55 protein-coding genes and 1 pseudogene (2 of these 56 cut by a window edge) are annotated in these 54,942 nt (G+C 74.3%); 33 read left to right on the plus strand and 23 right to left on the minus strand.

What is annotated here, in order from left to right; genetic code table 11:
* A protein-coding gene (locus ACZ4TG_RS18370) for a VanW family protein (RefSeq protein ID WP_468163859.1) crosses the window boundary here: on the minus strand, positions 1-994 show its 5' portion. It extends 752 nt beyond the left edge of the window; 994 of the gene's 1,746 nt are visible here — the first part of the coding sequence; it begins with the start codon at positions 992-994; its stop codon lies off the left edge, out of view.
* A 220-nt stretch (positions 995-1,214) separates the two neighbouring features.
* Between ACZ4TG_RS18370 and ACZ4TG_RS18375 the strand changes: the two genes are divergently transcribed.
* The 6 genes from ACZ4TG_RS18375 to ACZ4TG_RS18400 all read left to right on the plus strand — a co-directional run bounded on the left by ACZ4TG_RS18375 (position 1,215) and on the right by ACZ4TG_RS18400 (position 6,272).
* Complete coding sequence (locus ACZ4TG_RS18375; protein WP_468163861.1) at positions 1,215-2,222, plus strand: NUDIX domain-containing protein; 1,008 nt, start codon at positions 1,215-1,217, stop codon at positions 2,220-2,222.
* A gap of 222 nt (positions 2,223-2,444) precedes the next feature.
* On the plus strand, positions 2,445-2,975 hold the full coding sequence (locus ACZ4TG_RS18380; RefSeq protein ID WP_468163863.1) for an SRPBCC family protein: 531 nt from the start codon (positions 2,445-2,447) through the stop codon (positions 2,973-2,975).
* A 106-nt stretch (positions 2,976-3,081) separates the two neighbouring features.
* Positions 3,082-3,819 (plus strand): SDR family oxidoreductase, encoded by a 738-nt coding sequence (locus ACZ4TG_RS18385; RefSeq protein WP_468163865.1) that lies wholly within the window; start codon positions 3,082-3,084, stop codon positions 3,817-3,819.
* Positions 3,816-4,502, plus strand: a complete 687-nt coding sequence (locus ACZ4TG_RS18390) for a GNAT family N-acetyltransferase (RefSeq protein ID WP_468163867.1) — start codon at positions 3,816-3,818, stop codon at positions 4,500-4,502. Before ACZ4TG_RS18385 ends, ACZ4TG_RS18390 begins: the two co-directional genes overlap by 4 nt.
* Before the next feature lie 76 nt (positions 4,503-4,578).
* On the plus strand, positions 4,579-5,097 hold the full coding sequence (locus ACZ4TG_RS18395) for a hypothetical protein (protein ID WP_468163869.1): 519 nt from the start codon (positions 4,579-4,581) through the stop codon (positions 5,095-5,097).
* A 242-nt stretch (positions 5,098-5,339) separates the two neighbouring features.
* Positions 5,340-6,272 carry a class I SAM-dependent methyltransferase gene (locus tag ACZ4TG_RS18400; RefSeq protein ID WP_468163871.1) on the plus strand — a complete coding sequence of 311 codons (933 nt, stop codon included), beginning with the start codon at positions 5,340-5,342 and terminating at the stop codon, positions 6,270-6,272.
* Between the two features lie 88 nt (positions 6,273-6,360).
* On the opposite strand, the gene ACZ4TG_RS18405 is transcribed toward ACZ4TG_RS18400, so the two are convergent.
* On the minus strand, positions 6,361-7,860 hold the full coding sequence (locus tag ACZ4TG_RS18405; RefSeq protein WP_468163873.1) for a DEAD/DEAH box helicase: 1,500 nt from the start codon (positions 7,858-7,860) through the stop codon (positions 6,361-6,363).
* Positions 7,861-8,024: 164 nt separating this feature from the next.
* Entirely contained in the window at positions 8,025-8,519 is a 495-nt protein-coding gene (locus ACZ4TG_RS18410; RefSeq protein WP_468163875.1) for a MarR family transcriptional regulator, read from the minus strand.
* A 108-nt stretch (positions 8,520-8,627) separates the two neighbouring features.
* On the opposite strand from ACZ4TG_RS18410, the gene ACZ4TG_RS18415 reads away from it, so the two are divergent.
* The 3 genes from ACZ4TG_RS18415 (at position 8,628) to ACZ4TG_RS18425 (ending at position 9,991) form a co-directional block, all read left to right on the plus strand.
* Entirely contained in the window at positions 8,628-8,996 is a 369-nt protein-coding gene (locus ACZ4TG_RS18415; protein WP_468163877.1) for an HGxxPAAW family protein, read from the plus strand.
* 165 nt (positions 8,997-9,161) lie between these two features.
* Entirely contained in the window at positions 9,162-9,365 is a 204-nt protein-coding gene (locus ACZ4TG_RS18420) for a cold-shock protein (RefSeq protein WP_468163879.1), read from the plus strand.
* 95 nt (positions 9,366-9,460) lie between these two features.
* The gene (locus ACZ4TG_RS18425; protein WP_468164162.1) at positions 9,461-9,991 is read left to right on the plus strand and encodes an AAA family ATPase; all 531 of its coding nucleotides are present in this window, start codon (positions 9,461-9,463) and stop codon (positions 9,989-9,991) included.
* On the opposite strand, the gene ACZ4TG_RS18430 is transcribed toward ACZ4TG_RS18425, so the two are convergent.
* On the minus strand, positions 9,965-10,531 hold the full coding sequence (locus ACZ4TG_RS18430) for a TetR/AcrR family transcriptional regulator (RefSeq protein ID WP_468163881.1): 567 nt from the start codon (positions 10,529-10,531) through the stop codon (positions 9,965-9,967). The two genes, ACZ4TG_RS18425 and ACZ4TG_RS18430, sit on opposite strands and share 27 nt — an antisense overlap.
* Positions 10,528-10,881 (minus strand): DUF1304 domain-containing protein, encoded by a 354-nt coding sequence (locus ACZ4TG_RS18435; RefSeq protein ID WP_468163883.1) that lies wholly within the window; start codon positions 10,879-10,881, stop codon positions 10,528-10,530. The genes ACZ4TG_RS18430 and ACZ4TG_RS18435 overlap by 4 nt, the downstream gene beginning before the upstream one ends.
* 139 nt (positions 10,882-11,020) lie before the next feature.
* On the opposite strand from ACZ4TG_RS18435, the gene ACZ4TG_RS18440 reads away from it, so the two are divergent.
* A complete protein-coding gene (locus tag ACZ4TG_RS18440; protein WP_468163885.1) occupies positions 11,021-12,025 on the plus strand; it encodes a BtrH N-terminal domain-containing protein in 1,005 nt (334 codons plus the stop codon).
* Positions 12,026-12,078: 53 nt separating this feature from the next.
* Here the strand turns inward: ACZ4TG_RS18440 and ACZ4TG_RS18445 are convergent, their stop codons facing one another.
* The 3 genes from ACZ4TG_RS18445 to ACZ4TG_RS18455 all read right to left on the minus strand — a co-directional run bounded on the left by ACZ4TG_RS18445 (position 12,079) and on the right by ACZ4TG_RS18455 (position 13,937).
* The gene (locus ACZ4TG_RS18445; RefSeq protein ID WP_468163887.1) at positions 12,079-12,273 is read right to left on the minus strand and encodes a ferredoxin; all 195 of its coding nucleotides are present in this window, start codon (positions 12,271-12,273) and stop codon (positions 12,079-12,081) included.
* A gap of 5 nt (positions 12,274-12,278) precedes the next feature.
* On the minus strand, positions 12,279-13,466 hold the full coding sequence (locus ACZ4TG_RS18450; RefSeq protein WP_468163889.1) for a cytochrome P450: 1,188 nt from the start codon (positions 13,464-13,466) through the stop codon (positions 12,279-12,281).
* A gap of 132 nt (positions 13,467-13,598) precedes the next feature.
* Positions 13,599-13,937, minus strand: a complete 339-nt coding sequence (locus tag ACZ4TG_RS18455) for a thioredoxin family protein (RefSeq protein ID WP_468163891.1) — start codon at positions 13,935-13,937, stop codon at positions 13,599-13,601.
* A 58-nt stretch (positions 13,938-13,995) separates the two neighbouring features.
* Between ACZ4TG_RS18455 and ACZ4TG_RS18460 the strand changes: the two genes are divergently transcribed.
* The 4 genes from ACZ4TG_RS18460 to ACZ4TG_RS18475 all read left to right on the plus strand — a co-directional run bounded on the left by ACZ4TG_RS18460 (position 13,996) and on the right by ACZ4TG_RS18475 (position 16,445).
* Positions 13,996-14,307, plus strand: a complete 312-nt coding sequence (locus tag ACZ4TG_RS18460; RefSeq protein WP_468163893.1) for a hypothetical protein — start codon at positions 13,996-13,998, stop codon at positions 14,305-14,307.
* Between the two features lie 38 nt (positions 14,308-14,345).
* Positions 14,346-14,615 carry a hypothetical protein gene (locus ACZ4TG_RS18465; RefSeq protein WP_468163895.1) on the plus strand — a complete coding sequence of 90 codons (270 nt, stop codon included), beginning with the start codon at positions 14,346-14,348 and terminating at the stop codon, positions 14,613-14,615.
* A 172-nt stretch (positions 14,616-14,787) separates the two neighbouring features.
* Positions 14,788-15,147 (plus strand): YciI family protein, encoded by a 360-nt coding sequence (locus ACZ4TG_RS18470; protein ID WP_468163897.1) that lies wholly within the window; start codon positions 14,788-14,790, stop codon positions 15,145-15,147.
* Between the two features lie 53 nt (positions 15,148-15,200).
* Positions 15,201-16,445 carry an RNA polymerase sigma factor gene (locus tag ACZ4TG_RS18475; RefSeq protein WP_468163899.1) on the plus strand — a complete coding sequence of 415 codons (1,245 nt, stop codon included), beginning with the start codon at positions 15,201-15,203 and terminating at the stop codon, positions 16,443-16,445.
* A 63-nt stretch (positions 16,446-16,508) separates the two neighbouring features.
* Here ACZ4TG_RS18475 and ACZ4TG_RS18480 read toward each other — a convergent pair whose 3' ends face one another.
* The 4 genes from ACZ4TG_RS18480 to ACZ4TG_RS18495 all read right to left on the minus strand — a co-directional run bounded on the left by ACZ4TG_RS18480 (position 16,509) and on the right by ACZ4TG_RS18495 (position 25,064).
* Complete coding sequence (locus tag ACZ4TG_RS18480) at positions 16,509-17,972, minus strand: condensation domain-containing protein (RefSeq protein ID WP_468163901.1); 1,464 nt, start codon at positions 17,970-17,972, stop codon at positions 16,509-16,511.
* A gap of 104 nt (positions 17,973-18,076) precedes the next feature.
* A complete protein-coding gene (locus ACZ4TG_RS18485) occupies positions 18,077-19,072 on the minus strand; it encodes an ABC transporter ATP-binding protein (RefSeq protein WP_468163903.1) in 996 nt (331 codons plus the stop codon).
* Positions 19,069-21,789: a hypothetical protein gene (locus ACZ4TG_RS18490; protein WP_468163905.1), complete on the minus strand. Its 2,721-nt coding sequence runs from the start codon at positions 21,787-21,789 to the stop codon at positions 19,069-19,071. Before ACZ4TG_RS18490 ends, ACZ4TG_RS18485 begins: the two co-directional genes overlap by 4 nt.
* The gene (locus ACZ4TG_RS18495; RefSeq protein WP_468163908.1) at positions 21,786-25,064 is read right to left on the minus strand and encodes an FtsX-like permease family protein; all 3,279 of its coding nucleotides are present in this window, start codon (positions 25,062-25,064) and stop codon (positions 21,786-21,788) included. Before ACZ4TG_RS18495 ends, ACZ4TG_RS18490 begins: the two co-directional genes overlap by 4 nt.
* 165 nt (positions 25,065-25,229) lie before the next feature.
* On the opposite strand from ACZ4TG_RS18495, the gene ACZ4TG_RS18500 reads away from it, so the two are divergent.
* Positions 25,230-25,940, plus strand: coding sequence for an ABC transporter ATP-binding protein (locus ACZ4TG_RS18500; protein ID WP_468163910.1), 711 nt, complete (start codon positions 25,230-25,232; stop codon positions 25,938-25,940).
* Positions 25,941-25,988: 48 nt separating this feature from the next.
* On the opposite strand, the gene ACZ4TG_RS18505 is transcribed toward ACZ4TG_RS18500, so the two are convergent.
* Both ACZ4TG_RS18505 and ACZ4TG_RS18510 read right to left on the minus strand, forming a co-directional pair.
* On the minus strand, positions 25,989-26,504 hold the full coding sequence (locus ACZ4TG_RS18505) for an RICIN domain-containing protein (RefSeq protein ID WP_468163912.1): 516 nt from the start codon (positions 26,502-26,504) through the stop codon (positions 25,989-25,991).
* A gap of 273 nt (positions 26,505-26,777) precedes the next feature.
* The gene (locus ACZ4TG_RS18510; RefSeq protein WP_468163914.1) at positions 26,778-27,746 is read right to left on the minus strand and encodes a GlxA family transcriptional regulator; all 969 of its coding nucleotides are present in this window, start codon (positions 27,744-27,746) and stop codon (positions 26,778-26,780) included.
* 191 nt (positions 27,747-27,937) lie between these two features.
* Between ACZ4TG_RS18510 and ACZ4TG_RS18515 the strand changes: the two genes are divergently transcribed.
* Genes ACZ4TG_RS18515 through ACZ4TG_RS18525 form a run of 3 tightly spaced genes read left to right on the plus strand, consistent with a single transcriptional unit; the run spans position 27,938 to position 29,484 of the window.
* Positions 27,938-28,609, plus strand: a complete 672-nt coding sequence (locus tag ACZ4TG_RS18515; protein ID WP_468163916.1) for a DJ-1/PfpI family protein — start codon at positions 27,938-27,940, stop codon at positions 28,607-28,609.
* 55 nt (positions 28,610-28,664) lie between these two features.
* Positions 28,665-29,123 (plus strand): DUF2269 family protein, encoded by a 459-nt coding sequence (locus tag ACZ4TG_RS18520; protein ID WP_468163918.1) that lies wholly within the window; start codon positions 28,665-28,667, stop codon positions 29,121-29,123.
* A gap of 1 nt (position 29,124) precedes the next feature.
* A complete protein-coding gene (locus tag ACZ4TG_RS18525) occupies positions 29,125-29,484 on the plus strand; it encodes a hypothetical protein (protein ID WP_468163920.1) in 360 nt (119 codons plus the stop codon).
* A gap of 3 nt (positions 29,485-29,487) precedes the next feature.
* On the opposite strand, the gene ACZ4TG_RS18530 is transcribed toward ACZ4TG_RS18525, so the two are convergent.
* Both ACZ4TG_RS18530 and ACZ4TG_RS18535 read right to left on the minus strand, forming a co-directional pair.
* Positions 29,488-30,999: a hypothetical protein gene (locus ACZ4TG_RS18530; protein ID WP_468163922.1), complete on the minus strand. Its 1,512-nt coding sequence runs from the start codon at positions 30,997-30,999 to the stop codon at positions 29,488-29,490.
* A complete protein-coding gene (locus ACZ4TG_RS18535) occupies positions 30,996-31,745 on the minus strand; it encodes a GntR family transcriptional regulator (protein ID WP_468163924.1) in 750 nt (249 codons plus the stop codon). The genes ACZ4TG_RS18530 and ACZ4TG_RS18535 overlap by 4 nt, the downstream gene beginning before the upstream one ends.
* Positions 31,746-31,982: 237 nt before the next feature.
* On the opposite strand from ACZ4TG_RS18535, the gene ACZ4TG_RS18540 reads away from it, so the two are divergent.
* From ACZ4TG_RS18540 to ACZ4TG_RS18560, 5 genes are read left to right on the plus strand one after another with little or no spacing between them, the layout of a single operon-like run.
* Complete coding sequence (locus ACZ4TG_RS18540) at positions 31,983-33,152, plus strand: ABC transporter substrate-binding protein (RefSeq protein WP_468163926.1); 1,170 nt, start codon at positions 31,983-31,985, stop codon at positions 33,150-33,152.
* The gene (locus ACZ4TG_RS18545; RefSeq protein ID WP_468163928.1) at positions 33,152-34,063 is read left to right on the plus strand and encodes an ABC transporter permease; all 912 of its coding nucleotides are present in this window, start codon (positions 33,152-33,154) and stop codon (positions 34,061-34,063) included. The genes ACZ4TG_RS18540 and ACZ4TG_RS18545 overlap by 1 nt, the downstream gene beginning before the upstream one ends.
* Complete coding sequence (locus ACZ4TG_RS18550) at positions 34,051-35,013, plus strand: ABC transporter permease (RefSeq protein ID WP_468163930.1); 963 nt, start codon at positions 34,051-34,053, stop codon at positions 35,011-35,013. The genes ACZ4TG_RS18545 and ACZ4TG_RS18550 overlap by 13 nt, the downstream gene beginning before the upstream one ends.
* 5 nt (positions 35,014-35,018) lie before the next feature.
* Complete coding sequence (locus ACZ4TG_RS18555) at positions 35,019-36,113, plus strand: ABC transporter ATP-binding protein (RefSeq protein WP_468163932.1); 1,095 nt, start codon at positions 35,019-35,021, stop codon at positions 36,111-36,113.
* On the plus strand, positions 36,110-36,823 hold the full coding sequence (locus ACZ4TG_RS18560) for an HAD family hydrolase (protein WP_468163934.1): 714 nt from the start codon (positions 36,110-36,112) through the stop codon (positions 36,821-36,823). Before ACZ4TG_RS18555 ends, ACZ4TG_RS18560 begins: the two co-directional genes overlap by 4 nt.
* Here the strand turns inward: ACZ4TG_RS18560 and ACZ4TG_RS18565 are convergent.
* The gene (locus tag ACZ4TG_RS18565; protein ID WP_468163936.1) at positions 36,818-38,008 is read right to left on the minus strand and encodes an MFS transporter; all 1,191 of its coding nucleotides are present in this window, start codon (positions 38,006-38,008) and stop codon (positions 36,818-36,820) included. The two genes, ACZ4TG_RS18560 and ACZ4TG_RS18565, sit on opposite strands and share 6 nt — an antisense overlap.
* 73 nt (positions 38,009-38,081) lie before the next feature.
* Between ACZ4TG_RS18565 and ACZ4TG_RS18570 the strand changes: the two genes are divergently transcribed.
* Entirely contained in the window at positions 38,082-38,840 is a 759-nt protein-coding gene (locus ACZ4TG_RS18570; RefSeq protein ID WP_468163938.1) for a DeoR/GlpR family DNA-binding transcription regulator, read from the plus strand.
* Positions 38,841-38,861: 21 nt separating this feature from the next.
* Here ACZ4TG_RS18570 and ACZ4TG_RS18575 read toward each other — a convergent pair whose 3' ends face one another.
* Positions 38,862-39,341: a hypothetical protein gene (locus ACZ4TG_RS18575; RefSeq protein WP_468163940.1), complete on the minus strand. Its 480-nt coding sequence runs from the start codon at positions 39,339-39,341 to the stop codon at positions 38,862-38,864.
* 164 nt (positions 39,342-39,505) lie between these two features.
* Here ACZ4TG_RS18575 and ACZ4TG_RS18580 point away from each other — a divergent pair, with 164 nt between their 5' ends.
* Positions 39,506-40,612 carry a DUF2330 domain-containing protein gene (locus ACZ4TG_RS18580; protein WP_468163942.1) on the plus strand — a complete coding sequence of 369 codons (1,107 nt, stop codon included), beginning with the start codon at positions 39,506-39,508 and terminating at the stop codon, positions 40,610-40,612.
* A gap of 39 nt (positions 40,613-40,651) precedes the next feature.
* On the opposite strand, the gene ACZ4TG_RS18585 is transcribed toward ACZ4TG_RS18580, so the two are convergent.
* From ACZ4TG_RS18585 to ACZ4TG_RS18595, 3 genes are all read right to left on the minus strand, one after another.
* Positions 40,652-42,133: a carboxylesterase/lipase family protein gene (locus ACZ4TG_RS18585; protein ID WP_468163944.1), complete on the minus strand. Its 1,482-nt coding sequence runs from the start codon at positions 42,131-42,133 to the stop codon at positions 40,652-40,654.
* A gap of 238 nt (positions 42,134-42,371) precedes the next feature.
* A complete protein-coding gene (gene surE / locus ACZ4TG_RS18590) occupies positions 42,372-43,298 on the minus strand; it encodes a 5'/3'-nucleotidase SurE (RefSeq protein WP_468163946.1) in 927 nt (308 codons plus the stop codon).
* A gap of 134 nt (positions 43,299-43,432) precedes the next feature.
* Positions 43,433-44,686, minus strand: coding sequence for an MFS transporter (locus ACZ4TG_RS18595; RefSeq protein ID WP_468163948.1), 1,254 nt, complete (start codon positions 44,684-44,686; stop codon positions 43,433-43,435).
* A gap of 538 nt (positions 44,687-45,224) precedes the next feature.
* Here ACZ4TG_RS18595 and ACZ4TG_RS18600 point away from each other — a divergent pair.
* From ACZ4TG_RS18600 to ACZ4TG_RS18610, 3 genes are all read left to right on the plus strand, one after another.
* Entirely contained in the window at positions 45,225-46,829 is a 1,605-nt protein-coding gene (locus ACZ4TG_RS18600; protein ID WP_468163950.1) for a carboxylesterase/lipase family protein, read from the plus strand.
* Between the two features lie 126 nt (positions 46,830-46,955).
* Positions 46,956-47,963, plus strand: coding sequence for a LacI family DNA-binding transcriptional regulator (locus tag ACZ4TG_RS18605; RefSeq protein ID WP_468163952.1), 1,008 nt, complete (start codon positions 46,956-46,958; stop codon positions 47,961-47,963).
* A 53-nt stretch (positions 47,964-48,016) separates the two neighbouring features.
* Complete coding sequence (locus ACZ4TG_RS18610) at positions 48,017-48,199, plus strand: hypothetical protein (RefSeq protein ID WP_468163954.1); 183 nt, start codon at positions 48,017-48,019, stop codon at positions 48,197-48,199.
* A gap of 79 nt (positions 48,200-48,278) precedes the next feature.
* On the opposite strand, the gene ACZ4TG_RS18615 is transcribed toward ACZ4TG_RS18610, so the two are convergent.
* Together ACZ4TG_RS18615 and ACZ4TG_RS18620 are read right to left on the minus strand one after the other, a co-directional pair.
* Complete coding sequence (locus ACZ4TG_RS18615) at positions 48,279-49,037, minus strand: phosphatase PAP2 family protein (protein ID WP_468163956.1); 759 nt, start codon at positions 49,035-49,037, stop codon at positions 48,279-48,281.
* Between the two features lie 110 nt (positions 49,038-49,147).
* Complete coding sequence (locus tag ACZ4TG_RS18620) at positions 49,148-50,113, minus strand: alpha/beta hydrolase fold domain-containing protein (protein WP_468163958.1); 966 nt, start codon at positions 50,111-50,113, stop codon at positions 49,148-49,150.
* A 237-nt stretch (positions 50,114-50,350) separates the two neighbouring features.
* Between ACZ4TG_RS18620 and ACZ4TG_RS18625 the strand changes: the two genes are divergently transcribed.
* The 5 genes and pseudogenes from ACZ4TG_RS18625 to ACZ4TG_RS18645 all read left to right on the plus strand — a co-directional run.
* Positions 50,351-50,902, plus strand: coding sequence for an ATP-binding protein (locus ACZ4TG_RS18625; protein ID WP_468163960.1), 552 nt, complete (start codon positions 50,351-50,353; stop codon positions 50,900-50,902).
* 60 nt (positions 50,903-50,962) lie between these two features.
* Positions 50,963-52,561: pseudogene (locus tag ACZ4TG_RS18630) on the plus strand (AMP-binding protein); the annotation flags it as partial.
* A gap of 33 nt (positions 52,562-52,594) precedes the next feature.
* Complete coding sequence (locus ACZ4TG_RS18635; RefSeq protein ID WP_468164165.1) at positions 52,595-53,089, plus strand: acyl-CoA thioesterase; 495 nt, start codon at positions 52,595-52,597, stop codon at positions 53,087-53,089.
* A gap of 97 nt (positions 53,090-53,186) precedes the next feature.
* Positions 53,187-54,041: a PaaX family transcriptional regulator gene (locus ACZ4TG_RS18640; RefSeq protein ID WP_468163962.1), complete on the plus strand. Its 855-nt coding sequence runs from the start codon at positions 53,187-53,189 to the stop codon at positions 54,039-54,041.
* Between the two features lie 40 nt (positions 54,042-54,081).
* Positions 54,082-54,942 carry the 5' portion of an alpha/beta fold hydrolase gene (locus ACZ4TG_RS18645; RefSeq protein ID WP_468163964.1) on the plus strand. 12 nt of this gene lie beyond the right edge of the window, so 861 of the gene's 873 nt are visible here — the first part of the coding sequence; it begins with the start codon at positions 54,082-54,084; its stop codon lies beyond the right edge, outside the window.

A 54,942-nucleotide genomic window follows, 5' to 3' on the forward strand; every position in this document is an offset into this window, starting at 1 on the left:
TCAGCAGCGGCAGCACGGCCTTCTCCAACGCCTGCTCGGAGACCCGCCGGCCGGGCTTCCCGTCCTCGGCGACCACGACCTGCCCGCCCGCTTCGGTACGCAGCTCCGCCTCGACCGGGGCCGGGGTGGCCTGCCGCAGCGGCCCCGCGAGGTCCGGGTCGGCGAGCAGCGCCTTCGCGTCCAGGCGCGGGGTCAGCCGGCCCCGGCCGTCGTCCTGGACCTTCAGGTGCTTTCCGAGGACCGCCGGGGCCACGGATATCCGCTTGCCCTCGACGCCGAGCGTGATCGGGGCGGACATCGCCGGCTCCGCGAACTCCCTGAGGGTGCGCTCCGTCTCCTGCTGCCCGACGCGCGGCTCGGTCCTGCGCACCGGCAGCTCCACGGGCTCGCCGGCCGACCGGGGGTAGGCGGCGCGCAGCGCGTCGAGCGAGCGGTCGGTGTCGAGGGCCGTCCCGGTGACCGGGGCCACCGCCTTCGCCTTGCCCCTGTCGAAGGCGACGGACCCTTCGCGGGCCTCCTGTCCGGACTTCTTCCCCAGGGCGTCGAGGGCGCCGCGGGCCTTCTTCTCGTCGAGCCCGACCACCGGTCGCACATCGGGGTCGCCGGAGGAGAAGAGCCGCCCGATCACGGTCAGCGGGTCGGACCCGGTACGCGCGGCCCGCTCGACGGTCGCGGCGGTGTCCAGGGACAGCCCGAGCGATCCCGGTCCGGCCTGCTCGGTGCGTTCGCCGATCCGCAGGGCGACGGGGGCGGCGGCGGACGGCCCGAGCTCCCGGTCCAGCACCTGCCGGGCCTCGGTCCGGCTCATACCGCCTATGTCGACACCACGCACCTTCGTGCCCGCGGCGACCTCCCCTCCGGCGAGGAGCAGCCCGGCGGCGTACAGCCCGCCGAAGCCGAGGACCGCGGCGCCGCCCGCCACGCCCGCGACGACCGGTACGGTCCACCGCTTCCCGGGCGCCGTACCGGTGTCCGTACGGGAAGCGCGTCGCATGGCTTCGGGTCCTCCTCTTCCGGCTACGTGGTCGGACCGGCGGTTTTCACGCCGCCAGCCCGCACGACGGAACGTATCGAGATCGACATAACCACGTAATAAGGAGGTATGGCGTCGGTAAAGCGGAGTCTTAGGGTCCGGGCGGCCGGGGCGCCGTAACCCGGGGCGGGCGCCCGCTGTTGCACAACCGGCGGGTCCACCCACGGTGAACGGAGTTCCAATGCCGCAGCTGACCGACGATGCGGAGCGGGCGGGTACCTGGATGACACCGGCGGAGTACGGCGCCTCGCGCGCCGCGCTCTGGACCGCGGCGGTCGTGCTCGTCACCGACGCCGACGGCCGGGTCCTCCTCCAGACCGTGGACTACCGCCCCGACCGGATGCTGCCCGGCGGCGCGGTGGACGCGGGGGAGGCGCCGTCCGCCGCGGCCGCCCGCGAGATGCGCGAGGAACTCGGGATCGAGGGCCACTACCCGCGCGGGCTCGCCGTCGACTGGATCCCCGCCGACACCCCCGGGTTCCCGCCCGAGATGTGCTTCCCCGGCGAGATCCTGCACGTCTACGACGGAGGCACCTGGACCCTCGACCGGATCGAGGCCGTCCGCCTGCCGGCTCAGGAGGTCACCGGCATCGAGTTCGCCGAGCCCGCCGACCTGCACGCCCTGATGGACGCCGGTGACGCCCGCCGCGCCCTGTCCGCCCTGCGCGCCCGGATCAACGGCGCGGGCCCCGCCCTGCTGGAGGCCGGCCACCCCACCGCCCCCACCGCGCTCGACCGCCTGGGCGTGCTGCGCACCCGGCGCGCACCGCAGCACGGGGCCTGGCACCGCGGCCCGGTCCCCGCCGGCCTGCCCGTACACGACCGCTCGGGCTGGCTGTTCGCCCCGGACGGCCGGGTCCTGCTGCTGATCGCCCGCGCCACCGGCGCCGCGCACCTGCCGCCCCCGGAGTCCGAAGCCACCGCCGATGCGGCCGCGCTCGGCTACCGCCACGGGGGCCAGGGCGCCCATGCCCGCACCGCGGCCCGCCTCACGGCGGTGTCCCCGGCCCCGGACCCGGCGTACGCCCGGCTGCTGGCCACCCCCGAACAGGTCCGCGAGCTCAGCGACTGGGGCCCGGCCGGCCGGGCGGAACTCGCCGCGGTCCACGCGGCCCGCGCCCGCCTGCGCCTCCCCTCCCCGCTGCGGACCCCACCCACCGAACTCCCGCCGGAGGGCGCCCGCTGGTGACGTACCGGGCCCGGGACGCGTGCGGGCCCGTTGAGGTGCACGCCGCGGTCGGCCGCGGTGCACGCCCCCGGCCGGCTGCGGTACCCGCCCGGGCCGGCTGCGGTGAACCACCGTCCGGCTGCGGTGCGCGCTCCGGTCGGCGCCACCGCCGCGGCCCGGGAAACCGCCCCCGGTGGCCGGTAAATCCGGCCCCGGCGGGCCCCGGTCCCGCAGCATGGGGCCATGAGCAACAGTGCGATCACCTACACCCTCTACATCCAGGCCGATCCCGAACGGGTGTGGCAGGCCCTCACCGAACCCGCCCTGACCCGCCGCTACTGGGGCCTGAGCTTCGAGACCGACTGGGCGGTGGGCTCGGCGATGGACTGGGTCGAGCGGGGGGCCCGGACCAGTGATCCGGCCCAGGTCGTCCTCGACTGCGTCCCGGACCGCAGGCTCTCCTACACCTGGCACACCTTCACCCCGCAGTGGGCCGCCGCCGTCGGTGTCGACGAGGAACTGCGGGCCGAGCTGGCGCGCGAGCGGCGCACGAAGGTCACGTACGAGATCGAGCCCGTCGGGGAAACCCTCGCGCGGCTGACCATCCGCCACGAGGGCTTCCGGCCGGGCGGGACCCTCATCGGCATGTGCGGCCGGGCCTGGCCGATGCTCGCCTCCAGCCTCAAGACCCTGCTGGAGACCGGGGCCCCGCTGCCCGAGCCGGGACACGAGGGGGACCAGGGCTCCGGCGGATACGAGGCGCACGAGCGCTGACCCGCGCGGGCGGGGCCGCCGGGACCGACGCGGTCGCGGCCCTGCCCGAACACCATTGCGGCGCACCTGTGATCATGTGTACGGTCCACGAACCAGGAGCGCTGACATGAGATTTGAACACCACCGCGTCGTCATCACCGCGGCCGGCCGCGACTTCGGGCGGACCCTCGCCCTTCGTTTCGCCGCCGGAGGTGCCGAGGTCCACCTCTCCGCCCGGACCAGGGAAGCCGCCGACCGCGTCCGGGAAGAGATCCTCGCCCAGGGCCACGACGCCGACCGCGTGCACGCCTACGCCTGCGACCTGGCGGACCCGGCCTCCGTGCGGGAGTTCGCCGCGGCCGTCGCCGCACGCACCGACCACATCGACGTGCTCGTGAACAACGGCTCCCGCTACCAGCACGGCGCCGACCTGCTGTCCGCGTCCGACCAGGACGTCGTCGACACCATCGCCGCGGGCGCCACCGGCACGGTCCTCGTCACCAAGGCCTTCCTGCCGCTGCTCGTCGAGTCGGCCAAGCCCGACATCGTGACCATGGTTTCGGGCTGCGGCGAGGCGGGCAACCGCCGTTCCGACGCCCACGACTCCTTCTACGCCGCCAAGAGCGCCCAGGCCGGTTTCACCGACATGCTCTCCCACCGGCTGCGCGACCAGGGCGTCCGCGTCATCTCGCTCTTCCCGCCGGACTTCGACAACCACGACCCGCTGTCGGAGGCCTGGGAGAACGCCCCGCGCACCGCGAAGGACCAGCTGACCGCCCAGTCGGTGCTCGACTGCATCTTCTTCGCCGTCGGCCAGCCCCGCGACTGCTTCATCAAGTCCTTCTCGTTCGAACAGGTCCGATGAGCCGGGCAACGAGCGGGGGCGTGGGCCGGACCCTGACGGAGATCCTCGACGCGGCGGCCGACGGCAGGTTCCCGCCGCCCGACGGCGGTACGACCGTGGTCCCGCAGGAGAACCACCGGGACGCGGGCGTCATCGCCTTCACCGCGCACTCCGTGGTGTTCACCGACGAGGATCCCGACTGGGTGCGGTCCACCCTTGCGGCCATCACCTGCGACGGGCTGGCGGCCACCATGAACCCGCGCTTCCTCGCCGCGCTCCTGGACCGCACCGGCCGCACCCACGACACCACCGACCTGCTCACCGTCGCCGCACCGCTCGCCGGCCCGCCCCCGCTGGAGCTGACCGAGATCGCCGACCCCGACCACCCCCGGGTCCGGCGGGCCCTGAAGCGGCGGGACGGCGTACGAGTCTGGTCGGCCGACGGGGGAGTGGTGATCCTGGCCAGCGGAGTGGCGGGCCGCTGGGAGACGGCGATCGAGGTGGACGAGGGCGTACGCCACCGGGGCCTCGGCCGCGCCCTGGCGCTCGCCTCCCGCCACCTGGTCCCCGACGGCCGGCCGGTCTGGTCCCAGCAGGCCGCCGGCAACGCCCGCAGCGTCCGCGCCTTCCAGGCCGCCGGATTCCGCCCGGTCGGCGCGGAGGCACTCCTTCTGGCACCGGAGCCGGCCCCCGCGGCCCGCTGATCCTCCACCCCCGCTCCAGCGGCCCGGCGGCACCCTGGGCCCCGGGGGTTCACGGCGGTCGTGTGGAATGGGCGGCATGGGGAGAAGCAAGAACCAGACGCACCGGGAGCCGGGGGGTGTCCCGGCGAGCCGGGCCGAGGAGCCGGCCGCGCCCGAGTCCTGGGCCTACGCCCGGTACCTCGAATCCCTGGCCGCCGCGGCCGGGGGGCCGGGCGAGGCCGGGGCGGTGGCAGCCGTGCTGCGCGACTCCGATCCGGTGATGGCGGAGAGCGCGGTGGTCACCCACCTGGACCGCAGGGCGGCGCAACTGCTGGCCGACGAGCGGTTCCCCGGCTGGGCCGCGGCCATGGCCGGCGTACTGAGCGGCCGGACCTTCCCGGTGCGGCGGCTCCACGAGTGGCAGCTGCTCAAGTCGATCACCGTGGGCGAACCCTGGCTCCCCGACGAGCTCTCCGCGGCCTCCGACTGGTGCCAGCGGACCGCGGTCGGGCTGCTGACCTCGTACGAGGCCCTGGGCCTGCTCGCCACCGCCGCCCGCACCCGCCGGGTGCGCAACGCCGCGGCGCAGCGACTGCGCCGGTATCCGGCGGTCTGACCCGCGGTGGGGGCCGCGGGGCAGCGGAGGCCGCGGAGGCGGCGGAGGAGACGGGAGACGGCGCAGGGCGGTCGCGCGCAGCGGCGTACCGGTGAAAAGGACGCCTCGGGAGAAACGGGGGCGGGGATTCCAACTGCTCTGCACGGAAACCTCGTCACACGCCTGTTCGGGGGCTTATGGTCTCCCTACCCGGCCGGGTATCAGCGTTGAACCGATGCCATTCCGCTGGAGGATGACTCTCCGTGTCGCACGTTTCACAGGCTCCCGTCACCACCCCCGACGCCGAGCCTGCCCTGCCTGTCCCCCGTACGTTCGGTGAGGTCAAGGGTTGGTTCTCGACGTATGACCAGGTCCTCTTCGACTGGTTCCTGACCCGCCAGAACAGCTCACCGGACACCTCGGGCGACATCCTGGAACTGGGCGCCTTCATGGGCAAGAGCGCGATCTTCCTGGCCGGATACCTGCGGGACGGTGAGGAGTTCACGGTCTGCGACCTCTTCGACTCGCCCGCGCCGGACGACTCCAACCTCGCCGAGATGCGGGACTCCTACCCCACCCTCACCCGGCGCGGGTTCGAGACGAACTACCTGGCCTTCCACGAGTCGCTGCCGACCGTCATCCAGGCACCGACCTCCGTCGTCGCCGACCGGGTGCGCCCGGCGAGCTGCCGCTTCGTCCACGTCGACGCCTCGCACCTCTTCGAGCACGTCGTCGGGGACATCGCCTCCTCGCGGACCGTCGCCGCGCCCGAGGCGGTCGTGGTCTTCGACGACTACCGGTCCGAGCACTGCCCCGGTGTCGCGGCAGCCGTGTGGGCCGCCGTCGCCGCGGGCGACTTGCACGTGATCGCGGTATCGGCCTCGAAGCTCTACGCGACCTGGGGCGACCCGGCGCCCCACCAGGCGGCCCTGCTCGGCTGGCTGGAGGGCCGCACCGATCTGTGGCACGGCGTGGACGTCGTGGCCGGCCGGCCGCTGGTCCGCATCGGCGACGAGGGCGTGATCCCGCTCGCGCCGCCCGAGCCGCTGCGCCCGGCCGCCGAGCCCGCCGCGGCGGCGCCCGCCCCGGCGCCTCCCCGGCGCCTCCCCGGGGGAGGCTGGCGCAAGCTGGCCAAGGACCTGCTCCCGCCGCTGGTCACCCGGGCGATCGTGGCCCGGCGGCGCCGCCGCCGCTGACCGTCCCGGCAGGCGCGGGGGCCGACGGATACGGAAAACGGCGCCGGCCCCCGCGATCCGGGGTCCGGCGCCGTCGTGTCACCGTCGGTCAGAGTCCCTTGCGGACCCGGGCCGCGCGCCGGGCCTCGGCCTGCTGCCGGGCCTCGATGGTCTTGCGGGACTCCTTGCCCTTGCCCGGCCGGCCCGGGCGGGTCCCGATGCCCCGGAAGCCGAGGTCCGTTCCGCTGGGCCTGCCCTTGGCGTCGGTCGGCGCCGCGCCGGCGAGCGGCACGCCCGACGGCTTCTTCGCGCCGGTGATCCGGCTCAGCGCGGCCTCGCCGGAGCGGACCTGGGTGATGGTCGGCCGGATCTTCGCGTCCGCCATCAGGCGCACGATGTCCCGCCGCTGGTTCGGGGTGACCAGGGTGACGACCTTGCCGGACTCGCCCGCGCGGGCCGTGCGGCCGCCCCGGTGGAGGTAGTCCTTGCTGTCGGCCGGCGGGTCCACGTTGACCACCAGGTCGAGGTCGTCGATGTGGATGCCGCGGGCGGCGACGTTGGTCGCCACCAGCACGCCGATCAGCCCGTCCTTGAACTGCCCGAGCGTGCGGGTGCGCTGCGGCTGGGACTTGCCGCTGTGCAGCCCCTCGGCCCGTACGCCCATGGCCCGCAGGTGCTTCACGAACTGGTCGACGCCGTGCTTGGTGTCCAGGAACATCAGCACCCGGCCCTCGCGGGCGGCGATCTCGGTCGCGGCCGATACCTTGTCCGCCGCGTGGATGTGCAGCACGTGGTGGTCCATCGTGCCGACCGAGGCCGACTGCGGGTCCACCGAGTGCGAGACCGGGTCCTTGAGGTAGCGGCGCACCAGCTGGTCCACGTTGCGGTCCAGGGTGGCGGAGAACAGCATCCGCTGACCGGCGTGGTGCACCTGGTCGAGCAGCTCGGTCACCTGCGGCATGAACCCCAGGTCGCACATCTGGTCGGCCTCGTCGAGGACCGTGATCCGCACCCGCTCCAGGTGCACGTCCTTGCGCCCGACCAGGTCGCTGAGGCGCCCGGGGGTGGCCACGACCACCTCGGCGCCGGTGCGCAGGGTGCCCGTCTGCCGGCCGATCGACAGCCCGCCGACGACGGTGGCCATCCGCAGCCGGAGGGCCGCGGCGTACGGGGCCAGCGCCTCGGTCACCTGCTGGGCCAGCTCGCGCGTGGGTACGAGGACCAGCGCGAGCGGCCGCTTCGGGTCCGCCCGCTGTCCCGCCGTACGCGCCAGCAGCGCCAGGCCGAAGGCCAGGGTCTTGCCGGAGCCGGTCCGGCCGCGGCCGAGGACGTCCCGGCCCGCCAGGGAGTTGGGGAGGGTGGCCGCCTGGATCGGGAACGGCTCGCGCACGTCCAGATCGGCCAACGTCTTCACCAGCTCAACGGGCAGGTCGAGCTCCGCGAACGACTTCACCGGCGGCAGGGCCGGGCTGACGGTCTTGGGCATCGCGAACTCGCCCTGCGGACCGAGGGTCCGAGGGGCCTTGCCGGAGCCCTTGGCCCCCGGCTTGCTGCCTGCCTTGGCGCCGGCCTTGATGCCGAAACGCCCGTGAGCTGACGGGTTCTTCATGCAGAACCTTCCGTGAAGAGAGCAAGCGCGAGCGGGAGACGGGAGAGTGGACGGCAACGAGCCGGGGCCCGTACCCCTCGGTACGGGCCCCGGCTCGTCGTACACGTCCGCACCGGGCGAAACGGCCCGCGCTTCAAGTTTCCCGCCCATTTTACCAGTCCCCCCTAGGGGACGACGGTCCCCAGTTCCCCGGACCGCAGCTGGGCCAGATGGGCCCGGATCTCGACCGTGGCCCGCCCGAACCAGTCGGCGATCACGGCGATCTCGTCGGGCGTGTACTCGGCGAACACGGCGCCGAGCCGGTCGTAGAAGGGCTGGTACACGGCGAAGATCCGTGCGGCGGCCGTCGGATCGGCCACCACCCGCACCCGGCGCCGGTCGCCGGGATCGGGCCGGCGGTGGGCGTACCCGGCCCGCTCCAGACGGTTGAGCACGCCGGTGACGGCGCCGGTGGTGAGGTTCGTCAGCTCGGCCAGGTCACCGGCGGACAGCGGGGTGTCGGCGGCTCCCAGCACGTGGCCCAGGCAGGTCAGGTCGGTGACGTTGAGCCCCAGGAGCTGCGCCACCTCCTGCTGGCCGATCAGGCCGAGGGCCACGTAGCGGTCCATGCGCGAAAGCGCCTCCCCGGCCGTGGCCGCGGGGCGGGGCTTGCCCTGCACGCAGATACTCCTTAGCATCTAAGTAACTTAGCTCGTGAGATACTTACTTTGTGAGGTAAGTCATCCTGTTTCGCGAGCCTACTGCCGCCACTTCCACCGGGGAGAATCATGAGCGCCCACGGCCACGTCGACATGGGCCACACCGTGGCCGGCTGGACCGGCACCACCTTGGCCCTGCTGGGCTTCACCGGCGCGGGACTCGCCCTGTGCGCCGCCTGGGCCCCGGGCATCTGGCTCGGGCTAGCCCTGGTGGCGGCGGCCGGTCTCGTCACCTGGCTGCTCCACCTCGTCGGCTGGGGCAAGCCCAGCGGACCCCGCCCGGAGGCCGAATGGGACTGGCGCACCCGGGACACCGCCGCCCGGACCGGGCACGCGAACTGCCTGGGCTGCCGGGCCGGCGGGCCTCGGCGAGCTGCCGCAGCAGCCCTTCCGACCCGATCCGCCGTGTCGTTGCCCGCCGCGGACAGCAGCGCATGAGCGTCCCCTCTCGAAGGCGCCGCTCACCCCTTCCACGGACAAGTCGGCCAGAAGTTCGAACTGCCACGGTTGGCCGCGCCTGGAGTGTGGCGCGGGTGGCGGGTGGGCACTATCGAGACGGCCGCACGTGCGGCCCGAGTGGAACGTTGAGAAGGATCAGTACTGATGGCAACTGGCATCGTGAAGTGGTTCAACTCGGAGAAGGGGTTCGGCTTCATCCAGCAGGACGACGGCGGCCCTGACGTGTTCGTGCACTTCTCCGCCATCCAGACGACCGGCTTCAAGGAGCTGGCCGAGGGTGCGAAGGTCGAGTACAGCGTCACCCAGGGCCCCAAGGGTCCGCAGGCGGAGCAGGTGGTCACTCTCTAGCGCCGCTTCACGCGTCAGCACGTGAGCCGGGCCCCGCCGGGATTCTCCGGCGGGGCCCACGCGCACCCGCTCCCGCCGGTAGCGTGACCCGGATGATGACGGGCACCCCGGACACCCGGTTGATCGTGCTGCGCGGCAGCTCCGCCTCCGGCAAGTCCTCGGTCGCGGAAGAGGTCCGCGCCCGCCACGGCCGGGGCCTCGCCCTCGTGGCGCAGGACAACCTGCGCCGCGTCGTGCTGCGCGAGCGCGACACCCCGGGAGCCGCGAACATCGGACTGATCGGCAGCGTCGCGCGCTACGCCCTGGACCACGGCTTCCACGTGATCGTCGAGGGCATCCTCTACGCCGACCGGTACGGGCCGATGCTCGACGCGCTCTGCCGCGCGCACCGGGGGCCGACGCGGCTGTACTACCTGGACGTGCCCTTCGAGGAGACCCTGCGGCGGCATGCCGGCAAGGCCTGCGCGGACGAGGTCGGGGAAGCCGACCTGCGGGAGTGGTACCGGCCCCTGGACCTGCTGCCCGGCGGGCTGGAGACCGTGGTCCCCGCCGGGGAGTCGCTGGACGCCACCGTCGACCGGGTGATGCGGGAGTCAGGGCTAGCCGGCCCGGTGCAGGGCCAGTAGCAGCGGCCAGAGCCGGTCCGCGAGCTCGGCCGGGTCGGCGGCCGGGACGCGGCCGTGCAGCCAGTCCGCGAGGACGCCGGTGAAGGTGGCCGCCACCGCCGAGGCGACGAGGTCCGGGTTCGGGGCGCCGACCGCCGCGCGCTCGGCCCGGGCCCGTGCCGACAGCTCCCGGTGGAGCCGCTCGCCCAGGGGGCCGCCGCCGCCCGGGAGGAGCAGTGTGCGGTAGAGGGGGCCCTGGTCGGCCGCGTCCGCGAGGAATCCGGCCAGTGCGGCGGGGGGCCGGGCCGGGGGGAGGGCCGCCGGGCCGCTCTGCCAGGCGTGCAGGGCGTCGACCGCCGCGTGCACGACATCGGCGCAGGCGTCCACGGCCAGCGCGGTGAGGTCCTCGTAATGCAGGTAGAACGTCGCGCGCCCCACCCCTGCCCGGCGGACCACCGCCGAGACGCTGACCTCGCCCAGCGGGCGGTGGGCGCACTCGGCGAGCAGGCTCTCGCGCAGCCGGGCCTTGGTGCGCGCCGTCCGCGGGTCCTGCGCGCTCATGCGGCCAGCAGCGCCGCGCCGAGGGCGAGTGCGCCGGGCAGGGCCTGGGCGAGCAGGATCCGGCGGTTGGCCGTGGCGGCTCCGTACAGCCCCGCGACGATCACGCAGACGAGGAAGAAGCTCTGCGTGGCGAGCGAGTCGATGACCAGCGACCAGACGAGGCCGGCGGCCAGGAAGCCGTTGTAGAGCCCCTGGTTGGCGGCGAGCGGGGCGGTGATGCGGGCGGTGTCCGCATCGAACCCCGACAGCGACCGGCCGGGCGGCCGCTGCCACAGGAACATCTCCAGGACCAGGAAGTACGCGTGCAGAACGGCGACGGCGCCGATGAGGACCTGAGCGACCGTGTGCACGGCTGCCTCCCTTGGTTGACTTCCACGCCTGAGTTTCCACGCCTGAATTTCCATGGGCGAGTTCCATGGGCGAGTTCCTGGACAACTGTACAGGAACTCGGGTGGCCGACTCCGGTGATCGCGCGGATAGGCTGACCGCATGACTGTGCTCGTGTACGAAGACTTCGGGACCGGACGCCACCGCGAGGCCTCCCTGATCCGCCACGCCCTGGGCAGCGTCCACGCCGAGGAGCTGGTCGCGGGCCTGGCCGGCGGCATCGGCTTCATGTACTTCGTGTTCGAGTACGAGGGCCGGACTCCCATCGCGACCGTCGTCGCCCAGGCCCACCCGGAGCCCTGGGTACAGGTCGCACTCGGCCGGCTCCAGGTCCCGTACGACGCCACCCGCGCCACCAAGCCCCGCTGGGGCCGGGTCCGCGCCGCGCTCGACGGCGGCCAGCCCGCCTTCTGCGTCGTCGACCGCTCCTCGCTGCCCTGGCACGAGCCGGACCCCGACGCCGAGATGACCGGCGCCGATCCGTACACCGTGGTCATCGCCGGGTACGACGGGGACGACCTGCTGATCGAGGACGGGGCCGAGACCCCGTACCGGATCGACCGCGAGGAGTTCGGCGCCGCCTGGACCGCGCACCGCAAGGGCCGCCACCAACTGATCGTGCCGACGGAGCCGCCCGCAGGGGAGCCGGACGTCGACGGGGCGATCGCCGCCACGGTCACCCGCCTCACCGGGCCGGTGCTCGGGAACCACTTCGACGTCAACTTCGGCCTCACCGGCATGGAGAAGCTGGCCGCGCAGCTGCGCGACCGCACCACCGCGACCGGCTGGGAGCGCCGGTTCGGCGGATCGCCGCAGGCCTTCCGCGCGGCAACCGGGCGGCTGTACTCCGGCCTGGAGGAGGAGTGGACCGCCCCGGGCGCCACCCGGCCGCTGTACGCGGACTTCCTCGACCTCGTCGGACGGCCGGAGGCGGCGGGGCTGTTCCGGGAGTCCGCCCGGCACTGGTCCGCGCTGGCCGCCCTGGCCCGCGACGCCGAGGCGGACGCCGACGCCGAGGGGCGGCGCGCGCTGTTCGACGCGTGCGCGGAGCACGTGGACCGGTGCGTGGAGCTGGAGGGCGAGGCCGTCGAGGCGCTGCGGAAGTAGCGCCCCGACGGCCGGGCGGGCCGTTCGCGGCCCGTGGGGTTCAGCCCGTGGGTTCAGGCCTCGTCCACGGAGATGGCCGCGACCGGGCAGGCCCGGGCGGCCACCCGGACCAGCGGGCTGCCGTCGCCGTCCTCCCGCCCGGGCAGCAGCTCGCTGAAACCGTCGTCGTCCTGGGTGAAGACCGTGGGCGCGGTCAGGGCGCACTGCCCCGCGCCGATGCACACGTCCTGGTCGATGGAGATCCGCATGCCGCTCACCAGGCCACGGGGAGTTCGACCATGCCCTGGATGGTGTCCCCGGGCTTGAACGGGATCAGGTCCGGCTCCGCCGCCAGCCGCAGTCCGGGCAGCCGCCTGAACAGCGTGCCCAGGGCGATCTCCATCTCGGCGCGGGCCAGGTTCTGTCCGAGGCACTGGTGGATGCCGAAGCCGAAGGCCAGGTGGTGGCGGGCGGGCCGGTGCCAGTTCAGGGTGTCGGGCTCCTCGAAGACGGCCTCGTCGCGATTGATGACGGAGGTGGAGAAGACCACCCCGTCGTCGGGGCGGATGGTGACCCCGCCGACCTCGATGTCCTCGGTGGCCACCCGCAGCATGCCGTCGGCGATCGACAGGAACCGCATCAGCTCCTCCACCGCCTCCGACATCAGCGACGGATCCGCGTGCAGCTCGGCGAGCTGGTCCGGGTGCCGCAGGAGGGTGAACGTACCGAGCGAGATCATGTTCGCGGTGGTCTCGTGTCCCGCCACCAGCAGGATCACCGCCAGCGCCACCAGCTCCTCGACATCGGTCTCGCCGGTCTCCAGGCGCTGCGCGATCAGCTCGTCCAGCAGCCCCTCGCCGGGCTCCCTGCGCTTGCGCTCGATCAGGTCCGTCAGATACGTGTCGAGCTGCCGGCGGGCCTCCTCCACGTCGGCCAGTTCCGGCCCGCGCAGCAGCCGCCGCGACTGCCCCTCGAAGAACTCGTGGTCCTCGTACGGCACTCCCAGCAGGGCGCAGATCACCATGGACGGCACCGGCAGGGCGAAGGCGCTGACCAGTTCCGCCTGCGAGCCCGCGGCCGTCATCTCGTCGATCAGCCGGTCCACGGTCTGCTGGATCCGCGGCCGCAGGGCGGCGGTCCGCTTGAGCGTGAAGCCCGGGATCAGCATCCGGCGCTGGGTGTTGTGCTCGGGATCGTCGACCCCGAGGAGCGCGGTACGGCGGACCTTCAGGCCCTTGAACCGCTTGGTGGGGGTGGGAAATGCGGCGTTCTGGCGGTCGGAGGAGAGCCGGGGGTCCGCGAGCAGGGCGCGCGCCTCGGCGTGGCCGGTGACCACCCATACGGAGCGGCCGTCGAAGAGGGTGATCCGGCTGAGCGGCCTGCTCTCCCGCAGCGGCTCGTAGGCGGCCGGCGGGTGGTAGGGACAGGTTCGGTCCTGGGGAAAGGCAACGGTTTCTGACATGCAGCACCTCGCGAGCGACGGTTCCGTCTTGCCGGACTCCATTACATGCCTGAGGCACCTATCTGACCTATGCCACTTTCGGCCAGAACGCCCGAGGTCGCCCCAACGGCGCAGGGCGCACCCTCGGGCGGCTCAGAGGTGGGTGTCGAGGAAGGCCTTGAACTCCTCGCGGGTCATCGCTCCCTCGTGGCTCGCCACGGCCCGGCCCTCCTTGACGATCACCACGGTGGGGGCGCCGGCGACCTCGTAACGCCTGGTCGGATCGGGACAGCGGGTCATGTCCGTCCGGACGGCGGTCAGCCGCGTCCCGTACTCCTGCGCCAGCTCACCGACGAGCGAGTCCATCGCCCGGCAGGCCTCTGCGGCCTTGGGCCACGTGCCGATGAAATAGGCGAGAACCGGCCCGGGGGCCATCCCCAGGATGAAGTCGAACTCCTGGTTCTCAAGTGGCTGGTGTACCCGACGTGCCATGGGCGGTGCTCCTGCTCCGGAATGCGCGGATCGCGTGATCGACCGCCAGGAACCCTACGTGACTCGGTGCTTCCGCCAAGGTCCGGGCCCGCCCGAGGGGGCTGCGGGCACGCCCGGCCGGCTCCAGAGCGGCTCGTACGTCGTCCTGCGCCGGATCCGGATGCTCCTCGACCACTGGGAGGGCCTGCCGGTACACCACCGCGAACAGGCCGTCGGGCGGCGCGTGGCCGACGGGACACCGCTGACCGGCGGCAGGCTCGCCCGGGGCGACGCCCTCGCCCGGTACCTCGTGCACGAGGAACCGGCGCTGTTCGTGGCCCCCCGCGGGGCCCCCGGGGGAGTACGTGGGACAGGCCCTCCTGGGGGCTGACCGGGGCCGTTGTCAGTGGTGCCTGACAACCTGGGCCCATGGACGACAGGATGCTGCGGCGCCGGGTCTACGGCGCCGACCACGAGGACCCCGACCCGGGCCCGCGCCCCGGTCATGCCTACGGCGAGCTCGTGGGCGGCCCGCTCGACGGGCTCCTCCTCGACGTCACGGGGTGGAGCAGTGCCCAGCTCGCCGAAGAGGCCCGCCTCCCCACGGAGATAGGCCGCTACGGAGCCGGCGGCCGCGCCCACTACCGCCGCAGACCGGCCGACCCGGGGCGCTGGGACTGGGCGGGCGACAGCCCCTGAGGCGAGCCGGGCCCCGCCCACCGCCCGGACGGCGGGTGAGCGGGCGGGTTCGGGTGGCCGGTGCGAAAAAATCTCTGAAGAATCTCCCCGGAGCTGTCGATCCGGGCCTCTCCCGTTCGACGCAGGGGTGAGAGGCAGGGAAAGCCCCCGCCCTCCCGACCGAGGAGTCACCATGCCGCGCTTCCTGACGATGATCCGCATCGACGAGCAGAACCTCCCCACCGCCGACGGCTTCCCGGCCGAGTTCGAGAAGCGCATGGGCGTCTTCATGGAGGAGATCACCAAGGCCGGGGTCATGCTGGACACGGCCGGTCTGCTCCCGACCTCCGAGGGCACCCGCGTCAACTGGTCCGGAGGGAAGATCAGCTTCACCGACGGCCCCTTCACCGAGACCAAGGAGGTCGTCGGCGGCTATTGCCTCATCCAGTGCAAGGACAAGGCCGAAGCCGTCGAGTGGACCAAGCGGTTCCTGGAGATCCACCCGGCCTCCTGGAACGTCGGCGCCGAGGTCCGCGAGGTCGAGGAGATGTGAGTCCGCGGCGTCCGCGCCGCGTTTGCCCTGCCGCGTCACGGCTGCTCTGATGGGTGGCCGTGACGGCAGCGAGTACGGCCCAGGCGGTCGAAGCGGTGTTCAGGATCGAGTCCGCGCGGATCATCGCCGGTGTCGCCCGCATCGTGCGGGACGTCGGCATCGCCGAGGAGATCGCGCAGGACGCCCTCGTCGCCGCCCTGGAACAGTGGCCCGAGTCGGGGGTCCCCGACCGGCCCGGCGCCTGGCTCACCGCCACCGCCAGACACCGCGCGATCGACCTCGTCCGCCGCAAGGAGACGTACGCGCGCAAGCTCGCCGAAGTCGGGCGGACCCTGGAGGACGTGCCGCCCCCGGCCGAGCCCGCGGCCCCGGACGACATCGACGACGACCTGCTGAGGCTGATCTTCACCGCCTGCCATCCGGTGCTCCCCACGGAGGGCCGGGTCGCGCTCACCCTGCGCCTGATGGGCGGGCTGACCACCCAGGAGATCGCCCGCGCCTTCCTCACCTCCGAACCCACCGTCGCCCAGCGCATCGTCCGGGCGAAGCGGGCCCTGGCCAAGGCCGGGGTGCCCTTCGAGGTCCCGTACGGAGCCGATCGCGAGCGGCGGCTCGCCTCCGTCCTGGAGGTGATCTACCTCGTGTTCAACGAGGGCTACTCGGCCACCGCGGGCGACGACCTCGTCCGCCCCGCCCTCTGCGAGGACGCCCTCCGGCTGGCCCGGGTGCTGGCCGGCCTGATGCCCGAGGAGCCGGAAGTGCACGGGCTGGCGGCCCTCCTGGAGTTCCAGGCCTCCCGGACCGCCGCCCGCACCGGCCCCAACGGCGAGCCGGTGCGGCTCGCCGACCAGAACCGGTCCCGGTGGAACCGCCTGCTGATCCGGCGCGGCGTCGAGGCCCTGCGGCACGCGGGCACCGGCCCGTACTCCGTCCAGGCGGCGATCGCCGGGTGCCACGCGGCCGCCGTCCGGTACGAGGACACCGACTGGGCGACGATCGCCGCGCTGTACGGGCGGCTCGTGCGGCTGACCCCCTCCCCGGTGGTGGAGCTGAACCGGGCCGTCGCCGTCTCCATGGCCGAGGGCCCCGAGGCGGCCCTGCCGCTGGTCGACGCCCTGGCGGCGGAACCCGCCCTCGGCGCCTACCACTTGCTGCCGAGCGTACGGGGAGACCTGCTGGAGCGCCTCGGCCGCGGGGCGGAGGCCCGTGCCGAGTTCGAACGGGCCGCCTCCCTGACGCGCAACGCGCGCGAGCGCGACCTGCTGCTGCGCCGGGCGGCGGAGGCCGCCGGGCAGTGAGCGGCGGACCGCGCCGACACCGGAAGCGGGACGGCCGGATGCGCTCGCGACGCAGCCGGACGGTCAGGCCCGGACGCGGGGCCGGACCGGCAGGCGCGGCGGGGTGAGGGCGATCGGGCGGCGGAACCCGCCCGTCAGAGCGATGTCCCGGACCGTCTGGCGCAGCGCCCCCTGGAAGTCGCCCATGGTGCGGCGGGCGGCCTCCGTGTCCACGTAGATGGAGTTCATGTGCAGCCCGTCCGCGTCCCGCTGGAACCAGGAACAGGCCCCGTTCGCCCGCGCCGACCAGACATGGGAGGTGGGCCGCCACTCCTCGTGCCGCTCGGCGCCCCGGCACTTGCGCATGTCGATGTACGAGAAGAAGTTCACCGGGTACGGCCACGAGCGCGCGGCGAACTCCTCGGGCGCCAGCAGCTCCCAGGCCCTGACGAACGGTACGTCGACGTGCCGGATCATCTCGCCGAATCCGGCCCGGACCTGGGTCATGACCTGGGCGAAGTCCCGGCCCGGCGAGGCGTCGAACTCGATGGGCATGGTGTTCACGAACCACCCCACCGAGTTGTCCCAGCCGCCCCGGCCGCGCTCGCTGACCGGCATGAACCCGCGGTAGACACCCGGCCCGCCGGCCTCCCGCAGGCAGACCGCGACCGATGCCAGCAGCCCCATGAAGGGCTTGCCGTCGACCGCCAGACAGGACTTCTCGAACACCTCCGCCTCGGCGGCGTCCAGCAGCAGCGAAGCCTCGTTGACGATGGGGTACATCCGGTCCGGCCGCACACCGAGATCGAGCGGGAACCTAGGGAAGAACTCCCCGTTCCGCTCGATGAACGACTTCCAGTAGCCCAGGCGTTCGTCGTCCGCGCCGATGGAGAGGTAGCGGCGGCGCTGCTCCTCGGCGAAGTCGAGGTAGCTGGGCTCGGTGGCGGGCAGCCCGCAGTCCTCGCCCCGGCACAGGGCCTCGTACGCCGTCTCCACCTCGTGGACCACGATCGGCATCGACATGCCGTCGCACACGATGTGGTCGAAGGCGAGGAACACCGTGGCGGAGTCCTCGCGCAGCACCGCGCCCATGGTGAAGAGCGGCCAGGACAGGGTGTCGATGCTCCGCTTGAACCGCTCGACGAGGAAGCCGCGCAACAGCTCGGACGTCTCGAAGGTGCCCACGTGCGCGGTGTCGAGCGCGAGTTCGGCGGCGGCCAGCGGCTCGCAGGCCAGTTCCCCCGCCAGCCGGCGGAACTCGCACCGCAGCACCTCGTGACGCCGGACGAAGGCCAGCAGGGCCTGGGTGAGGGCCGCTTCGTCGAGCGGCCCCTCGACCTCGAAGGTCACCGCGATCCAGGACGCGACCGGGTCGTCGGCCGCACGGCTCTCCTCCGCGACGGTGAAGTGCTTGTCCTGATTGAAGGACGCCCTCCTGCCCGCCAGATCGCCCCGGCCGGCGGACTGCGCCGCCGCCGTGGACCGCAAGCGCCATTCGACCACCCGTCCGGGCGCCAAAGTGTGCATGTCCAGAGGAAACTGCCGCATCTACGTCATCCCTTCGCCCCCCGAGTCAACCCCGAGGCCCTAACGACACCCGGCCCACGGAAGTGACGCACGCCCCTGCGCGCCCCGGGCGAGCCGCTGGCCGGCTAGGCCGGGATCTCCTCGCGGCCGTCGGCGTCGTCGGGGTCGTCGGCGTCGTCGCGCCGGACCTCGATGTGGTCGGAGGCGAGGTCCACCGCGACGCGGTGCTCCATGCCGAGCGCCTGGAGGAACTTGTACGGGAGCTGCACCCGGCCGGTGCGGTCCAGCATCACGTACTCGCGCTCGCTCACCGACTCCGCGCCGTGCTCGTCGGTCACCGTGCGGCGCAGCACCTCGCTGCTGGTCCGGCCGTCGCGGATGGCCACCGTACGGCGGACCTCGCCCGCCACCAGCGGGTCGTGGGTCACGATCACCACGGTCGCCCCGAGTTCCCGGTTCACGGTGCGGAACGCCTCGAAGATGGCGGCGCCGGTCTCGGAGTCGAGCTCGCCCGTCGGCTCGTCCGCGAGCAGCACCGACGGGTCGTTGGCCATGGCCACGGCGATCGCCACCCGCTGCTGCTGGCCGCCGGAGAGCTGGCCGGGGCGCCGGCCGGCCAGGTCCCCGATCTCCAGGGCCTCCAGCAGCTCCGCCACCCGGGCGGCCCGCCGCTTGGCGGCGCCGCGCCCGGATCCGCCCTTCAACTGCATGGGCAGGGCGACGTTCTGCGCCGCCGTCAGGAAGGGCAGCAGATTGCGGGCCGTCTGCTGCCAGACGAAGCCCACGGCCTCGCGCCGGTAGCGCAGCCGGTCCCGCGGCGGCATCTCCAACAGGTCGTAGCCCGCGACGGTGGCCTTGCCCGCGGTGGGCACGTCCAGTCCCGCCAGGATGTTCAGCAGCGTGGACTTGCCACTGCCCGAGGCGCCGACCAGCGCGATCAGGTCACCCTGGGCCACGGTCAGCTCCAGCCCCTGGAGAGCCTGCACCTCGACCCCGTCGGAGCTGAAGATCCGTACCAGGCGGTCGCAGACGATGGCGTGACCCGGGTCCTGGCCGCGGGGCTCGGCGGCGGCCAGTGCCTTGCGGCGCAGCTCCTCGAGGGTGGGCGCTTGGCTGTTCAACGTTGGTCTCCCGCTCTCAACTCGGTGGTGATCTGCCGCCGTCCGGATACCGCCGCCTCGGCGAACACGGCCAGCGCCGTCAGCGCGGCCAGGCCCAGCGCCATGGTGAGCACCGGCCCCGCGATGACGCGCAGGCCGACCGGCACCTGGGAGCCGACCAGGGTGGTCAGGTCCACCGCCGGGCCCAGCAGCGCCACCGCCGAGGCGGCGACCACAGCGCCGCCGAGCGTGGCCGTCAGGGCCTGCGGCAGCGATTCGGCCAGGATCAGCGCCACCCCCTGCCGGGGACGCAGGCCCATGGTGCGCAACCGGGCCAGCAGCGCGGCCCGTTCGGGAGTGGCCCGGGCCAGGGTGAGCAGTACGGCCAGCACGGCGAAGCCCACCGCTCCGGCCACCGAGGCCCAGAACAGCCGGGCCGCCGAGTGCTGGAGGGGATCGTCGGCGAGCGCGGCGGAAGCCGCCGCGCTGGTCTGCACGAGGTAGCTGTCGGCGGTGGGCCCCGGGACATGGGCGCGTACCAGCGCCCGCAGTTGTCCGTCGTCCACCTCGCCGACCGCGAGCCAGTGCGTGGGCGGGGCGCCCTTGGGGATCCTGGAGGCGGCCGTCCCGGCCGGCAGCACGAGGACGGCCTTCCCGGAGCCTCGCAGGACCGGGGTCCCGTCCACCGGGCCCACGGCCTTGGCCTGTAGTTCCCCGCCGTCGGCGAAGCGCACCCGGCGCGTGCCGCCGTCCGTCTGCCCGACCAGGTCCCGGCTGAACAGCGCGGGGATCGCATCGGGCGAACCGCCGCCGAGCACCGCCGGGTCGAACTCACCGCGTCCGACGGTCCGGGAGATTTCCGCGTAGGCCGCCGGATCGGCGACGATCACCGTGGCCTTGACGGCGCCCTGGTCGGTGTCGAAGACGAAGGCGTCGGTGTCCACCCACAGGGCCAGGGAGGTCCGGACGCCGGGCAGCGCGCTCGCCGCCCTGATCAGCTCCTCGGGGACGGGCGTGCCCGCCGGGGAGGAGATCTGGGCGTCGCCGCCCACGTCGATCCGCGCCACCCGCAGCCGGGCGGAGTCCACCGCCGTCAGGACGGTGGCCCCGAAACCGCCCGTGGTGACGGCGAGCAGCAGTGCGATCAGCGGCAGCACCGAGGGCCGCGCCCGGCGCCCGGAGCCCCGGGCCGCCCGCGCCAGCCCGAGGAACCCGACCAGCCCGCGCCGGCGGCCCGCCACGCGGGCCAGCGCCCGGATCACCGCGGGCTGGATCCGGGCCAGCAGCACACCGCCGGAGAGCGCCAGCAGCAGCGGGGCGGCCACCAGCAGCGGGTCCAGGCCCTGACCGGGCCCGGCGACCCCGCGGCTGCGCACCTCGTACACGGCCGCGCCGGTGGCCGCGACGACGAGCAGCTCGGCCACCAGCCGGCGACGCGGAGCGGGCGCGCGCGGGGGCGACAGCAGCACGAAGGCCCGTACGGGAAAGGCCAGCAGGACCACGACCGTGGTGGCCGCGGCCGCGACGAGCGCCGGTACCAGGCGGGGTGTCGCAAGCAGCACCACGGCGGTCAGGGCGGCGAGCGCGGCGGCCGGCAGTACGGTGACCGCCCCCTCGCCGAGCAGCCTGCCCACGATGGAGCCGCGCGAGCCGCCCCGGGCCAGCAGCAGCCGCAGCTCCGCCTCCCTGCGGTCCCCGGTCAGACCGGCGGCCAGGCAGAACACCAGGAGGGCCACCCCGGCGACCCCGGCGGGGCCGATCGCGGCGAGCGGCGCGGCGGCCTGCTGACGGGCCCGGGCCGTGGTGAACAGTTCCGGCAGCCGCGAGGTGATCCGCAGGTCGCCGCGGCCGCTCTCGGCCGTCAGGGCCGTCGCGGTCGGGCCCGCGACGTACGATGAGATCTCCTTCTCGGCGGCCGGCAGCCGGTCGGCGCGCAGCGCACCGGTGTCCACCGGCAGCCGCCAGAAGTCCTGGGCGCGCTCGCCCCAGGCGGCCAGCCGGTCGACGCCCGCCGGTCCCACGACGGCGGAGGCCTGCCAGTACTTGTGGCTGGCGCCCAGCAGACAGCCACGGGTGGCGCAGTCCAGGTCGGCCCAGAACTCCTCGTCCGGGTCGTCGACGCCGTAGATGCCGACGACCTCCACGCTGATCGGGCCGGAGACGGCGGGCCCGGTCCGCAGGACCGTGCCGAGTCCGACCTTGAGCGAGTCGGCGGCGGCCTTGGACAGGGCCACCGGTATCCGCCCGTCCGGGGAACCGCCGCCGGGCCAGCTCCCTTCGACGAGCCGGGTGTGGGCGGACAGCTCGTGCAGGTAGAGCAGGTTCAGCTGCGGGTCCAGGCCGTCGGGGCGCGCCAGCTCCGGATTGCCGAGTTTGCGGGGCTTCATCGCGCGGGTACCGGTCACCGGGCCGGCGGGGCTCAGGGAGAACTCCCCGCCGGTGCGCGAGCGCAGCACGGACAGCACGGACTCCAGGCCCTGTGAGGCCTGGCCCCCGGACCCGGCTTCGGCGGTGGCGTACAGGCTCGTCGCGCTCGCGCCCTGGCCGTGCAGGAACGAGCGCAACGCCTGGTCGGCGCCCCGGTCCAGAGCGCGCGGCAGACCCGCGGCGAGCAGTACGGCGACGAACGCCAGCGCCGCGCCCAGCAGGGCGGTCAGCGGCGCGGAACGCAGTCGGGTGCGCACCCACGGCGCGGGGCGGCTCGGCCGGGGCGGCGGCGCGGGGGCCGGGCTGCTCACATGTCCTCCACGTGCCGCAGCCGGGCGGCTGCGCTCAGGGCGTTGCGGTTGCGCCGGCTGCCGAGCACGGCCGACAGCAGGGGCACCACGGCGATGGCGGCGACCAGCAGCAGCGTCCGGGTCCCCGGCAGCTCCACCAGGACCTCCGGAACCGGGCGGCGGGCTCCCGGGGTGAGCACCACCAGCGGCACGACCAGGTGCACGATGGCCGAACCCAGCGCGAGCCCGACGCCCGCCCCGAGACCGACCAGCACGCCGCTCTCGACGCCGACGGCACGCACCAGGTCCCGGCGGGGGGCGCCGAGGGCCAGCAGTACGGCGAACTCCCCGGACCTCTCCTGCGCGTTCGCGGCCGCCGAGGCGGCGAAGCCGATGGCCGCGAGCACGGCGCAGGCCAGGGCGAGAGCCGCCAGCGCGGCCTGCGGTCCGGCGCTCAGCGGGTCGTCCAGGAGTCCGGCGACGACCTCCTCGCGCAGCTCCACCTGCTGTACCCCGGCGCCCGCACGCAGTTCGGCGGCTGCCTCGGCCGGTGCCCGGTCGTCGGCGGAGGCGGCCGGGAGCCACCATTCGGAGGCGGGGGGCAGTGCCTTGCCGCCGTCGGGGGCGAACAGCCGCCCGAGGGTGCTCAGGTCGACGGCCACGGCGGTGTCACCGGCCACGGGGAGGGAGGAGACGGAGCTGGTGATCCGGACCGGCACGGTGTCGTTGCCCAGGGGGACCGGGACCAGGTCACCGACGGAGGCCCCGATGGCGCGCAGGTACGCGTGGGTGGCGATACCCGGGACCTGGGCGGGGGCTGGGCCGCCCGTGGTCACCGCGACCTGGACCAGGCCGGGGGTGTCGCGCAGGTCCCGGTACCGCAGGCTCAGCAACGCCCCGGCAGCCTGCCCGAGTTCGCCCGCCCGGCCGGTGGCGCCGGCGGGCGCCGGGCCGGTCAGGTTCCAGGCGGGCGCCTGGGCCTCGACGGGGACGGCCCGGCCTTCCGGGGCGTCGGACACGGACACCCGGCGCACCGTCAGCTCGCCGCCGACCTGGTTCACGGGGGCCGTGGAGCTGTACACGGGCGCGGCCGGGGAGAAGATGACGGTGAAGCCCGCGATGCTCAGCGGCCAGGCGGCCTTCCCGAGCGGGGCGTCGACCAGCTTGCCGACGTCCACCGTCAGCGTGGCCTCGCCGTCCGCCGGGAGCGGGAGCAACGGCGCCCGGTAGGTCAGGCCGAACCGGTCGCGCAGCAGGACACCGAGTCCGGCGCCGCCGGCGTCGTCGGACGGCTTGAGGGAGACGTCGATGTCGATCCGCTGCGGCTGCCCGGGCAGGGCGATGCCGCCGGTGGAGCCGGAGCCGGGCGCCGACAGGGGGGCGAACAGATCGCGCACGGAACGTCCCTCCGACAGGTCCTCCCGCAGCGGGACGCGGTCGGCGACGGCCGGGGCGTCCAGTGCGAGCAGGGTGCCGGCCCGGCCCCCCGGCAGGGAGTGCTCGCCGCGGATCACCGGGATCACCCGCTCGCCGCCCGGCAGGGCGGAGTACCGGCCGGCCCGGCCCATGGCCGACAGGTCGCTGCCGGAGATCCGCAGGCCCCCGGCGGTGGCGAACGCGGCCTGGTCGCGCTGCGAGCCGGTCCAGGCGGTGTGCTGGCCGAGGGCCAGGACCCCGCTGGAGACCGCGAGGACCAGCAGCAGGACCGGTCCGGTGGCCCGCTTGGGGCGGCGGGCCAGCTGCCAGCCGACGAGCGCGGGCCCGAGTCCGCGGCCCCGGGCGGCGATCCGCCCGCCGAGGCGCGCGGCGAACGGCAGCAGCCGCAGCACGAGCACGGTGCCGGCGCACAGCGCGAGCGTCGGCGCCGCGACCAGCACGGGGTCGATGCCCAGGGTTCCTTCGTCCGCCGCGAGGGCCTCGTCCCCGCTGTACCGGGCGAGTTGGGCGTAGGCGAGGACGGCGAGTATCACCAGGGCGAGGTCGCCCCCGGAGCGGACGGCGCCGGCCACGAGGGCCTGCCGGCCGCCGCTGCGGCGCAGCGCGGCCGCGGTCGCCCCGCGCAGTACCGCGGGCAGGGTGGTCAGCAGGACGCACGCCAGGGCGCAGCCCACCGCGACCGGCCACAGCAGCCAGGTCCCGCCGGTGTCGAGGGACAGCCGGGAGAGCGGGCCGAACCGGCCGGCCAGCGTCAACAGCGGCGGGGTGAGCAGCGGGGCCAGTACGGCGGCGGGCAGGGCCAGCAGCAGCGACTCGGCGCCGGTGAGCAGGCCCAGCCGGCGGCGGGAGGCGCCACGGGCGGTGAGCAGGACCCGCTCGGCCTCCTTGCGGTCGGTCATCAGATGGGCGACCAGCAGGAGCGCCGCCGTGGCCAGCACGGCGAGCTGCAGCGCGCCGACCAGCAGCGTGGAGCGGGCGACCCGCTGCGCCGACTCCAGTTCGCCGAGCAGGGCGGGCAGTTCGGTCCTGGCCTTGAGCCCGGCGGCGGTCAGCGGTGCGGCGGCCGAGGCCTCCTCGTCGAGGCGGGACGCGGCGCTGCGTACCGCTTCGATGTCCGAGGTGCCGGCGGCAGCGAAGTCCGCGGTCAGCAACGTCGCGCGGCTGTTCTGCGGCAGCCCGCCGGTGGTGAAGGCGGAGTCGTCGGTCAGCAGCGGGCCGTAGGTGGTGAAGGCGCCGCCCTGGAGCTCGCGGCCGCCGAGGGGGTCGAGCTGCCAGTACGAGGAGTCCGGCTCGGCCGCGCGGTAGACGCCGGTCACCCGCACCGTGAGCGGGGGCCCGCCGTAGCGGTCGTCGAGGCGGACCTCGGCCGGCAGCGCGTCGGCGGCCAGCCCGAGCCGGTTCAGCGCCGCCTGCGGCACGGCCACCTGGACCCGGGCGGCCGGGTCCGCCAGCGGCTGCGGCCACTGGCCCGACTGGAGGCGAGCGCGACCGCGGTCGAGGGCGGCCAGCAGGGTCAGATCGGCGTCCTTGCCGGGGGCGTGGGCGCCGGGAAGTCCGTACGAGCGGCTGCGCGCCACGCTCTCGACGCCGACCGGAATCCGTCCGAACAGGGCGGAGGCGAAGGCCCGTACGGCTTCGTCGTCCTTGGCGCGGGAGCCCGCCGCGTGCTCACCGGTGACCACGACGGAGGTCCGGGCCCGGCCCGGACCGTCGATCGCCTGGCGCAGTCCGGCCTGGTCCACCCCGCGGGTGAAGGCGAGCAGCGCGGTGAGCGCGGTCGTGGTGATGAGCACCGTGAGCAGTACGGCAGCCGCGAGCGGCAGTCGCCCGCGCAGCCGGCGCACGACAAAGCCGATCATGTGCCTGTCCCTCCCCCGTCCGGACCGCTGGTACCGGATAGCGGACGATGTTGTCAGATTCGATCGCCTACCGGAAGGGACTTGCGCGAAGGATGTGACGGATGAGCAAATTCGGAAGGCAGCCGAAAGAAGGCGGTCCGAAGGCAGTCCGAGGGGGAGCCCACCATGATGCAGCAACAGGCCAGCACCGCGCCGCCCATGGTGGTGGTGGAGGACCTCCGGCGCAGCTTCGGGGCCGGGGAACAGGCCGTCCACGCCCTGCGCGGCGTCTCGTTCGAGATTCGCAAGGGCGAACTGGTAGCCCTGAAGGGCCGGTCCGGCTCCGGCAAGACCACCCTGCTCAACCTCGTCGGCGGACTGGACGCCCCGACCGGCGGCAGTGTCGCGCTCGACGGCACCGACCTGGCCACCCTGGACGAGAGCGGAAGGCTCGCGCTGCGCCGCGACCGGATCGGCTTCGTCTTCCAGTCCTTCGGGCTGATCCCGGTCCTGACGGCCGCCGAGAACGTCGGCGTACCGATGCGCATGCGAAAGATCCCGGCCAGGCAGCGCGAGGAGCGGGTCCGGATCCTGCTCGCCCTCGTCGGTCTCGCCGACCACGCCGAACAGCGCCCCGGGGAACTCTCCGGCGGTCAGCAGCAGCGGGTGGCCGTGGCCCGGGCGCTCGCCAACGAACCCGCCCTGATCATCGCGGACGAGCCGACCGGCCAGCTGGACTCCGAGACGGGCCGCTCGATCATGGAGCTGCTGCGCGCGGTGGTGCGCAGCGAGGGGGTCACCGTACTGGTCGCCACCCATGACCCGGCCCTGGTGGAACTCGCGGACAAGGTCATGGAGTTGCACGACGGGCGTATCGCGGAGCACAGGTTCGTCTGACAGGGGCCGACCGGGCGCGGGGGCGGTGCCCGCGCCGGGCTGCGGGCGCTATTCGGCGGGCGTGAACCGCCAGACCTGACCGCCCACCACGCCGCAGCCGGCCTGGTCCAGGGGCTGGCCGCTGTTGGCCATGCCCCAGCCGACGCCCAGGCAGAAGCCCGTGGCCCGGTTGCGGAGCCGGTAGGTGTCGTTGCCGAGGAACTCGGCCGTCCACACCTGGAGGTCGTCGTTGCGGCAGGGCTGCTGGACGGCGATGGCGTGGTCCGCCCCGCTGACCGGCGTCACGCACATGTTCGTGGAGCGGACCCGGAAGAAGTAGGAACCGGAGCCGGCCCAGAAGGCCATGAACTGCTTGTTGTTCTTCTTGTCGCAGGGGAACTGGATCAGCCCGGCCCCGGCGGACGTGGAGTTCCCGCCGATGGCGGCGCACATGCCGTCATGGACGGCGATCATCCGATTCCAGCGCCCGTTGTCGGGCGACGCGGCTGCGGCGGGGGTCGTCAGCCCCAAGGTCAGTACGGCCGAACAGAGGACGGATCCGAGGATTCCGACGGACTTCTTCACGGCGACTCCAGGCTCGGTGCGCGCGGTGGTGTGCGCGGTACGGAACGAGCAGAGCAGGACTGCGGCGGCCCGGGCACCTGCCCCCGAACCGCCGGTGCTCCAAGCTGCCGCAGCCCCCGCTCCCCGTCAACGGCGGCTCTGAGCCACTCGCGAACGCCCCCCGCTCACCGGTGTGCGGAGCGGTCGTGACCGTCCACACGCGCCGAGCCGAGCCGAGCCGCCGGGGCCGGGGCCGGGCCCGGGCGGTGGTCCTCGCGTACGAGACGGGCCTGGTCACACCGGGACCGGTGGGCTGACCGCGCCGCGGAAGGAGGAGCGGTAGGCGTGCGGGGTGATCCCGGCGACCCGCTTGAACCGCTCCCGGAACGCCGTCGGCGACCCGAACCCCGCCTGCGCCGCGATCCGCTCCACCCCGTACTCGGTGGTCTCCAGCAGGAACTGGGCCCGGCGCACCCGGGCGCGCAGCAGCCACTGCAACGGGGTGGTGCCCGTCTGTTCGCGGAACCGGCGGCTGAAGGTGCGCTCGCTCATGCCGGTCCGGGCGGCCATGGCGGCCAGGGTGATCTCCCGGCCGAGGTTGTCCTCGATCCAGGACAGGGCGGGCTCCAGCTGCGATCCGCGCGGCACGGGCGGCTGCGCGTGCACGATGAACTGGGCCTGCCCGCCCTCCCGTTCGAGCGGCATGACCGACAGCCGGGCGGCGTCCGCCGCCACGGCCGCGCCGAAGTCCCGCCGGATCATGTGCAGGCACAGATCGAGCCCGGCCGCCGCCCCGGCCGAGGTGAGCAACTGCCCGTTGTCCACGTAGAGCACGTCGGGCCGTACCTCGACCAGCGGGAACTCCTCGGCCAGCCGCCCGGCGGCGAGCCAGTGGGTGGTCGCGCTCAGCCCGTCCAGCAGCCCGGTCGCGGCGAGGACGAAGGCGCCCACGCAGATCGATGCGATCCGAGTCCCGGCCGCGGCGGCGGAGCGCAACGCGTCGAGCACCGCGGGATCGGGCGGCGGGGCGTCCTCCGCGCAGCCGGGCACGATGACGGTGTCGGCCTCCGCCAGGGCGTCCAGCCCGTAGGGGGCCCGGAGGGCGAACGCGTCGCTCGCCGTCACCTCACCGCCCGTCCCGCACACCCGGACCCGGTAGGGCCGCCGGCCGTCGGCCAGCCGGGCGCGTCCGAACGCCTCGACCGGCGTCGCCAGATCGAAGGCCACCACGTGGTCCAGCGCGAGGACCGCCACCGTATGCATGAATCCCAGGATAGGTCAGTTCCCGCCATCCCCGAACAGCCAGGTCATGGCCTCGTGGAGGGTGTTCGCCGTGTTTGGGAACGCTGGCGGGAACCCGTTGGACTTTGTCATTTCTGCCCATCGGAGGCGCTGCCGGGGCCGCCTAGCGTGGGGCCGGCACACCCCTGTGGAAGCGAAAGAGGCACGCGGAAATGCACGCTCAGTTCGTCCTGTTCGACGGGTTCGACCCCTTGGACGTCATCGCCCCGTACGAGGCCCTGCACGCGGCCGGGATGCTCACGGACGGCGGGGTGACGGTCGAGCTGGTCAGCGCCGAGGGCGCCCGCGAGGTGCCCAGCGGCCTCCCGGACGTGGCCCTGAGCGCGGTCGGCCCGCTGGACCCCGCCCGCGCCGACGTGATCGTCCTGCCGGGCGCGGTCGGCGCCCTGCCCACCGGGGCGGAGGCCACCGAGGAGGAGCGGGCGCGCACCATCCCCGCCGTCCTGGCCCGCACCCTGGACACCGCACTGCCGCGCCTGGCCGCGGAAGCGCTGGCGCGGGAGGGCACCGTGGTCGCCACCGTCTGCGGCGGCTCGATGATCCTGGCCATGGCCGGGCTGATCGGCGGCCGGCACGCGACCGGGCACCACATGGGCGTCGATGTCCTCGAAGCCGGCGGCGCCCACGCCGTCCAGGCCCGGGTCGTCGACGACGGCGACCTCGTCAGCGCCGCCGGGGTGACCTCCGGACTGGACCTCGCCCTGCACCTCATCGAACGCGAGATCGGCCCGAGCGTGGCCCTTGGCGTCGAGAGGCTCTTCGCCCACGAACGCCGCGGCACCACCTGGACCGCCACCGGCGCCGTCCCCGCCCTCGCCCTGTGAGCGCCACGCCCCAGGGCATCCCCCAGCTGCCCGCACCGGACCGGGGAGCCGCCTCGTGACCAAGTTCCTGCTCGCCGTCCATGTACTGGCGGCCATCGTCGCGGTCGGGCCGGTGACCGTCGCCGCCAGCATGTTCCCCGCCGCGGCGCGCCGGACCCGGACCGGGGAGCCAGGGGTGGGCGCCGTGCGGCTGCTGCACCGGATCTGCCGCGTCTACGCCGTCGCCGGTCTGGCGGTGCCCGTCTTCGGCTTCGCCACCGCGTCCAGCCTGGGGGTCCTCACCGACGCCTGGCTGATCACCTCCATCGTGCTCACCGCCGCGGCGGCGGCCGTGCTCGCGCTGCTGGTCCTGCCCGGCCAGGAGGCAGTGCTGGGCCGGCTGCACCGGGGCACGACGCCGGTGGAGCGCGCCGACACCGCCCGGCTGGCCATGTTCACCGGCGTCTTCAACCTGCTCTGGGCCACGGTGACCGTCCTGATGGTCATCCGCCCGGGCTCGACCACCGGAGCCTGATGTGCCCGACCTGACCGAGACCCGGACCGGGACCGAGAACGGCACCGGGACCCAGACCGGGACCGGGGCCGCGACCGGGAGAGTGGACGGGGCCCGCGGCCGGCTGGCGCTGCGCCGGGCCGCGGCCGTCGAACTCGGCTCCCTGGTGGTGCTGCTGGCGAACCAGGCCACCGCGCACCTGCCCGCCGTAGCCTCCCTCGCCGGGCCCCTGCACGGCTGCGCCTACCTGTTCACCGTCGTCGCCGTGGCCCGCGACCCGGGGCGCACCCCGGCGGCGACGGCCCTGGCCCTGCTGCCCGGCATCGGCGGCCTCCTGGCCCTGCGGCGGCTGGGCCGGGCCAACTCCCCGGCACCCGCCTGAACATCAGGGCACCAGCCGCTCCATCACCTCGCGCGGCAGCGCCGGGTTGGCGGCCGCGGCCTCCGCGAGTGCCTCGTCGGGGCTCGCGAGCAGGGACACGACGACCGAGGGGGACAGCGCCGGGTGACCGGCCGCGGCGCAGCGGGCCTTCCCGTCCGCCAGGCAGGGCAGCAGGGCGGCGGACGTGGCGTTCGGGTGCTTCGCGATCGCGCGCAGCGCCCGCCGCACCGGCGGCTCGTGGCGGGCCAGTTCCTCCAGCAGGGCCCCGGGCGCGTCCGGGTTGGCGGCCACCCGCGCGTGTACCTGTACGCCGTGCCGCGCGACCATGGCGCGCAACTGCTCCTCGGTGAAGCCCGGGTGCGGGGCGACGGCCTTGACCACCTTCGCGTCGGGATCGGCGCCGAGCGCGTCGCGCAGCTCCGGGGGCAGATCGTGGCGGGCGGCCACGTGGGCCCGTACGGCAGCCCGGGCAGCGGCCAGTTCGCGCAGTTCGTCCGCGGTGGCCGCGGCGATCCGGGGCAGCGGCGCCGCCCCGGGCTTCGCGGCCTCGGCCAGCTCCGCCAGGACGTCGAGTGGTACGCGCGGGTTGTGAGCCAGGGCGCGCCGTACCTCCAGCCCCCGGTCGGCGGCCATCGAGCGGATCAGCTCCTCGCCGATCGCGGGGTTCTCCGCCAGGGCCCACCGGACGCCCGGCACGGGATCCTCGGCCAGCCCCGCGTACACCCCGGGCGGCAGCCCGGGGCGCTCGGCCAGGGCCGTGCGCAGCAGCATCGAGGGGTGGCCGGCGAGGCCGACGAGGGCCTGCGCGGGCGTGGCGGGGTTGCCCAGGGCCGCGTACAGCACGTCGTGGACCGCGGACTGGTGGGAGCCGTCGCAGGCGGCGCCGCCGGGCAGCACGCAATCCGGATCGGGGCAGTACGGGTCGTGCTCGAAGGGGACCGGCCTGCTGTCGCAGACCAGGCAGGAGGCTGCCGGGGGCAGGCCCTCACCGGTGACCAGGGCGGCCAGTACGGCGGGCGGCGCGGCCTCGTTGGACGCGACGGCGCGCCGGACCTCGGCGTGCGGGTGCTCCGCGAGCCGGGCCGCCGTCGCGGGGTCGGTGGTGAAGCCGGCCAGCTCGCGGACCACGTCCAGCACCGGGTCGGCGGCCAGTGTCCGGATCACCTCGGGCGGCAGTCCGGGACATGCGGCCAGCTTCTCCCGGTGGTACGCGACGGGGTCGGCCGCGAGGAGGTGCGGCCAGTGCGGCGCCCCGGCGCCCTGGCCGAGGAGGGCGAGCGCGGCCAGCGGCTGAGTCACCGGGTCGATGTCGGCGGCGTTCAGCCGGCCCGCGTGGGCCAGGTGGCCGGGGGTGAACTCGCCGCGCGGGGCCAGGGCGACGGCCTGGGCGTGGCTGAGGTCCGCGCGGTCGGCCAGGCCGTCGGCGAGTTCCCCGTCCGCGGCCGCGATCAGCCGGTCCACGAGGGCGGCGGGCAGCGCCGGATTGACGGCGAGCCCGAGCAGGACGTGGTTCACCGGCGGTCGCCCGGATGCCGCTCCAGCGGCGTCGCTACCGCCGAGTTGCTCACACTGAAGGTGACGCTGCCCGCCCGGTAGCGGTCGTCGGACCACTCGATCGGGCGGCCGGTCCGGGTCGCGGAGACATGCCTTTGGCGCAGCAGCGGGCTGCCGCGCCGGATCTCCAGCAGCCGGGCGTCCTCGCTCCCGGCCGCGAGCGCGTCGAGCAGGTGCTCGCCGTACTGGGCCACGATCCCGGAGTCCCGGGCCAGGCTGTCCATCACCGAGCGGCAGTCCCCGGGCAGCGCCTCGACCGCCGCCGCGACCCAGTCGGCGTACGCGGTGCGCTCCACCATGGTCGGCTCCCCGTCGAGCAGCCTCAGCCGCAGCACGGCCAGGATCTCCGTCCCCGGGGGGAGTGCCAGCCGCTCCGCCTCCTCCGCGGTGGCGCTGCGGCGGGTCCGGGACAGGAACCGGCCGGCGGCCTGGTGGCCGACGCCCTCCGCCCACTGGGCGAAGCTGTTCAGCTCGCCGAAGCTGTGCTTGCGCTCGTGGCGCAGGACGATCCTGCGCGCACCCTGCCGCGAGCCCACGAGCCCCTCTGCGGCGAGGGTGGCCACCGCCTGGCGGACCGTGCCGCGCGAGGCGGACCACCGGGAGGCCAGGTCGCTCTCCGACGGCAACTGCGCGCCGACCGGGTACTCCCCGGACAGGATCGCCTGCCGCAGTTCCTCGGCGATCTCCAGGTACCTGACCGTGCCCATCCGTGCGCCCCCTCGTGCTCCGCCGGTCCGTACCGGCGCCGTCTTTCCCGCTACTCATGATCGTTCCGGTCGATCCTGTCACGGCTTCTTTCGGTCAATCTCCGGCCTTCCGCAAGCCGTGCCCAGCGGTCCAGCCGCCGTTCACCGTCCGTACAGCGGACCCGGGCGAACTGGAGCCAACTTGTTCAGACAAGTGAAGCCTGACAAGTGAAGCCCCCTTCGTCTCCGGGAGAGACCGTGCTCAGTTCCTCCGCCCGTCGCGGTGCGGCCGTACTGCTCGGCGCCGCCGTCCTCACCACGCTCAGCGCGTGTGGTGCCGCCCCCGACCCGCAGAGTGCCGGTTCGACCGGTGGCGCAAAGAACCAGGTGCAGCCGGGCGCCGCGGCCTCCCTGGCCGACTTCGGCGGCCTGGAGGGGCTCGTCGCCGCCGCCGAGAAGGAGGGCCAGCTCAATGTGATCGCGCTGCCCGCCGACTGGGCCAACTACGGCGAGATCCTCAAGGCCTTCCAGGCGAAGTACCCCAACGTCAAGATCAACAGCGAGAACCCGGACGCCGCCAGCGCCGACGAGATCGCCGCCGTCAAGTCCCGCAAGGGGCAGAAGCGCGCCCCCGACGTCCTCGACCTCGGCATAGCCTTCGCGCGCAGCGGAGCCGCCGAGAACCTCTTCGCCCCGTACAAGGTCACCGCCTGGGACAAGATCCCCGCCGGGCAGAAGGACGCCGACGGCCGCTGGTACAACGACTACGGCGGCTACGTCTCCATCGGCTGCGACGCCGCCCGCGTCCCGAACTGCCCGCAGACGTTCGCGGACCTCCTCAAGCCCGAGTACAAGGGCAAGGTCGCCCTCAACGGGAACCCGACCAAGTCGGGTTCGGCCTTCGGCGGCGTCTACGCGGCGGCGCTGGCGAACAAGGGCTCCTTCGGGGACATCCAGCCCGGCATCGACTTCTTCGGGCAGCTGAAGAAGAACGGCAACTTCATCCCCGTCGAGTCGACCCCGGCCACCGTCGAGAAGGGCGAGACGCCCATCTCCATCGACTGGGACTACCTGAACGCCGGCTACGCCGACCAGTTCAAGGGCAAGGGCGTCGACTGGAAGGTCTCCGTCCCCCGCGACGGCGTCTACGCCCAGTACTACTCGCAGGCCATCAACAAGGACGCCCCGAACCCGGCGGCCGCCCGCCTGTGGATGGAGTTCCTCTACAGCGCCGAGGGCCAGAACCTCTGGCTGAAGGGCTACGCCCGCCCGGTCCTGCTCCCCGTCATGGCCCAGGACGGCAGCGCCGACAAGGCCGCCGTCGAGAAGCTCCCCAAGGTCGAGGGCCCCCCCGCCTTCCCGGCCTCCCCGGAGCTCGACAAGGCGAAGGCCACCCTCGCCGAGAAGTGGGACAAGGCCCTCTCCTGATGTCCGCCCCCACCACCCCCCACCCGGGCCCCCCTGCCGAACGCGTCGCCGGCGGCACCCGCCGCCGGCGGCGCGGTCCGCGCACCTGGCTCGCCGCCCTCCCGCTCCTGGCCTTCACCGGGCTCTGCTTCGGCATCCCGCTCGGTGCCATCGCCTTCGGCGCGGTCACCCGCACCGACCCGGCGAGCGGAGCCACCCGGCTGACCGGCGAGCACCTCGCGCGCTCGCTCCAGGGCCCCTACCTCGGCTCGCTCGTCGGCAGCGTCCAGCTGTCCGCCCTGACCGCACTGCTCGGCGGAGTGCTCGGCGTGCTGATCGCCCAGGCCGTGGTCACCTCCCGGTCCACCGCCCTGCGCAGCGCCACCCTCACCGCCTCGGGAGTGCTCGCCAACTTCGGCGGGGTCCCGCTCGCGTTCGCGTTCATCGCCACCGCCGGGATCTCCGGGGTCGTCACCCAGCTCGCCGACCTCACCGGCCTCGGCTGGAACCTGTACTCCTTCACCGGCCTCACGGTGGTCTACCTGTACTTCCTGATCCCGCTGATGGTGCTCGTGATCGCCCCGGCGCTGGACGGACTGCGCCCGCAGTGGCGCGAAGCCGCGCAGAACAGCGGAGCCTCCAGCGGGCAGTTCTGGCGCCACGTCGGACTGCCGGTGCTCGCGCCCTCGCTGCTGGGCGGGTTCGTGCTGCTCTTCGGCACCGCCTTCGCCGCGCACGCCACGGCCGCCGCCCTCGTCGGCGGCTCCGTGCCGCTGGTGACGCTGAAGATCGCGGACGCGCTCTCCGGGAACGTCCTCACCGGCCAGGAGAACGTGGCACTCGCCCTCGGCCTCGACATGATCCTGATCGCCGGCCTGGTCATGGCGGTCTACCTGCCCCTCCAGCGACGGAGCGCCCGATGGCTGCGATGACCCCGACGCCCGCCCGGAACGCCGCGGCGGCTCCCGCGGCCCCTGCGGCCCCCGCGGCCCCGGACACCTCCGGCGCGGCGAAGTCCTCCCCGGGCCCGGCCGCCCGCAGGTCCCGCCCCCGCCCCCGCGTCTGGCGCGGAGCCGTACTCGCGCTGGCGGGCGCGTACTTCCTCGTCCCGCTCGTCGCCTCCTTCGTCTTCACCGTGCACGTGCCCGGCCAGGGCGTCTCCTTCGCCGCGTACAGCGAGCTGCTCTCCGCCACCGGCTTCGGCGAGAGCCTGCTGCTCTCCCTCGGCCTCGCCGGCGCGACCATCGTGCTGTCCCTGCTGCTCGCCGTGCCCGCACTGGTCGCCGTACGCATCGGCTCGCCGAGGCTGCGCCCGGTCGTCGAGGTGATGTGCATGCTGCCGCTGGTGGTGCCGCCGATCGCCCTGGTCACCGGCATCACCACGGTGCTGCGCTGGGGACCCGAGCACCTCTCGCGCACCCCGCTCTACCAGACCTTCCTCGCCGTCCAGAACGAGAAGTTCCCCGTCGTCCTGGTCCTCGCGTACACGGTGCTGGCCCTGCCCTTCGTCTACCGCTCGCTCGACGCCGGACTGCGCGCCGTCGACGTCCCCACGCTCGTCGAAGCCGCCCGCAACTGCGGCGCGAGCTGGCCGTACGTCGTCGGCCGGGTGCTGCTGCCGAACCTGCGGGCCTCCCTCGCCGGCGCCGCCTTCCTCACCCTGGCGCTGGTGCTCGGCGAGTTCACCATCGCCTCGCTCCTGGGCTTCCGGCCCTTCGCGGTGTGGATCGTCTCCATCTCCGGGGCCCAGGCCCGGATGTCGGTGGCCGTCTCCATCCTGAGCCTCCTGATCACCTGGCTGCTGTTGCTCGTCCTCTCGCGGGCCGGGACCACCCCGTCCGCCGCGACCGGCGTCGCCTCCACCTCCCGCAAGGAGTCCTGACCCTCATGTCCACCACCCTTCCCGCGGCCCGCAAGCCGGCGCGATCCGGTGCCCCCGCCGGTGCGCGCGTCGAGTTCCGCGGCCTGCGCAGGGCGTTCGGCTCCACCGTGGCCCTGGACGGCCTGGACCTCACCATCGAGCCCGGCGAACTGGTCGCCCTGCTCGGCCCGTCGGGCTGCGGCAAGACCACGGCGCTGCGCGTCGTCGCCGGGTTCGAGCAGCCCGACGCGGGCGAGGTGCTCGTCGACGGCCAGGACATCACCCGCGTCCCGGCCAACCGCCGCGACGCCGGGATGGTCTTCCAGTCGTACAGCCTCTTCCCGAACCTCACCGCCCGCGACAACGTGGCCTTCGGCCTGCGCGTACGCAAGGTCGGCGCGGCCCGGCGCCGCGAGCGGGCGGCCGAACTCCTCGACCTGGTCGGCCTCCCCGACCACGGCGACCGCTACCCGCACCAGATGTCCGGAGGCCAGCAGCAGCGCGTCGCGCTCGCCCGCGCCCTGGCCCTGAGCCCGCGCGTCCTGCTGCTCGACGAGCCGCTCTCGGCGCTCGACGCCAAAGTACGGTCGAACCTGCGCGACGAGATCCGCCGGCTCCAGCTCTCCCTCGGCATCACCACCGTGTTCGTCACGCACGACCAGGAGGAGGCCCTGTCGATGGCCGACCGCGTCGCGGTGCTGAACGCCGGGAGGCTGGAGCAGTGCGCCGCCCCCGCCGAGCTGTACGAGCGGCCCGCGACGCCGTTCGTCGCCGAGTTCGTCGGCACCATGAACCGGCTCCCCGGCCGCATCGCCGACTCCGGCCTGGTGGAAGTGGCGGGCTCGCGCCTGCCCGTGGACGGCCCCGTGCCGGACGGCCGGGACGTGGAGGTGCTGGTCCGCCCCGAGAACGTCACCGCCAGCGCCGACCCCGACGGCCCGGCCACCGTGGTCTCCGCCTCCTTCTTCGGCTCCGTCACCCGGCTCCACCTCGACCTGCCCGGCGGCACGGCCGTCAAGGCCGACCTCCCGTCGCGGGACGCCGGGGACCTGGTGCCGGGGGCGCGGGCGGCCGTACGGCTGGCCGAGCGGCCCGTACTCGTCGTGGCGAGGGCCGTGTGAGCGGGCTCGCCGCGGTCCTGTTCGACATGGACGGCACCCTCGTGGACACCGAGGTGCTGTGGTGGCGGACCACCGAGGAGACCGCCGCCGCGATGGGCCACGCCCTCACCGACGGCGACGCGCCCGAGGTCGTCGGCCGGGCCGTGGAGGACACCGCCGCGCACCTCGTGCGGGTCACGGGCGGGGGAGACCCGCACCAGGTGGGCGCCGCCCTCACCGACGGGTTCCTCCGCCGGGTGCGGGCCGGGGCGCCGCTGCGCCCCGGCGCCCAGCGGCTGCTGACCGCCCTGGCCGCCGAGGGGGTGCCCCTCGCCCTGGTCAGTGCCTCGCCCCGGCTGGTGGTGGACTCGGTGCTCGGGGGCGCGCTGGCCCACGTCCCCTTCGCGCTCACCCTGTCCGCCGACGACACCGAGCGGACGAAGCCGCACCCGGACCCCTACCGGGCCGCCGCCGAACGGCTGGGCCTCGTACCGCGGGCGTGCGTGGCGGTGGAGGACTCCCCGGACGGCGCGGCCTCGGCGGAGTCCGCCGGGTGCGCGGTCCTCGTCGTACCGTCCCTGCTGGCGGTGCGGCCCTCGCCGGCGCGCACCTTCGCGGAGTCCCTCGACGAGGTCACTCCGGACGTGCTGCGCCGGTGCCTGGGCTCCCTCCCGCCGGTCGCGCCGACCGCCGCAGCGGCCCGTGCGCAAGCGCCGGGCGCGGGGTCATGAGCGCGCGGGTGTGACGGGGGCGCGTTCGGCCGGTGCGGGGGCGGTACGCAGGACCCCGGCCGCGCCGGCCGCGACGAGGCAGAGCGCGACGGGCAGCAGCAGGGCCACGCCGAGCGGCACCAGGTGCGTGAGCGGGCCGATCACGGCCGGTCCGGCCAGCATGCCGAGGTAGCCGAGACCGGCCACCCGGGACACATTGGCCCCGGAAGCCTCCTGATCGGCGTGCCCGGCGGCACTGAAGAACTGCGGGATGCAGCCGGACAGTCCGATGCCGAACGCCGTCCACCCCGCCAGGGCCACGGGTACGGATCCGCCGAGCGCGGCGGCCGTCAGGCCGAGGGCGGCCAGCGCGGCCCCGTACCGGACGACGAACACCGGTCCGGTACGGGCCACCACCCGGTCGGTGACCAGGCGTCCCGCGGTCATCGCGGTGGAGTAGGCCCCGAAGGCCAGCGCGGCGGTCGCGGCGGGGGCGTCGAGGACGTCCCGCAGGTGGAGCGCGCTCCAGTCGTTGGCGACGCCCTCGCAGAGCATGAGGGCGAAGGCGAGCGCGGCCAGCGCCCATATCCGGGACGGCGTACGCCGCTTCGTGCCCGGGCCCGCTTCGGCCGGGAGCCCCTCCGGCTCGGCACGCGGCAACAGGGCCAGGGAGGCCGGCACGGTGAGGACCAGCCCGAGCCCGGCCGCGGCCGTCAGGGTCACGGCCGTGCTCCAGCCGAGGCCGAGGGTCAGCGCCCCGGTGAGGGCGGCGAGTACCCCGCCGACCGAGAACACCGCGTGGAAGGCGGACATGACCGGACGTCCGTAGGCCCGCTCCACCTGCACGGCATGGGTGTTCATGCCGACGTCGAGACAGCCGTTGCCGAAGCCGAGCACGAAGAGCGCGGCCCCCAGGGTCCAGGCGCCGCCGGCCAGCGCGGGGAGCACCAGCGCGGCGCTGCACAGGGCGGCTCCGGCCGGGACCGTCCGGCGACTGCCGAGCCGGTCGGTGAGCGGGCCGGCGAGCTGCATGCCCAGGAAGGCCCCGGCCCCGAGCAGCAGGAGCAGCGAGCCGAGCACGGCGTGGCTGATGCCCGCGCGGTGCTCGACGGCGGGGATGTGGACGATCCACATTCCCAGGAGGAATCCGTTCAGGGCGAAGAAGGCGAAAGTGGCGAGGCGTGACGCCCGCAGTGATCTGCTCATGCAAAGCACCATAGAGAACAGAATTGATGTTCGCCAGCTTGAGTTTCGAACATTGCAAGTGTTCAATGTGAGCATGGCGAGTACAGACCGACTGAGACAGATCACCGAAGCCGTCCGGGACTGCGAGCAGCTGAGCGTGGCGGAGCTGGCCGCACTCACCGGCGCCTCCGAGATGACCGTCCGCCGCGACCTGGAGGTGCTGGCGGACCAGGGGGTGCTGGAACGCTTCCGGGGCGGCGCCCGCAGCCTGCTGCTGCGCGGCGAGGAGCCCCCGTTCGCCCTGCGCGCCCAGGATGGCGAGGAGGTCAAGCGGCGCATCGCCGCCGAGGTCGCCTCGATGATCGCCGACGGGGAGTCCGTCGTCCTGGACAGCGGCACCACCTGCCTCGCCGTGGCGCAGGCCCTCAAGAGCAGGCGGATCACGGTCATGCCGCTGTCCCTGCACGCGGCGAACGCCCTCACCGGCGCTCCGCAGTTGACGCTCCTGCTCCCCGGCGGCCGGCCGAGACCGGGGGAGCTGGCCCTGACCGGGCCCCTCACCGAGGCCTCGCTCGCCGCGCTGCGCTTCGACACGGCCGTCATCGGCTGCTGCGGGCTGGCACCGGCCGACGGTCTGACGGCCTACGACCTGGCCGACGCCGCGATCAAGCGCGCCGCGATCGCCTCGTCCCGCCGGGTGATCGCGGTCGCCGAGGCGGCCAAACTGACCCGTACGGCCCTGGCGTTCGTCACCCCCGCCGCGGGCCTGCACACGGTGGTGACCGACGGAACGGCCCCGGCGGCCGAGATCGAGGCCCTGACCGGGGAGGGCGTCACCGTCCGGGTCGTGTGACGGGGGCGGTCCGGGCCGCCGTCACGCGCAGAGGTCGAGGATCTCCACCACGCCCTCCGCGTACGCGGCCGCCACCGACCCCGGACCGGCGGCCGCCTCGCGGCGCAGCTCGGGCAGCGCCCGGCGGATGAACGCCGCGCACTGCCCGTACAGTCCGGCCTCGTGCGAGGAGCCGTCGTCCTCCGTACCCAGCAGGGCCAGCAACGTCCACAGCAGCGCCTCGCGCGTCGCCTGACGCGGCGGACCCGCCGACCAGACCGCCATCAGCACCCCGCACGCCGCCGGAGCCGGCGGCTGGAGCCGCGCCCACGTGAAGGCATGCCCGGCGAGGGCGTGGAAGGCGGCCGGATGTCCCTCGGCCGCGTCCCACAGCGTGGGCACGAGGTGCCCCGCGGAACGCCCGCAGCCGCACTCGATGGCCTCCCAGTCGTGCCGCTCGATCTCGGCCTCCACGGCCTCCGGCACCAGGGGGCTGCGCAGGGGCTTGTCCGTCCGTCTCATGGGGCCAGTATGAGATCCACGGGGCGGGTCCGACCAGGGACCATCCGGCTGGTGTACGGCGCCCCCGGCTCCTCGCGCGCGCGGACGGCCCGCCTCGCGCGCCGCGCCGACGGGCCGCCCGTGAGGGCCGGAACCGGACGGCGCGCCCGCTCGTCCCAGACCGCGTGTGGAACGCAACGAAGAAACGAAGAATTCTGGCCGTCCTGCTCGCCCTGCTCGCGACACAGCTGGGAAGCCTGATCAGCCCCGCCTACGCGTGCGGCTGCGGGGCGATGGTCCCCGACGGATCCTCCCGGATCGGCGTCGACCGGGAGACCTCCGTCGTGCGCTGGGACGGCCGTACGGAACAGATCGTGATGCGCTTCACCGTCGGCGGCGACGCCAAGCGGGCCGCCTGGATCATGCCGGTGCCCTCGCGGGCCACCGTCGAGCTCGGCGACTCCGATCTGTTCCGCGACCTCACCTGGCTGACCCGGCCCGAGCGCAAGACCCGCAGCTACTTCTGGCCGCGGGACACCGACTGGCCCTTCTCCCCGGTCAGCGGTGACAGTGCCGGAGCCCCGGCCCCCGGGAGCGCGGCCCCGCCCGTCGGCGTCGTGGGCCGCGAACAGCTCGGTGACTTCGACGTGGCACGGCTGACCGCCACCGACCCCGACGCCCTGCGCAACTGGCTGGAGAGCAACGGCTTCGAACTGCCGGACCGGCTCGCCGGCGAACTGAAGCCGTACGTCGACCAGAAGTGGGAGTACGTAGCCGTCCGCCTCGCCCCGAGAGAGCAGGGCCGGCCCCTGCGCGGGGACCTGGACCCGCTGCGGATCCGCTTCGACAGCGCCCGGCTCGTCTACCCGATGCGGCTGTCCCGGCTGGCCAGGACCCCCCAGTCACTCGGCCTGTACGTCCTCGCGGACCACCGGATGGAGCCCGCCTCCCCGATCGGCGGCGCCCGCCCGAAGGTGACCTTCGCCGGGACCATCACCCCGAAGGACTCCCTGGCCGAGCTGACCGGAAGCAGCGAGCCGGCGTTCCTGACGGCGATCGACCAGGAGTTCCCCGAGCCGGGCCGCATCGACGGCGACCACGAACTGCGCGCCGCCGCCCAGGACACCCCCTACCGGCGGGCCGTCTACCACAACGAGCTCCTCACCGTCGGCGGGATCCCCGCCTGGCTGCTGACGGTGGCAGCCGTGGTGACGGCCGGGGCGGGCGGGCTCCTGACCTTCCTCCGGGCCCGCCGCCGGCGCTCCCCGGGCCGGGCGGTCCAGCCCGGGTAGGGGGCAGGACCCGGACAGGACACGCCTCGGACGGCCGGCCTACCGCACCGGCGCCGGCGGCCGCGTCCGCCAGAAACCGCACTGGTGGTCCGCGGCGAACGACGAGCCCGGCCGGCTCGCCGTGGGGCGGAGGTTCATGACCGTCCCCGCGCCGGGCCCGGTGGCCGGCCAGAGAGCCTGGCCGGCCACCGCGGGCACCCCGTAGCGCGCGAACGCGCCCCAGTACCGCTTCATCCGCGTCGCCAGCGCCACCTGCACCGAGGTCAGCGGCCGCTCGCCCATCGTGAAGTCGTGCAGGTAGGCAAGCTCGGCGCTGTGCGCGTTCGACTCGTCCAGCCCCGGCACCTGGGCGCCCGCGAGCGTGGGCGAATCCGGGTCGTCGAACTCGTAGACGAACGTCGGCACCTGGCCCGCGAACAGCTGCGCCGTCCAGGCGGTGTTGCAGGCGAACCCCGAATCGGTCAGCACCGCCGACAGCGCCAGGTACGGCGAGCCGTACGCCGCGACCGGATAGCGCGCGAGCACCTCCGGCCCCGCGCTGCCGTGGTCCGCCAGGACCCGGGCCGTGTACTGCTCGGCGGTGAGTCCCGGCTGCGTCAGCGCCACGAAGAACCGCGCCTCGGAGCGGGTGCTGCCGATCAGGACCGGCACCCTGTTCCAGTTCCCGCTGCGGATCGCCGCGGCCGGCTCCACCGGCAGCAGCCCGTCACCCGACGCGGGCCCAGACGTGGGCAGCGTGCCCGCCGCCTCCACCAGCGCCGGTCCCGAAGCGCGGCGCAGGCACGCGGCCGCCCCGGCCGGGTCGGAGCAGCCCAACCGCTCCGCGAAGGCCCGCGCCTGCGCCTCGGCCGGCGCACGGTCCGGCGTACGCAGCAGCGTGCACGGCCCGCTCTGGAGCACGGCCCGGTGGAAGAGCCCGGCCGCCGACGGCGCGGCCAGCAACCCGCACACGGAACCGCTGCCCGCCGACTGCCCGGAGACCGTCACCTTGCCCGGGTCCCCGCCGAACGCCGCGATGTTCTCGCGGGTCCAGCGCAGCGCGGCGATCTGGTCCATCAGACCGAAGGAACCCGAGCGCCGGGCGTTCTCCCCGGCCAGCTCGGGCAGAGCGAGGTAACCCAGCTGCCCCAGCCGGTAGTTGATGCTGATCACCACACTGTTCGTGAGCTCGGCCATCGTGCGTCCGCCGAACTGCGTGCCCGTTCCCTGGCTGTACGCACCCCCGTGCATCCAGAGGATCACCGGCAGCCGGGCCCCCGCACGGGCGCCCCCGGGCCGGTAGACGTCCAGGTGCAGGCAGTCCTCGCTGACGGCCTGCGGATCCCGCAGCCCGAACGGCGAGAACTGCAGACAGGCGGGTGCCTGCCGGTCCGCCTCGCGCACCCCGCTCCAGCGCTCCGGCTCCCGGGGCGCGCGCAGCCGGGACTCCCCGACCGGGGGAGCCGCGTAGGGGACTCCGAGGAACTCCTGCGCGCCGTCGCGCACCTGGCCGCGCAGCGCACCCTGCGCGACGGCGACCACCGGACGGGAGGAACCGCCGGGCGGGGCGGCCGTCGCGGGGAGCGCCGCGGCGAACAGCGCCGCCAGTGCAAGGACCGTACCGAGCAGGGGTCTTGTCCTCGCGGGCCGTACCGTCCGGGCCGAGAGCCGTCGCTCCGTACTCCTGGGTTCGAGGCCGTCCGGGGACGGGCGCTCACGCCCCTCCCCGGACGGCCGGCGGGTGTGCGGGTGTTGTGTGCCGGGTGTTACGGGCCGGGTGTTACGGGCGCAGCCCGGCGATCAGGGCCGAGGTGACCGCGAAGTCGGCCGGGCCGGTGTTCCAGTCGGCGTTCATCGGGCTGACCGCGATCTTCCCGGCGCTGACGGCCTCCACGTCGCTGCCCCGGGCGGCGGGGCGCAGGTTCACCTTCACGCCCACCTTCCAGGTGCCGTCGCCGGCGTCGGTGAAGTCGGGCTCCAGCAGGGGCTGGTGATCCTGGAAGGTCGAGGCCACGCCGGCCGCGGTGCCCTTGCCGTCCGCCCCGACGACGGGGTGGTTCACGTTCAGGCCGACGCCCTCGGGCAGCAGTCGGCCGGACCGGGGAGCCCGCGCGCGCAGCCGGTCGATCAGCTTGACCGCGAAGTCCAGCGTCGGGCCCATCGCGTTGACCGTGGTCACCGGATCGGGCGCGGTGACCCCGCCGGTGCTCAGGGCGATGGCGGGCACGCCGGACTCCAGCGCGGCGACGGCGCCGCCGACCGTGCCGGAGTGGGTGGCGAGACCGGCGACGTTCGGACCGAAGTTGGTGCCGGACACCACCAGGTCGGGGGCGCGGCCGGAGAACACCTCGGCGAGGCCGAAGGCCACCGAGTCGCCGGGAGTGCCGTCGACGGCCCACACCTTCGGCTCGGGGTGCTTCACCGAGATCGAGCTGGCGCTCATCATCTTGGTGCCCGTACCGCTCTGGTTGGTGAGCGGGGCGACGATGGTGACGTCGTGCCCGGCGGCGGTCAGCCGCTCGAACGCCTTACGGATGCCGGGAGCGTTGTAGCCGTCGTCATTGGTGAGCAGGATCCGCAGCGGGCCGGCCGGCACGGGCGCGGGAGCCGGCCCGGCCTGCGGGGCGGCGGCCGCCGGGCCCGTACCGGCCAGGGCCGGCGCACACAGCAGCAGGGCAGCCAGCGGCAGAACTCGCTTGCTTCGCACAGAACGCTCCTTGGAGGAGGGAGGGGTGGGGTGGGGACCGGCGGGCGCACGACCCTCGGCGAGCGCCCGCCGGAGTCGGGGCCGGGCCGCCGCGACGAGGGAGGCGGCCCGGGAGGCGGGGGACCCGCGGCGGATCAGCGCACGCTGCGGATCGGGAGGATGGCGAGCGCGCCGATCAGCGAGAGGGCCCCGCCGAAGAGGAACAGCGGGGTGTACCCGCCCAGGGTGGTGACGACGGCGGAGGCGACGAACGGGGCGACGATCTGCGGCCCGGCGTTCGCGATGTTGAGGACACCCATGTCACGGGCGGCGTCCTCGGCCCGCGGCAGGACCAGCGTGACGAGGGCGGTGTCCACGGCCATGAAGCAGCCGAAGGCCAGGCCGTTGAGCGCGCTGAAGACCAGCATCCCGGTCCAGGTCGGGCTGATGACGGGCACCGCCATGACCAGCCCGGCGAGGACGGCCGAGACGCCGACGAACACCTTGCGCCGGTTCCAGCGGTCGGACAGCAGCCCGCCGACGACGGTGGATACGGCCATCGCGACCATCGACACCGGGGTGAGCACGGCCATCGCGTCGGGCGGTGTCAGCCCTGCGGGCAGCGCGATGTGGTCGTCCAGGATGTACAGCTGGTAGCCCACCACGGAGAAGTAGCCGAGCACCATCAGGGCCCGCCCGATGAACGCCCACCGGAAGTCGTGGTGGCCGAGGGAGGACAGGAAGGCCTTGATCCGGTCCTTCCTGGGGACGGCGGGCGCGGCCGCGGCGGTCTCGGAGCGCGGGAGGTCCCGGCACAGGGCGGTGAGCAGCACCGCGGCCACGGCGACGACCGCGCCGAGGACGAGGTACCCGACGCGCAGGTGCTCCGAGGTCCGGGAGGCGATGAGTACGCCGACCGTCCCGCCGATCGGCAGACCGAGGCCCACCAGCGCGGACGCGGTACCGCGCCGGGCGGCCGGGACCCGGTCGGGCACGATGGCGGTGACGGCGGCCTGGTAGATGTTCATGGTCGCCTGGACCAGGCACCAGCCGATGCCGACCAGCAGCGCGGTGCTGACGCTGCCGAGGAAGGCCAGGCCGGCGAGCGAGGCGAGGGCGCCGCCCAGGACCCAGGGGTTGCGGCGGCCGCTGCGGTCGGAGAGGGCGCCGGCGATCGGGTTGAAGGCGGTGGCGAAGATCGCGCTGATGCCGCCGATCAGGCCCAGCACGGCGACCTTGTCGTCTCCGGCGATGTCGGCGATCTGGGTGGGGAGCAGGACGGAGCCGACGCCCATGTAGACCGCCATCATGGCGGAGTTGGCGACCAGCAGCAGGAGCAGGAGCCCGCGTCTGTGGGGAGGTTCCGGATCGGTGGGGACGGGCGGATCGATGAGCTCGTTCGTGGCCATGACGACTCCTCGGGGGACGGAGCGGGGAGGTGGCGGGGGGGTATGGGGTGGTGCGGTGGGCGGGGAGGGGAGACGCCGTGTGCCGGGCGGTCGCGGCCGAGCGGTGCCACCGGGGAGCGCCGCGGACGGACTGCGGAGCGTGCGTCGAGCTCGGTGCGGTGTGCTCGTCGCTCGGGGACCACAGCAGCTCGCGATGGACGCGCTTCGGTGGTTCACGCGATGTTGTTACACGTGTCACCTCAGGTGCTTGGACACTGTGTAGCACCCATTCCGGGGTCCCGCCAGAGGTTGCGCCGCGTCGTTGCGCAGATCGTGACCCGGGCGGGAAGGCCTGGTCGAGCACGTGTAACCAGCCGGTTGAGCCACTGACCAGGCCCGTCGCGTCCGGAAACCCTCTTGCCCTTGTGCCGGGGGCCGTGTTTTCGCGATATCCCACCGCGGTCGTCCATATCGAGAATCATTGACGGCCGTCTCGATCGCGCCATACTCTCGATTTCGTCGGCGTGTGCCCGACGCGCAGCGCAGGGAGGATTGGTTCATGGCTCACGTACCAGGTCCGGATCGCACGGTGGTCGACCTGCCCGCGGGGCGGCTGCGCGGAGCGGTCGAGGACGGGCTCGCCGTCTTCCGGGCCGTGCCGTACGCGGCGCCCCCGGTCGGCGCCCTGCGCTGGCGGCCGGCGCGGCCGCACCCCGGCTGGAGCGGAACCAGGGATGCCACCGTCGACGGCCCCAGCGCCCCGCAGATGTACGCGGAGGGCGGCGACCCGGTCCTCGGCGGGCACGGCTCGCCCCCCTTCGACGAGGACTGCCTGACCCTGAACGTCTGGACCCCGGCCGTCGACGAGGCCCGGCGCCCGGTCCTCGTCTGGATCCACGGGGGCGGCTTCGTATCGGGCTCCGGTTCGCTGCCGAACTACTCCGGCGAGACCTTCGCCCGCGACGGCGACCTGGTCGTGGTCGGCATCAACTACCGCATCGGGCCGCTGGGTTACCTCTACCCGGCCCCCGAAGGCGAAGGCGAAGGCGAAGGCGAAGGCGAAGGCGAAGGCCGCGGGGCGTACGGGGTCGGCGGGGCGGACGGCGGCGCCAACTTCTGGCTGACCGACCAGCTCGCCGCCCTGAGGTGGGTGCGCGAGAACATCGCCTCCTTCGGCGGCGACCCGGACGCCATCACCGTCGCGGGCCAGTCGGGCGGCGCGCTGTCCACCGCCGCGCTCGCGGGACTCCCCGAGGCCCAGGGCCTGATCCGGCGGGTGATCCTGATGAGCCCGCCCTTCGGGCTGGACCTACCGGACCCCGAGACCTCGCTGGAGCGCACCCGCGCCTACCTGGAGCTCGCCGGGGTCAAGACCATGGCCGAGCTGCGTGACCTGCCCTGGCCCGCGCTGATCGGCGCCGGCGGAGGTCTGTTCGCCCTGACGATGCGCTGGGGCTACTGGCCGACGCCGTTCCTGCCCGTGGTCGACGGCCTCACCCTGCACCGCCACCCGGTCGAGGCCCTGCTGCACGGGCACGCCGCCGGCATCGAGGTGATGATCGGCTGGACCCGCGAGGAGGCCAATTTCGGCTTCGCCCTCGACGAGGGCTACGCCGCCGCAGGGCGGGAGGAGGTCACCGCACGCATCGCGGAGACCTTCGGAGCCGAGGCCGCCCCCGGAGCCTATGCGGCGTACGAGCGGGCCCGCCCGGGGGCCCGGCCGGCCGACGTCCTGATGGACCTCATCACCGATGAGCTCTTCCGGGTGCCGGCCGTGCAACTGGCCGAGGGGCGGGCGGAGTCGGGCCGACCGGTCTGGGCCTATCAGTTCGACCTCCCCTCGGCCGCGTACGAGGGCAGGCTCGGCGCCGCCCACTGCCTCGAACTCCCCTTCGCCTTCGCCAACTTCGACCGGTGGGAGCACGCCCCGTTCGTCGCCGGGCTCGCCCCCGCCGTCCGTGACGGCCTCGCCCGGACCATGCACCGGGCGTGGATCGCCTTCGCCCGCACCGGGGACCCGAACCACCCGGGCATGCCGACCTGGAACCCGTACGAGAGGGGCACCCGCACCACGATGCGCTTCGACTCGGTCGTCACCGCGCTCGACGACCTCGCCGGCGACTCCCGCCGACTGCACGGGACGGCGCGGCGCGACCCCTCGTAGCGAGCCGCGAGGGGGTGGCGCCGCGGGGGGCCGCACCTCTGGGCGCGCCCCCGCTCCCCTGATCTAACTCGTGTAACCTTCGAAGGGAGGGCACCCGGTCGATCAAAAGGAGCGTCGAGGGACGTCATGGCCAAAGACATTCCCGTCCCCGCGTCGATCACCAGCGCCGACGTGGCACGGCTCGCCAAGGTGTCGCGCGCCACGGTCTCCTTCGTGCTCAACGACACCCAGGGGCACCGCGTCAGCGAAGCCACCCGTGCCCGCGTCCTCGACGCCGCCCGGCAGCTCGGCTACGTACCCCACGCCGCGGCCCGATCCCTGCGCGCCGGCCGCAGCAACCTCGTCCTCATGCCCGCGTCGATCTCCGCGGTCGGCCGCCTCGTCAGCGACTGGGTCGACGACCTGCACAGCGAGCTCGACCGCCACGGCTACACCGCCGTGCTCCACGCGGGACGCTTCACCGACCCCGTCGACGCCGCCCGGGCCTGGGCCGAGCTCCGCCCGGCGGCCGTCATCGCCCTCGACGGCGACCGGTTCACCCCGCAGGCGGCCGAGGTGCTGCGCCGCGCCGGGGTGCGCGGGCTGCTCGCCTTCGCCTCCCATCCCGTACCGGGCGTGCACACCATCGGCTTCGACCACGCCCGCATCGGCGCCGCCGCGGCCGAGCACCTGATCGCCCGCGGCCGGACCCGGATCGGCGTGGTCATGCCGCAGGAACGCGGACTCGGCACCCTCGCCGGGCCCCGCCTCGCCGGCGCCGAGGCGGTCGCCGCCCGGCACCCGGCCACCGTGACCCCGGTGGAGCTCGCGTACACCCGGGAGTCCGCGACCGCCCTCGCCCGGCGCTGGGCGAGCCTCGGCCTGGACGCGGTGTTCGCGTACAACGACGAGTACGCCGCGCTGCTCCTGCACGCGCTCCAGGCCGAGGGCTTCTCCGTACCGGACGACGTGGCGATCGTCGGCTCCGACGACCTGGTGCTGTCCGCACTCCAGCAGCCCGCGCTGACCACGGTCCGCCTGGACCTGGTCCCGGCCGCGCGCATCGCGGACGCGGTGCACGAGCTGATCGAGACGGGCACGACGCCGCCGGTGCCGGAGGTAGAGCCGGTCCTGATCCACCGCCAGACCTCGTAGCGGGACACCCGCCCGCGCGGGCGGCGGCTCGGCGCGACCTCAACCGGATCGTGGTGCGCGACCTGAACGCCTTCCCGGCCCTGCTGGAAGAGGTGGGCGAGGGCGAGATGCGCCGCATCCACACCGCGCTGGCCGGGTGGCTGCGCCTGCGGGCGGGCCACGAGGAGCGGGACTGGGACGCGCTCGCGGTGGTCCTGCTGCCGGCCTGCCTCTTCGTGGCGCTCGGCAGGTTCTAGCAAGGGCGTCCCGCCGATCAGGCGGTCCCGGCCCGCTCGCCGGGGCGCGCACGCCCGGCCGTCGGCACCCCCCTCGCACCTACCGCGCACGGTCATGCGACAGTGCGGCCGCCGGGAGGCGGTGCCGGGCGCGGGACGGTTCCCGGTCGAGCGCGGGGGCCAGGAGCCACCAGGCCAGCAGCCCGGCGCCCGCGCCGGCGGCGGCCCCCGCGACGGTGTCGCTGAGCCAGTGCGCGTGCAGCCACGTACGGCTCCACATCATCGCCAGCGTGAACAGCACGCCCCCGGCCCACCAGCCCCGCCGCCGCGCGGCCGGCGCCAGCAGCACGCCGACGAGTACGACGAGCAGCACGGCGCCCGCCGCGTGCCCCGACGGGAACGACCCGTGGTCGACCCGGACCATCGGGTCGGCGGGGCGCGGGCGGTCCACCAGGTGCTTGAGCCCCTGGACGATGAGCATGTTGCCGAGGAGGTAGACGCCGAGCAGGAATCCGGCGGACGCCCATCGTCTGCGCACCAGCAGGAACAGCAGCAGGGCGAGCGGTACGACGGCTCCCAGCGGGCCGCCGAACCAGTTCAGGGCCGACGCCAGGGCGGAGTAGAGCCCTTCGTGCGGACCGCCCATCCAGGTCAGCCAGCGCTCGTCGACGGCCTGGAAGGGCGGGTCCGCCGGATCCTGCCGGACGGTCAGGGCGAGCGCCGCCGCGAAGCCCAGCAGCAGGAGGCCGAGCAGCAGGACGCCGGAGGGCCGCGGGGCCGCCGCCTGCGGGGCGGCGGGCGCGGCGGGACGGGCGGGTGGGGCGGCGGCGGGGTGGGGAGCGACCGGATTCCGGGACATGACTGCCTCTCGCGACCGCGGGAGTGGCCGCGGGTCATGGGATGTACGACGTGCCCGTGGGGGGCGGGGCCGGGCCGCGCCCCCCACGGCGGAACGGGACTGTGCGAGGGTCAGGCTCCGGCGCCGAGGTGCAGGGCTAGGAACGCGACGCTCTCCGCGACGATCCGCGGGATGTCGGGGGAGCCGAGGAAGATGTGGTCGGCGCCCTCCACGGGCCGCAGGGTGACCTCACCCCCCGCGCCCTCCAGCGCCGCGGCGAGCAGCTCGCTCTGGCTGTACGGAACCAGCCCGTCCTGGCGCCCGTGGACCAGCAGGAACGGCGGCGGGTTCGAGCCCTGGGCGGCGTGCGTCACCGGGCTGGCGGCCTTCGCCAGGTCCGGGCGCTCGGCCACGCCGGCGCCCAGGAGCGCTTCGTACGGGTTGGGGAACTCGACCTCCGACGGCATCGCCGGCATGGGGTGGGCGGCCAGGGCGATCAGGTCGGACACGCCGTACCAGTCGACCACGGCCCGTACCGCGGTGTCCCCGGAGCCGACGCCGTGGGCGCCCTCCAGTGCCGGGCCGTCCGTGCTGTCCGGGCCGACCACGCCGGCGAGCGCGGCCAGGTGGCCACCCGCCGACTCGCCCCAGACGGCGATCCGGTGCGGGTCGATGCCGAGCGTGCCGGCGAACTTGCGGACGTAGCGGATCGCGGCCTTCACATCGTGCAGCTGGGCCGGGAAAGGCGCTTCGAGGCTGTGCCGGTAGTCGATGGAGACGAGGGCGATCCCGGCCCCGAGGACCGAATCGTGCAGCAGCTCGGCCGGCACGGTCGGCGGCGGGTAGCGCCGGTCGCCGTCGAGCCAGCCGCCGCCGTGGATCCAGACGACCGCCGGGAAGGGGCCTTCGCCCGGGGGAACCTGGACGTCGAGCAGCCGGGGACGGTAGCCGGGGGTGGTCGCGTACGTGACCCCGTCGTGGCGGCGGACCCCGTGTGCGTCGGTCACCGGCGGGACCGGGGCCCGGTACGGCGGGGGAGGCCAGGTCATGTCGGCCATGCCGGGGATGTCGAGCTCCGCGGGGAGAGGTTGCGTCATTGCGGCCCTTCCGATTCGGTGCGGCCCAGGAGGCCGCCGGGTCCGGCGCGGTCAGGCTTCGTGACGTATGTCCGAAATGCTTGCGCCGGGCGCCGGAGAGACTTAACGTGTTACACGTGTAATCACGACTCTAGCGACGCGTTTCCGCTGACCACAAGCCCATCGGCAGTCCGAGTTCCCTGCCGGTTACACGAGCCACTGTGCGGGGGTCGTCGCCTTCCCCTCTGGGAGCACGTCATGCTCACCGCCACCGCTCAGCCCGCCGGCCCCGGCCCCGCCCCCGCGTGCCCGGCCCTTCCCGCGGCCCGCTGCGCCTGCCCGGGCGCCCCCGCCGGAGCGGCTGCCCCCGCCGGACCGGTCGCCCCGGCCCGCCCGGTGCGGAGCTTCGTCCACTGGGCCGCCGGGCCCACCCCGGCCACCGTCCCGCAGGTCCGGGCCCGGCTGCACGCCGTCCTCGACAGCTGGCGGGTCACCGCCGGCGCCGTGGACATCCTGCTGCTGGCCGTCAGCGAGCTCGTCGGCAATGTCGTCCGGCACGAGGGCGCCGCCGCCGGGCGGATGCGCGTCCGCATCACCCTCCGCCGGGGGTGGCTCCAGCTGGAGGTCTCGGACGGCGGCGCCGCCCTGCCCCGGCTGCCCGACGTCTCCGCCGAGGCCGACCCGGACGCGGAGGAGGGACGCGGCCTGCTCATCGTGCAACTGCTGGCGACCGAGGCGGGCGGTCAACTCAGCGTCATGGTGCACGAGTCGGGCAAGTCCGTCCGGGTGCGCGTCCCCGAGACGGCCTAGACGCCCGGCCGTCCCCGAGGAACCCCTCTCCCCGCCGCTCCCCGATCGAGGTGCCGCCCCATGGAGCTCTCCCCCTCGGCGCATGCCGATACCTTCTGCCGCGACCGGCTTCCGGACTTCTCCCTCTGGCCCGAACTCCACTTCGACCTGCCGGAGTTGGACTATCCCGACCGGCTCAACTGCGCCCGCAGCCTGCTCGACGACGCCGTCGAACGATGGGGCCCCGACCGTCCCTGCCTGCTCACCCCGACCGAGCGCTGGACGTACGGGGAGCTGAACCGGCGCGCCGGCCAGGTCGCCCAGGTGCTGACCGGGGACCTGGGTCTGCGCCCCGGCAACCGCGTCCTGCTGCGCGGCCCCAACAACCCCTGGCTCGTGGCCGCCTGGTTCGGCGTGCTCAAGGCCGGCGGGGTCGCCGTCACCACGGTGCCCCTGCTGCGGGCCGCCGAGCTCGGCGAACTGTGCGGGATCAGCCGGCCCGCGGTCGCCCTCTGCGACCACCGCCACCTCGACGAGCTGGACGTCCCCGGCCTGCGCGTGGTCCCGTACGGCGGCCCGGGGCCCGGCGACCTCACGGCCCGCTGCGCGCTCAAGGACGGGGCCTTCGCCACCGTGGAGACGGCCGCGGACGACGTCGCGCTGATCGCCTTCACCTCCGGCACCACCGGGCGGCCCAAGGCGACCCTGCACTTCCACCGGGACGTCCTGGCCAACGCGGACACCTTCTCCCGGCACGTCCTCGAACCGCGCCCCGACGACGTCTTCACCGGCACCCCGCCGCTGGCGTTCACCTACGGCCTCGGCGGGCTGGTGGTCTTCCCCCTGCACGCGGGGGCCGCGACCCTGCTGATCGAACAGGCGGCTCCCGGGCGGCTGGCCGAACTCGTCGAGGCGCACGGGGTGACCGTCCTGTTCACCGCGCCCACCGCCTACCGCGCGATCATGGCCGAGGGCGCGGCCGCCCGGCTGTCCGGCCTGCGCCGCTGCGTCTCCGCCGGGGAGCCGCTGCCCGCCGCCGTGTGGGAGGAGTTCCACGCCGCCACCGGCCTGCGCATCATCGACGGCATCGGCGCCACCGAGATGCTGCACGTGTTCATCTCCGCGGCCGGCGAGGACATCAGGCCCGGATCCACGGGCCGGCCCGTCCCCGGCTACCGCGCGGCCGTGGTCGACGAGCACGGCGATCCCGTACCCGACGGGCAGCCCGGACTGCTGGCCGTCACCGGACCCACCGGCTGCCGCTACCTCGACGACCCGCGCCAGACGGCGTACGTCCGCGGCGGCTGGAACATCACCGGCGACACCTACGTCCGCGATGCCGAGGGCTACTTCTGGTTCGTGGCCCGCGGCGACGACATGATCGTCTCCTCCGGGTACAACATCGCGGGCCCCGAGGTCGAGAAGGCCCTGGCCGGCCATCCGTACGTCGCGGACTGCGCCGTCGTCGGCGTCCCCGACGAGCGGCGCGGGATGCTCGTCAAGGCGTACGTGGTCCCGCGCGCCGGCGTCCCGGCCTGCGAGGCCACCGTCCGCGAGCTCCAGGCCCACGTCAAGGCGGCCATCGCCCCGTACAAGTACCCGCGCGCCGTGGAGTTCGTGGCGGACCTCCCGCGCACGGCGACCGGCAAGCTCCGGCGCGGCGAACTGCGCACCCGCGCGCGGACACCGGCCCCCGCCCCGGTGCCGCTGCCGGTGGACGCGGACGGCGGCTGCGCGGCCGGCTGCCCCGAGGCCCGCGTCCCGAACCTGCCCCGGGTCGTCGTCGAACGCCGCGTCGAGCGGACCGACACCGACGCGGCCGGCCACCACCGCCCCTGCGCGGTCCTGCGCTGGGTCGAGGCGGCCGAGGCCGTGCTGCTGAGCCGTCTCGGCCTGTCCCACCTCCTCGGGAGCATCCCCCGGGTGGACTTCGAGGCCGACCACCGGGCCCGGCTCCGCTTCGGCGAGGCCGTCCGGACCGAGTTGCGCGTCACCGGAGTCGGCGCGAGTTCCCTGCACTACGCCTTCACCGTCCACGGCGAGCAGGGCGCGCAGGCCGCCGCCGGCCGCATGGTCGTCGCCCGCCGCGGCGCCCGCGCCAGCGGGGCCACCCCCTGGAGCGCCGAGGTCCGCGAGATCCTCACGAAGGCGGGCCCGCAGGCCCCCGAACCGATCCGGCAAGACCGAGGAGGCGCGCCGTGCGGGTAGGACCGGCAGCCGTCACAGGCCGGCCCGAGGCGGCCTGACCGGCCGGGGACCGAAGGGGCCCCGATATGATCGCGACCGCGCACAACGGAAGGCGATCATGTCCGACAGCCCCCACAGGCCCAGCTCGTCGATCAACACGGTCTACGGTGCGTTCCTGCGCCGCCTCGGCGGCTGGACCTCCATCGCGGACCTGATCACCCTGATGGGAGAGCTGGACGTCGACGGTCCGGCGGTGCGCTCGGCCATCTCCCGGCTGAAGAAGCGCGGCGTCCTCGAACCCGAGCGCCGGGGCGCCACCGGGTACCGGCTCAGCCCCGCCGTGCTGCCCGTCTTCGACGAGGGCGACCGCCGGATCTTCGGCAGTCTGGAACCCGCCGACCTGGCCGACGGCTGGGCGATGGCGGTGTTCTCCGTACCGGAATCGGAACGCAACCACCGCTACCAGCTGCGCACCCGGCTGACCTGGCTCGGCTTCGGCAACATCGCGCCGGGTGTGTGGCTGGCGCCCGGCCGGCTGCTGGACGACGCGCGCAGCATGCTGGTCCGGCTCGGTCTCAGCGAGTACGTCCACCTCTTCGCCGCCGAGTACGCCGCCTTCAGTGACCTGCCCGGCACGGTGAGCTCCTGGTGGGACTTCCCCGCGATCCAGAGCCAGTACGCCGCCTTCACCGACACCTACGGGCCGGTGGCCGCGCGCATGGAGGCCGGAGCGGAACCGGACCCCGCGGAGGCCTTCCGCCACTATGTGCCGTTGCTCACCCAATGGCGGCGCCTGCCGTACCTCGACCCGGGCCTGCCGACCGAGCTGCTCCCGGCCGACTGGAACGCGGTGGCGGCCCGGCAGGTCTTCCAGCAACTGCACGCGGTCCTGCTGGAGCCGAGCCTGCGCCACGTCCAAGAGGTCACGGGGCTCGGGGCCGCGTCCGAGGCGGAGGCTTACGCGCGGCGGTAATTGACTGGCCATCGGGTGATCGACTCGCAAGTGTGATCACATGAACGATGCAACCAACCCGGCTGAGACGCCCACCTTCGTCCTGGTGCACGGCGCCGGCAGCAACGCGTACGGCTGGGCTCCCGTCCTGGCCGAACTCGCCCTGCGCGGCCACCGCGCCGTGGCGGTGGACCTGCCCGGCCACGGCCCCGGCGCGTACTTCCCGCGCTCCTACCAGAGCCCGCAGGACCCGGAGGGGCTGCGCACCGAGCCCACGCCGCTGGGCAAGGTGACGCTGGCCGACTTCGCCGAGCACGTGGCCGCAGCGGTGCGGCGCGCGCACCGGCACGGCCCCGTGGTGCTCGTCGGCCAGAGCATGGGCGGAGTCACCCTGAACGCCGTGTCCAACCTGGTGCCCGAGCTGATCTCGCACCTCGTCTACGTCTCCGCCTACTGCCCCGCGCGGCGGGCGACCGTCCAAGAGCTGATGTCGGCCCCGGAAGCGGCCACCAGCGCGATCTTCCGGCTGCCCCTCGTCCCGACCCCGCCGGAGCTCGGCGTCAACCGGATCAACTGGCGCTCCGCGGACCCCGACTTCCTGCGCACCGCCAAGGAGGGAATCGCCGCGGACCAGTCCGACGACGAGTTCCGGACCCTGCTGAACATCCTCGAACCCGATGAGTCGGCCGCGATATCCACCGCCGACGCCCGGGGCCTGCCGCAGGCTTGGGGCCGCGTCCCGCGCACCTACATCCGCTTCACCGAGGACCGGACGATCCCGCCTGCCCTCCAGGACCTGATGATCAAGGAGGCCGACGAGCTGACACCGGACAACCGGTTCCGCGTACGGTCCCTGACGGCTCCGCACATCGGCCCCCGCGACCCGGGGCTGCTGGCCGCGGAACTGGAGCAGGTGGCGGCG

Source organism: Streptomyces sp. NPDC028314 (assembly GCF_055565795.1).

Bases quoted from the DNA above. Each gene is read 5' to 3' on its own strand.
- ACZ4TG_RS18510 (WP_468163914.1), bottom strand. From the start codon at position 27,746: ATGCATACGGTGGCGGTCCTCGCGCTGGACCACGTGGTGGCCTTCGAT.
- ACZ4TG_RS18380 (WP_468163863.1), top strand. From the start codon at position 2,445: ATGAGCAACAGTGCGATCACCTACACCCTCTACATCCAGGCCGATCCC.
- ACZ4TG_RS18395 (WP_468163869.1), top strand. From the start codon at position 4,579: ATGGGGAGAAGCAAGAACCAGACGCACCGGGAGCCGGGGGGTGTCCCG.
- ACZ4TG_RS18620 (WP_468163958.1), bottom strand. From the start codon at position 50,113: ATGACGCAACCTCTCCCCGCGGAGCTCGACATCCCCGGCATGGCCGAC.
- ACZ4TG_RS18430 (WP_468163881.1), bottom strand. From the start codon at position 10,531: ATGAGCGCGCAGGACCCGCGGACGGCGCGCACCAAGGCCCGGCTGCGC.
- ACZ4TG_RS18565 (WP_468163936.1), bottom strand. From the start codon at position 38,008: ATGAGCAGATCACTGCGGGCGTCACGCCTCGCCACTTTCGCCTTCTTC.
- ACZ4TG_RS18375 (WP_468163861.1), top strand. From the start codon at position 1,215: ATGCCGCAGCTGACCGACGATGCGGAGCGGGCGGGTACCTGGATGACA.
- ACZ4TG_RS18595 (WP_468163948.1), bottom strand. From the start codon at position 44,686: ATGGCCACGAACGAGCTCATCGATCCGCCCGTCCCCACCGATCCGGAA.
- ACZ4TG_RS18425 (WP_468164162.1), top strand. From the start codon at position 9,461: ATGACGGGCACCCCGGACACCCGGTTGATCGTGCTGCGCGGCAGCTCC.
- ACZ4TG_RS18545 (WP_468163928.1), top strand. From the start codon at position 33,152: ATGTCCGCCCCCACCACCCCCCACCCGGGCCCCCCTGCCGAACGCGTC.
- ACZ4TG_RS18405 (WP_468163873.1), bottom strand. From the start codon at position 7,860: ATGAAGAACCCGTCAGCTCACGGGCGTTTCGGCATCAAGGCCGGCGCC.
- ACZ4TG_RS18420 (WP_468163879.1), top strand. From the start codon at position 9,162: ATGGCAACTGGCATCGTGAAGTGGTTCAACTCGGAGAAGGGGTTCGGC.
- ACZ4TG_RS18550 (WP_468163930.1), top strand. From the start codon at position 34,051: ATGGCTGCGATGACCCCGACGCCCGCCCGGAACGCCGCGGCGGCTCCC.
- ACZ4TG_RS18480 (WP_468163901.1), bottom strand. From the start codon at position 17,972: ATGCGGCAGTTTCCTCTGGACATGCACACTTTGGCGCCCGGACGGGTG.
- ACZ4TG_RS18465 (WP_468163895.1), top strand. From the start codon at position 14,346: ATGGACGACAGGATGCTGCGGCGCCGGGTCTACGGCGCCGACCACGAG.
- ACZ4TG_RS18445 (WP_468163887.1), bottom strand. From the start codon at position 12,273: ATGCGGATCTCCATCGACCAGGACGTGTGCATCGGCGCGGGGCAGTGC.
- ACZ4TG_RS18470 (WP_468163897.1), top strand. From the start codon at position 14,788: ATGCCGCGCTTCCTGACGATGATCCGCATCGACGAGCAGAACCTCCCC.
- ACZ4TG_RS18615 (WP_468163956.1), bottom strand. From the start codon at position 49,037: ATGTCCCGGAATCCGGTCGCTCCCCACCCCGCCGCCGCCCCACCCGCC.
- ACZ4TG_RS18625 (WP_468163960.1), top strand. From the start codon at position 50,351: ATGCTCACCGCCACCGCTCAGCCCGCCGGCCCCGGCCCCGCCCCCGCG.
- ACZ4TG_RS18605 (WP_468163952.1), top strand. From the start codon at position 46,956: ATGGCCAAAGACATTCCCGTCCCCGCGTCGATCACCAGCGCCGACGTG.
- ACZ4TG_RS18600 (WP_468163950.1), top strand. From the start codon at position 45,225: ATGGCTCACGTACCAGGTCCGGATCGCACGGTGGTCGACCTGCCCGCG.
- ACZ4TG_RS18515 (WP_468163916.1), top strand. From the start codon at position 27,938: ATGCACGCTCAGTTCGTCCTGTTCGACGGGTTCGACCCCTTGGACGTC.
- ACZ4TG_RS18385 (WP_468163865.1), top strand. From the start codon at position 3,082: ATGAGATTTGAACACCACCGCGTCGTCATCACCGCGGCCGGCCGCGAC.
- ACZ4TG_RS18575 (WP_468163940.1), bottom strand. From the start codon at position 39,341: ATGAGACGGACGGACAAGCCCCTGCGCAGCCCCCTGGTGCCGGAGGCC.
- ACZ4TG_RS18570 (WP_468163938.1), top strand. From the start codon at position 38,082: ATGGCGAGTACAGACCGACTGAGACAGATCACCGAAGCCGTCCGGGAC.
- ACZ4TG_RS18495 (WP_468163908.1), bottom strand. From the start codon at position 25,064: ATGATCGGCTTTGTCGTGCGCCGGCTGCGCGGGCGACTGCCGCTCGCG.
- ACZ4TG_RS18640 (WP_468163962.1), top strand. From the start codon at position 53,187: ATGTCCGACAGCCCCCACAGGCCCAGCTCGTCGATCAACACGGTCTAC.
- ACZ4TG_RS18455 (WP_468163891.1), bottom strand. From the start codon at position 13,937: ATGGCACGTCGGGTACACCAGCCACTTGAGAACCAGGAGTTCGACTTC.
- ACZ4TG_RS18415 (WP_468163877.1), top strand. From the start codon at position 8,628: ATGAGCGCCCACGGCCACGTCGACATGGGCCACACCGTGGCCGGCTGG.
- ACZ4TG_RS18555 (WP_468163932.1), top strand. From the start codon at position 35,019: ATGTCCACCACCCTTCCCGCGGCCCGCAAGCCGGCGCGATCCGGTGCC.
- ACZ4TG_RS18450 (WP_468163889.1), bottom strand. From the start codon at position 13,466: ATGTCAGAAACCGTTGCCTTTCCCCAGGACCGAACCTGTCCCTACCAC.
- ACZ4TG_RS18535 (WP_468163924.1), bottom strand. From the start codon at position 31,745: ATGGGCACGGTCAGGTACCTGGAGATCGCCGAGGAACTGCGGCAGGCG.
- ACZ4TG_RS18390 (WP_468163867.1), top strand. From the start codon at position 3,816: ATGAGCCGGGCAACGAGCGGGGGCGTGGGCCGGACCCTGACGGAGATC.
- ACZ4TG_RS18440 (WP_468163885.1), top strand. From the start codon at position 11,021: ATGACTGTGCTCGTGTACGAAGACTTCGGGACCGGACGCCACCGCGAG.
- ACZ4TG_RS18500 (WP_468163910.1), top strand. From the start codon at position 25,230: ATGATGCAGCAACAGGCCAGCACCGCGCCGCCCATGGTGGTGGTGGAG.